51 protein-coding genes (1 of these 51 running past the window's edge) are annotated in these 57,671 nt (G+C 55.9%); 20 read left to right on the top strand and 31 right to left on the bottom strand.

Features of this window, described 5'->3' with window-relative positions; translation table 11 throughout:
• From ATO67_RS07745 to ATO67_RS07725, 5 genes are all read left to right on the top strand, one after another.
• Positions 1–680, top strand: partial view of an ABC transporter permease gene (locus ATO67_RS07745; RefSeq protein ID WP_067646431.1) — the 3' portion only. The gene continues 298 nt to the left of window position 1, outside the view; the window shows 680 of its 978 coding nt (coding positions 299–978); the start codon falls outside the window, past its left edge; its stop codon occupies positions 678–680.
• Positions 677–1,552: a MurR/RpiR family transcriptional regulator gene (locus ATO67_RS07740; protein ID WP_067646429.1), complete on the top strand. Its 876-nt coding sequence runs from the start codon at positions 677–679 to the stop codon at positions 1,550–1,552. The genes ATO67_RS07745 and ATO67_RS07740 overlap by 4 nt, the downstream gene beginning before the upstream one ends.
• Entirely contained in the window at positions 1,549–2,436 is an 888-nt protein-coding gene (locus tag ATO67_RS07735) for a ribokinase (protein WP_067646426.1), read from the top strand. The genes ATO67_RS07740 and ATO67_RS07735 overlap by 4 nt, the downstream gene beginning before the upstream one ends.
• 82 nt (positions 2,437–2,518) lie before the next feature.
• Positions 2,519–5,011, top strand: coding sequence for a malto-oligosyltrehalose synthase (gene treY / locus ATO67_RS07730; RefSeq protein ID WP_082760198.1), 2,493 nt, complete (start codon positions 2,519–2,521; stop codon positions 5,009–5,011).
• A gap of 125 nt (positions 5,012–5,136) precedes the next feature.
• Positions 5,137–5,850 (top strand): outer membrane protein, encoded by a 714-nt coding sequence (locus tag ATO67_RS07725; RefSeq protein WP_067646423.1) that lies wholly within the window; start codon positions 5,137–5,139, stop codon positions 5,848–5,850.
• A 71-nt stretch (positions 5,851–5,921) separates the two neighbouring features.
• Here ATO67_RS07725 and zwf read toward each other — a convergent pair whose 3' ends face one another.
• The 4 genes from zwf to ATO67_RS07705 form a co-directional block, all read right to left on the bottom strand.
• Positions 5,922–7,433 (bottom strand): glucose-6-phosphate dehydrogenase, encoded by a 1,512-nt coding sequence (gene zwf, locus ATO67_RS07720; RefSeq protein ID WP_067646420.1) that lies wholly within the window; start codon positions 7,431–7,433, stop codon positions 5,922–5,924.
• Positions 7,434–7,512: 79 nt separating this feature from the next.
• Positions 7,513–8,094, bottom strand: a complete 582-nt coding sequence (locus tag ATO67_RS07715) for a histidine phosphatase family protein (RefSeq protein ID WP_067646417.1) — start codon at positions 8,092–8,094, stop codon at positions 7,513–7,515.
• A 79-nt stretch (positions 8,095–8,173) separates the two neighbouring features.
• Entirely contained in the window at positions 8,174–9,010 is an 837-nt protein-coding gene (locus tag ATO67_RS07710) for a GGDEF domain-containing protein (RefSeq protein ID WP_067646414.1), read from the bottom strand.
• 330 nt (positions 9,011–9,340) lie between these two features.
• A complete protein-coding gene (locus ATO67_RS07705) occupies positions 9,341–10,549 on the bottom strand; it encodes an MFS transporter (protein ID WP_067646411.1) in 1,209 nt (402 codons plus the stop codon).
• A 308-nt stretch (positions 10,550–10,857) separates the two neighbouring features.
• Between ATO67_RS07705 and ATO67_RS07700 the strand changes: the two genes are divergently transcribed.
• The 6 genes from ATO67_RS07700 to ATO67_RS07675 all read left to right on the top strand — a co-directional run bounded on the left by ATO67_RS07700 (position 10,858) and on the right by ATO67_RS07675 (position 16,976).
• Positions 10,858–11,550 (top strand): FadR/GntR family transcriptional regulator, encoded by a 693-nt coding sequence (locus ATO67_RS07700; RefSeq protein ID WP_067647273.1) that lies wholly within the window; start codon positions 10,858–10,860, stop codon positions 11,548–11,550.
• Positions 11,547–12,722: a PLP-dependent transferase gene (locus tag ATO67_RS07695; protein ID WP_067646408.1), complete on the top strand. Its 1,176-nt coding sequence runs from the start codon at positions 11,547–11,549 to the stop codon at positions 12,720–12,722. Before ATO67_RS07700 ends, ATO67_RS07695 begins: the two co-directional genes overlap by 4 nt.
• A 38-nt stretch (positions 12,723–12,760) precedes the next feature.
• On the top strand, positions 12,761–14,020 hold the full coding sequence (locus ATO67_RS07690) for an ABC transporter substrate-binding protein (RefSeq protein WP_067646405.1): 1,260 nt from the start codon (positions 12,761–12,763) through the stop codon (positions 14,018–14,020).
• A gap of 115 nt (positions 14,021–14,135) precedes the next feature.
• Positions 14,136–15,068, top strand: coding sequence for a carbohydrate ABC transporter permease (locus tag ATO67_RS07685; protein WP_065698557.1), 933 nt, complete (start codon positions 14,136–14,138; stop codon positions 15,066–15,068).
• Positions 15,069–15,071: 3 nt separating this feature from the next.
• On the top strand, positions 15,072–15,902 hold the full coding sequence (locus tag ATO67_RS07680) for a carbohydrate ABC transporter permease (protein ID WP_067646403.1): 831 nt from the start codon (positions 15,072–15,074) through the stop codon (positions 15,900–15,902).
• A gap of 3 nt (positions 15,903–15,905) precedes the next feature.
• A complete protein-coding gene (locus ATO67_RS07675) occupies positions 15,906–16,976 on the top strand; it encodes an ABC transporter ATP-binding protein (RefSeq protein ID WP_067646400.1) in 1,071 nt (356 codons plus the stop codon).
• A 20-nt stretch (positions 16,977–16,996) separates the two neighbouring features.
• Here ATO67_RS07675 and ATO67_RS07670 read toward each other — a convergent pair whose 3' ends face one another.
• The 8 genes from ATO67_RS07670 to ATO67_RS07640 all read right to left on the bottom strand — a co-directional run bounded on the left by ATO67_RS07670 (position 16,997) and on the right by ATO67_RS07640 (position 23,927).
• On the bottom strand, positions 16,997–18,292 hold the full coding sequence (locus tag ATO67_RS07670; RefSeq protein WP_067646397.1) for an LLM class flavin-dependent oxidoreductase: 1,296 nt from the start codon (positions 18,290–18,292) through the stop codon (positions 16,997–16,999).
• A gap of 14 nt (positions 18,293–18,306) precedes the next feature.
• Complete coding sequence (locus ATO67_RS07665; protein WP_067646394.1) at positions 18,307–19,647, bottom strand: MmgE/PrpD family protein; 1,341 nt, start codon at positions 19,645–19,647, stop codon at positions 18,307–18,309.
• Positions 19,648–19,649: 2 nt separating this feature from the next.
• On the bottom strand, positions 19,650–20,438 hold the full coding sequence (locus tag ATO67_RS07660) for an amino acid ABC transporter ATP-binding protein (protein ID WP_067646392.1): 789 nt from the start codon (positions 20,436–20,438) through the stop codon (positions 19,650–19,652).
• A gap of 12 nt (positions 20,439–20,450) precedes the next feature.
• Positions 20,451–21,164, bottom strand: coding sequence for an amino acid ABC transporter permease (locus ATO67_RS07655; protein WP_425352192.1), 714 nt, complete (start codon positions 21,162–21,164; stop codon positions 20,451–20,453).
• A gap of 59 nt (positions 21,165–21,223) precedes the next feature.
• A complete protein-coding gene (locus tag ATO67_RS07650; protein ID WP_067646386.1) occupies positions 21,224–21,976 on the bottom strand; it encodes an amino acid ABC transporter permease in 753 nt (250 codons plus the stop codon).
• A 23-nt stretch (positions 21,977–21,999) separates the two neighbouring features.
• On the bottom strand, positions 22,000–22,836 hold the full coding sequence (locus ATO67_RS07645) for a transporter substrate-binding domain-containing protein (protein WP_067646381.1): 837 nt from the start codon (positions 22,834–22,836) through the stop codon (positions 22,000–22,002).
• A 183-nt stretch (positions 22,837–23,019) separates the two neighbouring features.
• Positions 23,020–23,154 (bottom strand): hypothetical protein, encoded by a 135-nt coding sequence (locus tag ATO67_RS23710; protein ID WP_280940017.1) that lies wholly within the window; start codon positions 23,152–23,154, stop codon positions 23,020–23,022.
• Positions 23,155–23,411: 257 nt separating this feature from the next.
• Positions 23,412–23,927: a cupin domain-containing protein gene (locus ATO67_RS07640; protein WP_067647270.1), complete on the bottom strand. Its 516-nt coding sequence runs from the start codon at positions 23,925–23,927 to the stop codon at positions 23,412–23,414.
• 317 nt (positions 23,928–24,244) lie between these two features.
• On the opposite strand from ATO67_RS07640, the gene ATO67_RS07630 reads away from it, so the two are divergent.
• On the top strand, positions 24,245–25,132 hold the full coding sequence (locus ATO67_RS07630) for a LysR family transcriptional regulator (RefSeq protein ID WP_082760196.1): 888 nt from the start codon (positions 24,245–24,247) through the stop codon (positions 25,130–25,132).
• A gap of 38 nt (positions 25,133–25,170) precedes the next feature.
• On the opposite strand, the gene ATO67_RS07625 is transcribed toward ATO67_RS07630, so the two are convergent.
• A complete protein-coding gene (locus ATO67_RS07625; protein WP_067646373.1) occupies positions 25,171–26,310 on the bottom strand; it encodes an NAD(P)/FAD-dependent oxidoreductase in 1,140 nt (379 codons plus the stop codon).
• Positions 26,311–26,518: 208 nt separating this feature from the next.
• On the opposite strand from ATO67_RS07625, the gene ATO67_RS07620 reads away from it, so the two are divergent.
• From ATO67_RS07620 to ATO67_RS07605, 4 genes are read left to right on the top strand one after another with little or no spacing between them, the layout of a single operon-like run.
• Positions 26,519–28,603 (top strand): hydantoinase/oxoprolinase family protein, encoded by a 2,085-nt coding sequence (locus ATO67_RS07620; RefSeq protein WP_067647267.1) that lies wholly within the window; start codon positions 26,519–26,521, stop codon positions 28,601–28,603.
• A 6-nt stretch (positions 28,604–28,609) separates the two neighbouring features.
• Positions 28,610–30,598 (top strand): hydantoinase B/oxoprolinase family protein, encoded by a 1,989-nt coding sequence (locus ATO67_RS07615; protein ID WP_067646370.1) that lies wholly within the window; start codon positions 28,610–28,612, stop codon positions 30,596–30,598.
• Positions 30,595–30,918, top strand: coding sequence for a (2Fe-2S)-binding protein (locus ATO67_RS07610; protein WP_067646367.1), 324 nt, complete (start codon positions 30,595–30,597; stop codon positions 30,916–30,918). The genes ATO67_RS07615 and ATO67_RS07610 overlap by 4 nt, the downstream gene beginning before the upstream one ends.
• Positions 30,915–32,282 carry an FAD/NAD(P)-dependent oxidoreductase gene (locus ATO67_RS07605; protein WP_067646364.1) on the top strand — a complete coding sequence of 456 codons (1,368 nt, stop codon included), beginning with the start codon at positions 30,915–30,917 and terminating at the stop codon, positions 32,280–32,282. Before ATO67_RS07610 ends, ATO67_RS07605 begins: the two co-directional genes overlap by 4 nt.
• Positions 32,283–32,458: 176 nt before the next feature.
• Here ATO67_RS07605 and ATO67_RS07600 read toward each other — a convergent pair whose 3' ends face one another.
• On the bottom strand, positions 32,459–33,784 hold the full coding sequence (locus ATO67_RS07600; protein ID WP_067646361.1) for an NAD(P)/FAD-dependent oxidoreductase: 1,326 nt from the start codon (positions 33,782–33,784) through the stop codon (positions 32,459–32,461).
• Positions 33,785–34,010: 226 nt separating this feature from the next.
• Here ATO67_RS07600 and ATO67_RS07595 point away from each other — a divergent pair, with 226 nt between their 5' ends.
• The gene (locus tag ATO67_RS07595; protein WP_067646358.1) at positions 34,011–34,487 is read left to right on the top strand and encodes an Lrp/AsnC family transcriptional regulator; all 477 of its coding nucleotides are present in this window, start codon (positions 34,011–34,013) and stop codon (positions 34,485–34,487) included.
• Between the two features lie 11 nt (positions 34,488–34,498).
• Here the strand turns inward: ATO67_RS07595 and ATO67_RS07590 are convergent, their stop codons facing one another.
• The 7 genes from ATO67_RS07590 to ATO67_RS07560 all read right to left on the bottom strand — a co-directional run bounded on the left by ATO67_RS07590 (position 34,499) and on the right by ATO67_RS07560 (position 42,964).
• A complete protein-coding gene (locus ATO67_RS07590) occupies positions 34,499–36,163 on the bottom strand; it encodes an ABC transporter ATP-binding protein (protein ID WP_067646356.1) in 1,665 nt (554 codons plus the stop codon).
• On the bottom strand, positions 36,163–37,011 hold the full coding sequence (locus ATO67_RS07585; RefSeq protein ID WP_425352191.1) for an ABC transporter permease: 849 nt from the start codon (positions 37,009–37,011) through the stop codon (positions 36,163–36,165). The genes ATO67_RS07590 and ATO67_RS07585 overlap by 1 nt, the downstream gene beginning before the upstream one ends.
• Positions 37,008–37,958, bottom strand: coding sequence for an ABC transporter permease (locus ATO67_RS07580; RefSeq protein ID WP_067646350.1), 951 nt, complete (start codon positions 37,956–37,958; stop codon positions 37,008–37,010). Before ATO67_RS07580 ends, ATO67_RS07585 begins: the two co-directional genes overlap by 4 nt.
• Positions 37,959–38,089: 131 nt before the next feature.
• The gene (locus ATO67_RS07575; RefSeq protein ID WP_067647264.1) at positions 38,090–39,703 is read right to left on the bottom strand and encodes an ABC transporter substrate-binding protein; all 1,614 of its coding nucleotides are present in this window, start codon (positions 39,701–39,703) and stop codon (positions 38,090–38,092) included.
• 75 nt (positions 39,704–39,778) lie between these two features.
• Entirely contained in the window at positions 39,779–40,495 is a 717-nt protein-coding gene (locus tag ATO67_RS07570) for an HAD-IA family hydrolase (protein ID WP_067647261.1), read from the bottom strand.
• Between the two features lie 232 nt (positions 40,496–40,727).
• Entirely contained in the window at positions 40,728–42,101 is a 1,374-nt protein-coding gene (locus tag ATO67_RS07565) for an aspartate aminotransferase family protein (RefSeq protein ID WP_067646347.1), read from the bottom strand.
• Between the two features lie 14 nt (positions 42,102–42,115).
• Positions 42,116–42,964 carry a GNAT family N-acetyltransferase gene (locus tag ATO67_RS07560; RefSeq protein WP_067646344.1) on the bottom strand — a complete coding sequence of 283 codons (849 nt, stop codon included), beginning with the start codon at positions 42,962–42,964 and terminating at the stop codon, positions 42,116–42,118.
• Between the two features lie 318 nt (positions 42,965–43,282).
• Between ATO67_RS07560 and ATO67_RS07555 the strand changes: the two genes are divergently transcribed.
• Positions 43,283–43,951 (top strand): haloacid dehalogenase type II, encoded by a 669-nt coding sequence (locus tag ATO67_RS07555; protein ID WP_067646341.1) that lies wholly within the window; start codon positions 43,283–43,285, stop codon positions 43,949–43,951.
• Between the two features lie 27 nt (positions 43,952–43,978).
• Positions 43,979–45,256, top strand: coding sequence for an NAD(P)/FAD-dependent oxidoreductase (locus ATO67_RS07550; RefSeq protein WP_067646338.1), 1,278 nt, complete (start codon positions 43,979–43,981; stop codon positions 45,254–45,256).
• A 40-nt stretch (positions 45,257–45,296) separates the two neighbouring features.
• On the opposite strand, the gene ATO67_RS07545 is transcribed toward ATO67_RS07550, so the two are convergent.
• From ATO67_RS07545 to ATO67_RS07520, 7 genes are all read right to left on the bottom strand, one after another.
• The gene (locus ATO67_RS07545; protein ID WP_067646337.1) at positions 45,297–46,754 is read right to left on the bottom strand and encodes an NAD-dependent succinate-semialdehyde dehydrogenase; all 1,458 of its coding nucleotides are present in this window, start codon (positions 46,752–46,754) and stop codon (positions 45,297–45,299) included.
• Between the two features lie 16 nt (positions 46,755–46,770).
• A complete protein-coding gene (locus ATO67_RS07540; protein WP_067646334.1) occupies positions 46,771–47,817 on the bottom strand; it encodes a tartrate dehydrogenase in 1,047 nt (348 codons plus the stop codon).
• Between the two features lie 14 nt (positions 47,818–47,831).
• Positions 47,832–49,295, bottom strand: a complete 1,464-nt coding sequence (locus ATO67_RS07535) for an aldehyde dehydrogenase family protein (RefSeq protein WP_067646331.1) — start codon at positions 49,293–49,295, stop codon at positions 47,832–47,834.
• A 13-nt stretch (positions 49,296–49,308) separates the two neighbouring features.
• A complete protein-coding gene (locus tag ATO67_RS07530) occupies positions 49,309–49,671 on the bottom strand; it encodes a cupin domain-containing protein (protein WP_067646329.1) in 363 nt (120 codons plus the stop codon).
• A 373-nt stretch (positions 49,672–50,044) separates the two neighbouring features.
• Positions 50,045–50,179, bottom strand: coding sequence for a hypothetical protein (locus ATO67_RS23705; RefSeq protein ID WP_280940015.1), 135 nt, complete (start codon positions 50,177–50,179; stop codon positions 50,045–50,047).
• Between the two features lie 103 nt (positions 50,180–50,282).
• Entirely contained in the window at positions 50,283–50,582 is a 300-nt protein-coding gene (locus ATO67_RS07525; protein WP_067646326.1) for a hypothetical protein, read from the bottom strand.
• Between the two features lie 85 nt (positions 50,583–50,667).
• Complete coding sequence (locus ATO67_RS07520; protein ID WP_157940961.1) at positions 50,668–50,988, bottom strand: hypothetical protein; 321 nt, start codon at positions 50,986–50,988, stop codon at positions 50,668–50,670.
• A 45-nt stretch (positions 50,989–51,033) separates the two neighbouring features.
• On the opposite strand from ATO67_RS07520, the gene ATO67_RS07515 reads away from it, so the two are divergent.
• Positions 51,034–51,927, top strand: a complete 894-nt coding sequence (locus ATO67_RS07515) for a DMT family transporter (RefSeq protein ID WP_067646320.1) — start codon at positions 51,034–51,036, stop codon at positions 51,925–51,927.
• A gap of 64 nt (positions 51,928–51,991) precedes the next feature.
• Here the strand turns inward: ATO67_RS07515 and ATO67_RS07510 are convergent, their stop codons facing one another.
• From ATO67_RS07510 to ATO67_RS07500, 3 genes are all read right to left on the bottom strand, one after another.
• Positions 51,992–52,384, bottom strand: coding sequence for a DUF5615 family PIN-like protein (locus ATO67_RS07510; RefSeq protein WP_067646317.1), 393 nt, complete (start codon positions 52,382–52,384; stop codon positions 51,992–51,994).
• Positions 52,381–53,085 (bottom strand): hypothetical protein, encoded by a 705-nt coding sequence (locus tag ATO67_RS07505; protein ID WP_067647258.1) that lies wholly within the window; start codon positions 53,083–53,085, stop codon positions 52,381–52,383. Before ATO67_RS07505 ends, ATO67_RS07510 begins: the two co-directional genes overlap by 4 nt.
• A gap of 222 nt (positions 53,086–53,307) precedes the next feature.
• Positions 53,308–56,742: an NACHT domain-containing protein gene (locus ATO67_RS07500; protein ID WP_158667346.1), complete on the bottom strand. Its 3,435-nt coding sequence runs from the start codon at positions 56,740–56,742 to the stop codon at positions 53,308–53,310.
• Between the last annotated feature and the right edge of the window lie 929 nt (positions 56,743–57,671).

The raw sequence follows: 57,671 nt of genomic DNA, 5'->3' as shown, positions 1-57,671 counted from the left end.
CGCCGATCCCGCTGGCAATCCTGGCGGGCCTCGGCGTGGGCGTCCTCTGCGGTTTCATCAATGGCGCGCTCGTCGCCTATGTCGGCTTGCAACCCTTCATCGTTACATTGGGAACGCTCAGCACCTACCGCGCCATCGCGCTCATCTATACTGGCGGCAATCCCGTTCTCGGCATTCCCCCCGGTTTCAGGTCTCTATTCAACGGCAATCTCCTCGGTATTCCAACGCCTGTGCTGATCGTCGCTGTCGTCGCCATCGCGGCTTGGACACTCCTGAAGAAGACGCCGATTGGCGAATATTTGATGGCTGTCGGTGGCAATGAAGAAGCCGCTTATGTCGCTGGCGTTCCAATCGCCCGCACCAAGATCACGGCCTATGTGATTTCCGGTGGACTGGCCGCACTGGCCTCGCTCATCCTCATCGGTCGCCTTGGTGCCGCTGAACCCATCCTTGGCAATCTTTGGGAGCTTGATGCCATCGCGGCAGCGGCCATTGGCGGCGCGTCTTTGATGGGCGGCAAGGGAAGCATTCTCGGCACGATACTGGGCGCCATCATCTTGGGTGCAATGCGCAACGGTTTGACGTTGATGAATGTTCAGGCCTTCTATCAACTGCTCGCCACTGGCCTTATAATCCTCGTCGCAATGATGATTGATCGCGCGACAAGGGGAAGAGAATGAATTCCGAAAGCTTCGACACAAAGGCCGTCGGCCCGCGCATTCGCATGATGATGCCGTTGCTGACGCCGCTCGAAGCAAAGGTCGTCGATACCGTATTCGCCATGCGTGATTTCAGCGATGAAACGTCGCTGAAACAGATCGCCGACGATGCAGGGGTATCAGAAGCTATGGTGGTGAAAATCACCAAGAAGCTCGGTTTTTCCGGCTACCGAGATTTCCGCACCGCCGTCAGCCAGTATAACCGTCAGCCGACTGCCGAAATGCACCAGGAACTCTCGGTCGAAGACACCTCTCGGGAAATCGTCCAGAAGGTTTTCCGCACCTCGATCAATGCCTTGGAAGAAACGCTTTCCATTCTGGATATGGTCGCCTTCGACAAGGCGGCGGACCTCATCCACAGCGCAAAGCACCGGGATTTCTACGGCGTCGGCGGCTCGGCGCAGATCGCCCGGGACGTCTCGCACAAGTTCCTGCGCATCGGCGTGCGCGCATCCGTATTCGATGATGTGCACATGATGCTGATGTCTGCGGCGCTGTTGACAGAGGGGGATATCGCCATCGGTTTTTCTCATTCCGGCAACACCACTGCCATCATCGAAGCGCTGCAACTCGCCAAGCGCAATGGCGCGCAGACGATTGCGGTGACCAACTACAATTCGTCAGCCCTCGCGCAGGCGGCCGACGTCGTCCTCTGTTCCACCGCGCAAGGCTCTCCGCTGATGGGTGAGAACGCCGCCGCACGCATCGCACAACTGAATATTCTCGATGCGGTCTTCATGGCGGTGGCGCAACGCGACTACGAATCCGCCGAACGAAACCTTGATCGCACCATGTCCGCCGTCAAATCCAAACGGAAAGATAGACTTTCATGACATCATCGCCGCTCGTCACCGTTTTCGGCAGCCTTCATTATGATATTGCGGTCATGGGACCTTCACGCCCACGCAAGGGTGAGACAGTGACAGGCACGTCGTGGCATCCCAAGAGCGGCGGCAAGGGCGGCAATCAGGCGGTGTCGTCGGCCCGCACCGGCATTTCCACGTCGATGATCGGTGCTGTAGCCGATGATGATTTCGGGCGGTTCTTGCTTGCAAATCTTGAACGTAAAGGCGTCGATCATACCTTTGTCCGGCGTGATGCCACCCAATCCACAGGCATGAGCGTTGCCATCTTTGATGGCGGAGGAGACTATGGTGCTGTCATCGTGTCAGGCAGCAATCTGACACTGGGGGAAGCCGATGTCACCGCTGCCCATGACGTGCTGTCGAAAACGACGCTTCTTGTCCTGCAAAACGAAATCCCGGATGCCGCCAACGTTGTCGGCGCAAAAGCCGTAAAACTTGCCGGTGGCCGCGTCTTGATCAATGCGGCCCCTGCGCGAGTTCTTTCACAGGGGCTCCAGCCGCTGATAGACATTCTTGTCGTCAACGCCATCGAAGCGGAAATGCTGGCAGATACACCCGTTGTGGAAACGCTGGATGGCGCTTTGACCGCTGCCAAAATCCTTGCGCAATCCTATCCAGAGGTCGTCGTCACCGCTGGTGGAGCCGGCGTCGCCTATGCAAGTCGAAATGGCGATGAAACTGTGATTGCGGCGATAAAAGTAGAGGTTCAAAGCACCCACGGTGCTGGAGATGAATTCATCGGCGTTCTCGCAGCGGAACTCGCGTCCGGCAAAGCAATGATCGATGCTCTCCACAAGGCAAATGCGGCAGCGGCCTTTTTGGTCAGCACGGCCGAAAAAGATCGCGTTTGATGTAAACAGACATCTTTCGTCAAAGACGGTGGAACCAGATGGCGCTCATCCGGTTTCGGCTCCTCTCCCATTGGAGCCGCGAATGACCATCCCGACAGCGACCTACCGCATTCAATTCCGCAATGGCATGAACTTCGATCGCGCCGCCGCGATAATCCCCTATCTCAAAAAGCTCGGGATCAGCCATCTCTACGCATCGCCGATATTCACGGCGACGACCGGTTCGACACACGGATACGATATTACCAATGCCAACGAAATCGACCCTGCTATTGGTGGTCGCGAAGGTTTCGACAGGTTGGTGCAGGCTTTGAAGGCGGAGCGGCTCGGGCTCATTCTGGATATCGTGCCGAACCACATGGCGGCGTCGCTGGAAAATTCCTGGTGGAAGGATGTGATCGAACACGGCGCGGAAAGCCGATACGCCCACCATTTCGATATTGATTGGTCCCGCCGCCTGACGCTGCCTTTCCTCGGTACCGATTTCGAAGTCGCACTTGAAGCAGACGAAATCCAGATCAAGGCAGATCCGGCTACTGGCAAACCTTCGCTCTGTTACCATGACGCCCACTATCCGCTCAACCCTTGCTCCTATGCTGACCAAGAAGCGGATTTGCTCGAAACGACTGACAAAAAGTGTATCGCAGATATCCATAGTCGACAGCCTTACCGCCTCACATGCTGGCGTGATGCCAGCCACGATCTCTCCTATCGGCGTTTTTTCGAGGTCACCGGTCTGGCTGGCGTGAAGGTCGAAGATCCCGAAATTTTTGAAGATACTCACGGCCTTACGCTGGAGCTGGTTCGCAATGGCGCTGTGGATGGATTGCGCGTCGATCATGTCGATGGCCTGGCAAACCCCAAGGAATATCTGGAGCGCCTGCGTCGCGAAACCGGGCCATACTGCTATATTACCGTTGAAAAAATCCTTGGCGCAGGCGAGTCATTGCCCGCCGATTGGCCTGTCTCCGGAACCACCGGTTACGAATTCATTGCCTCCCTCAGCAATCTTTTCGTGGACCATGACAAGCTCGCCCGATTGCAAGCAGCCTATGAAGCCACCACCGGCCAGCCCGTTGATATGCCGTCGCAATTGCGCGAAGCAAAACTGCTGATGGCGGACAAGAACTTCGCAGGCGAGTTTGCTACGCTTCTCGCTCTGGCAATGAAAATTCTGGGTGAGGAGACGGGGAAGCCACATCCCGACGAAGAGAAAATACGGACTGCATTACGCGAGCTTGTCGTGTCGTTTCCAGTTTACCGAACCTATGGCACTAAAGATGGCTTGCCGCCGCAAAGCGATGCGGTGCTGGCCAAGGTCGTCAACACAATCAGCGCCGGCCCCAACGCGCCGGATGCGGATGCCCTAAGCAGCTTGCAGCGCATTTTGCGCAGCGGCGAAGGCCAAACCGCTCAGGAATTCAGAACTCGCTTTCAACAACTTACCGGCCCACTCATGGCAAAGTCTGTAGAAGACACGCTCTTCTACAGACACAACATGGCACTCGCCCTCAACGAAGTCGGCGCAGAACCTCTCCCTCACCCGTATTCGGTCGAACGGTTTCATGCCGAAATGGCGGAGCGACTTGCGCAGCAGCCAGATGCTCTGTCCGCCACTTCAACTCACGATACCAAGAGAGGTGAGGACGCGCGTGCTCGGCTCTACGCCATAACCGAAGCACCGGAACTCTGGGCAGATGCCGTTAAGCGCTGGCAGTCCATGAATGCCGGTTTCAAACAGATGCTGGACGACGGCTCCGCCCCGGAGCCCGCCGTCGAATGGATGCTCTATCAAGCCTTGGCTGGTGCCTGGCCCCGCGAACTGGAAACGACGGATCGGCGAGGTTTGCAGTCTCTCGAAGACCGATTTGCCGCCTATGTCGAAAAGGCGCTGCGCGAAGCCAAGCTGCGCACAAATTGGGGCGATAGCAACGACGTCTATGAAGACGCCGTCATTGGCTACGCTCGCAAGCTGCTCTCATCGGAAAACCAAACCTTCCTGAAAGACTTCGCCCGAACGCTCGTCCCCTTCATCAAAGCCGGATCATCAAACAGTCTCGCTCAAACCCTCATCAAACTCACAGCTCCTGGGGTGCCGGACATCTACCAGGGAAGCGAAGGCATCGACCTCAGTCTGGTTGACCCCGATAACAGACGTGAACCGGCTTTCGAAGCGCTTGACGCGCAACTTGCAGCAATTGGCGACAAGAAAGACGAGACTGCAAAACTGAAGCAGCGCCTTATCGCAAACGCTCTCGATATACGCCGTGCAGCACCCGAGCTGTTTGGCGCAGGGCGTTATTTGCCTCTGAAAGTTATAGGTAATGGTGCAGAATGCATCGTGGCCTATGCGCGGGTCGCAGTCGACGATGCCCTTATCGTTGTAGCACCACGTCTGTCGATGCGCGCTGATGTCGACGGTGGCCTCCATACAGTTGCTATCGACCTGCCAGATGAGCTTGCGCACCGCAAATATATGAATGTGCTGACCAAAACCGATGTTGAATTTGGTCGCGTTTTAGACGGGTCCCATGTGGCAAGAGATTGGGGCTTGGGGTTGTTTCACCGTTGCTAATACGCAACGCACTCACGCAACGTTGGATCACCAAGGCGAATTCCTTACGATATTTTGGACGGAAGACCCGACAACTGGCTAAATCAAATGGCGGCGGGGGCCGATTCTTTCGAAAGGTCTACCAAATGCAAAAGGTCGTTAAGTTGGCAGGCTTGCTAGCTCTCCTCGCATCCTCCGCAACTGCTGCTGACATGGTTGCTCAAACTGAGCCTGCCGTCGTTGCCAATCCAGGCGGTTTTTATCTCGGCTCTATCAGCAGCCTGACGTTCCCGGACAATACAAGCTTCTCCTCCGGCGGAGCGTCGTTCGATACGGATTATGATCTCGGTATGTATAGCGGCCTGCGCGCCGGCTACAGCTTCGGTTCATATGGCTTCGTTTCTCCACGCCTTGAACTTGAAATTGGTTACGGTACAGCCGATGTCAATGAGATCAGCAGTGGCGGTGTAAACTTCGGATCAGATTCGTTCGGCGACGCGCGCACGATCCAAGGTTTTGTGAACGCTTACCTCGATATTCCCACGAACACGGCGTTCACGCCTTACTTCGGTGGTGGTATCGGCGCGATGAACCTCGAACTGCATAAGCAAGGTGTTGCAGGCGTAGTCATGGATGATGACGACACCAAATTTGCCTACCATCTCGATGCAGGCGTTGGTATCGATCTCAACACGATCTCGTTCTTCAGAGACAGCACGCTGTTCAGCAACACGACGTTCGACATCGGATATCGCTACACCGCAGCTGATGACTTCAACTTCACGGCGCGCGATGGTTCAGCATCCAGCACGGATTTCAGCAGCCACGCTGTTGTTGCCGGTTTCAGACGCCAGTTCTAAAACCAAATTTTGATGTCTTGAAAAGCCGCTCTCGTAGCGGCTTTTTTGTTGGATGATGGGTTTGCGTGACGTCACCGTTCGTTGTGCCGGAGCGTCTCCCCCAACGGACGCCAAGTGCGCCCATCTCGCTCAATCAGGTCCTGCGCAGATTTGGGTCCGTCGCTCCCCGGCTCATAGTCTTCAGGTGATCCGCCCTTCGCCCAAAGATCAAGGAAAGGCTGAACAACGGCCCATCCGGCCTCGATGCCATCGGCGCGTTGAAAGAGCGTCTGGTCACCGACAAACAGCTCGTACAATAAAGACTCGTAGCCGGTGGTCTTGCTGATGTCGAACTGGTCTGCGTAGCGAAAATCCAGCGACACAGGCACGGTATCGACCGACTGGCCCGGTGACTTGATCGACAACTCCATGCTGAGCCCTTCATCCGGTTGAACCTGAATGACGAGGCGGTTGGGAGGAAGCTTTCGCGATACGTCCGTTTCACGAAACTGGGCAAATGGCACCCGTTTGAAGGTAACCACGATCTCCGTATCGCGGGCTGCCATTGCCTTGCCTGTCCGAAGATAAAACGGAACGCCCGCCCAGCGCCAGGTATCCGCGTAAAGCTTCAGAGCCACAAAGGTTTCGGTATTGGATTCAGGCGCGATGTCCTTGGTTTCCCTGTAGGCTGGAATCGTCGCGCCATTCATGGTTCCGACGGTGTATGCACCTCGCGCCGAGTGGGTTTGCGCTTCCTGAGGCGTGTAAATCCGCAGCGCTTCCAGCAGCTTGCTTTTTTCATTGCGGATAGCCTCTGCGTGGAAACTGTTTGGCGGTTCCATGGCCACCATGGCCAGAAGCTGGAAGAGATGGTTGGGGATCATGTCGCGCAAAGCGCCGGTCGCATCATAGAACTTGCCCCGCGAACCGACATCGACCACTTCTGCGGCCGTTATCTGTACGTGGTCGATGTAGTTACTGTTCCAGAGAGCCTCGATCATCATATTGGCAAATCTCGCCGTCATGATGTTCTGGACGGTCTCTTTGCCAAGGAAGTGATCCAGCCGGTACACTTGTTTCTCGGACACCGTGTTCAGGATTTGCGCATTCAGCGCGCGTGCAGAGGCCAGATCGGTTCCGAAAGGTTTCTCGATCGCTATCCGCCTGAATGCAGCGTCGTTTTCCGTTACAAGTCCGTGTTTCCCAAGTTTCTCGACAATCGTTCCGAAGAATTGTGGTGGAACGGCCAGATAGAAAGCGGCATTGCCAACCGTGGTTAAGGCAAGACGGTTGGAGATTTCCAGGAACACCTCATCCTTCGTGAAATCGCCGCTAATGTAGGAAATACGCTGTTTCAAGCGAAGCCAAGCCTGATCGCCAGAAACAGCTTCTGCCCCGCCAAGCCCCGCCAGAAAAGCTTCGAGCCGTTCTACAAGCATGGTTTCGTCGCCAGGCTCGATCCCTACGCCGAGGATGTGCAGATCGTCACCCACCAGTCCACTGCGTGTGAGATTGACCAATGACGGTATCAGGAGGCGGCGCGTGAGGTCGCCAGTGGCACCGAAGATGACGAGTGTAACCGGAGGGGCAGGTGCAGCGTCCAAAATCAGATCTCCAACAGTCGCGAGAGGCATTGTGGGTAAAATGTAGCTGTGAGAACGCTAGATCAGGTTTCAGACCAGACTATGTCTCGTTCCAGCTTCGAACAACCGGTTCACCCAGATTGTGTTCATAGCCGAGAACACTGATGCTCGTCGTGTCCAAAACAAAAAATGACCCTGCTTCTGCCCCAAAACCAAGCCATCTGGCCGCCAAAACCCGTAGAAAGTGGGAGCTTGAGAAGATCAGGACGTTGCCGTCAACGGCCTTGATTTTCTTAATGATGGCATCAGCACGCGCGGCGACATCAAAAGCCATTTCTCCATCCGGGCACCCGTCGCGGAAGACGTTCCAACCAGGATTGTGCATCTGGATTTCCTTGGTGGTTATCCCCTCATAGCGGCCATAGTCCCATTCGGCGAGATTATCGTCTATCTCGACCTCAGGACCAAAGCCCGCCAACTCACACGTTCTTCGCGCCCGTTGAGACGGACTGGAGAATATCGCGTCGAAGCCAATTGCGGGTATTCGTTTTTCCAGACGTCTCGCGGCAGCCTCGCCGTTTTCTGTCAGAGCTATGTCGCTACGCCCTGTGTGCCGTCCCGAAAGTGACCACTCGGTCTCTCCGTGTCGAACCAGAAAAATTCGAGGATAGTGCGTGCTCATAATGTCCACCTTGTTCCTTTGATATCGACGATATCATCATTTTGAACAGGAAACGAAAGGACTATGCGCGGCTTTGAACCTAAGTTTTTCTCACTGCAACGCGTGTTTTCGCGGCTTTGGCTCTTGCCAGCAGTTCAACGTCCTTGCTGTGAACGACGCGATTTCTTCCCGATGCTTTGGCAATATAAAGCGCCTTATCGCAGGCCGTATAAAGCGCTTCAAATGTGGAATGGTCTTCCCGATCTGCCACGCCACCGGAAATCGTCATGCGAAAACGCGATGCTCCTGCGATAAATGGTTGGGCGGCAACAAGCTCCCGGCACCGCTCAGCCAGCGCGAAACGCTCCGTAGGTGTCATCGCCGACACCAAAACCGCGAACTCCTCTCCGCCAATTCGAGCGACGGCTTTGCATTGCGCAAAGTTTTCCGAGAGGTTGGCCGCCACAGCGATGATGGCTTGATCGCCGATGTCATGGCCATATTGATCGTTGATCGATTTGAACTTATCGATATCGAACAAAATCAGTGATGAATTCTCAGGCGCGCGCGTCGCCTCCTCAAGAAAAGCCCTGCGGTTGAGAAGCCCGGACAACATGTCCGTTCTGCTTAACCGTTCGAAGGTGGCTCTCGAGATGGTGAGATGGTGGATAGCGAGGCCGACAACATAGACGATGGAAAAAGTCAGAGTTGACGCGACCAATGTGGAGATAATGACGCCAACGGTTGCTGCTGCAACAACGTCATAGGGGAGCCATCCGAGCGCATCCAGGCTGTAATGGGCCAACACATTTAGAACATCCGCTACGATGGTCACGCAAAGCGTTATAGACCACGCAAACGAAAGCACGTCGCGACGGGTCTCGAAGCGGTTTGTCGAGCATGCCTCTTTTACGTAACGGTCTATAAGGGCAAGCATAGCCGATGGCTCCATAATGCTCATAAGTTATGCTGGCATCGTCTGCGCTATAGAACGTTAAATGAATTTAAGAGTGATGAATTTACCCGTAAAATCCGTAGTGTTTATGAAGAATCTGGTTAGACGTTGGGCCAGAGTTACGGCGCGTGTTGGTCGAACGGCTCTGGTGTTCGATCAAATATGAGGAAGTCTACCTCCACGCCGACAAGCCCGCGTCTGCATCGGACTATATCTGACATTTTAGTTCCAGTTCCACGGGCCAAAACCGTGCAGCACATCAGGACAAGATACACTCGTCCTGATGTGGGTTGATTGCTTCTGCTCAAGCCCTCAATTGCGAGGCTGGAGGAGTGCCAAAGCGACGGTTGAGGCTGCCAGTATGGCCGTTAGGGTTAGTGGGCCTGCTGCACCATAGTTGTCAACGACATAACCTCCTACCACCGCGCCGATGCTGATGGCGACCTGAAATGAGACCACCATCAGGCTGCCGGTTGCTTCCAAGGCGTCCGGCGCGCTGCGAGACAAATTGGTCGGCAGCACGACCGGTGCCATGCCGAAGGCGAAGCCCCAGAGTGCGACGAGCGTAAATGCAATGGCTGCATACGCGCCCCCAATCACCAGAATGAGTGCCGCGAATGCCATCAGGGCAGCGGTGACCGTAAGCGCCATCCTGACACTCGCATCGGCCATTTTACCGCCAGCAACATTGCCGAGGACGGAGGCGATGCCGAAACCAAGCAGGGCAAGGGCTATCGATTGCGTATCAAGCAGCGTCACTTGCTCCAGGAAAGGCCGTACATAGATCGAACCAGCGAAATGTCCGGTCATGAGCAACAGGATGGCAAGCATGCCCAATTGAATGCCCCTCCGTCGCGTCAGCTTGAACACGTCGGCCAAGCTGTTGCTTGTGCTTGCAGGCAGAGTGGGCAGGCTGACCGCCTGCATCAGCATGGCAATGACCGCAAGCCCGGCCGTCATGGCCATGGCGGTTCGCCAACCCAGCCAATCGCTGATCAACGCGCCCATGGATGGTGCTGCTATGGTGGCCAGCGAGACACCGAGGGTCACGATGGCCATGCCGCGACCTGTTGCATTGGCACCAACCAGCCTTGCAACAACGGCGACGGAAAGTGCCCAGAAACCGCTCAGCGCAATGCCAAGTCCAGCTCTGCCTACCAGCAACAACCAGAATTCGCCGGCTGTGGCGGCAAGGATGTTGGAGCCGACCGCGAGCGCAGTAAGGGCAACCAGCACCGTTTTTCGGTTAATTTTTCCGATCAGAACGTTACTGAACAAAGCCGTTACGGCACCGACGGAAGCGGTGGCCGTGACAACCTGTCCCGCAGTTCCTTCACTTATTCCCAGATCGCGCGCCATCGGTGTTAAAAGTCCGGCTGGCAAGAACTCGGCAGACACCAGAGCAAAGCTGGTAGCGGCCATGGAAAGCACGGCAAGCCAGGTCGCTGCTGTCCACGCGGTGTCTTCTACCGCTTCACAATCACCGATTGGCTCATCGAGCTGTAAAGTTGTGTCCGTCATATCTATGTCTCCTACATCGCAGACATCTATAAACCGACTCTTCAGGATGATCTGTATCTTAAAATCCTAAATTCATGTCCAATCGTCCGGAATTGATGCGGCGCACAACGCCGACGATGAGTTTGTGACGTGTTCTCCTGAGTAAATCCAGCAGGGGCTCTCAGTGAAGTGAAAACGTAAAAGCGGTTGTTTCATGAAAGCAATGTTCTTGATAATTTTCTGACATCTGATAATCGGTAAGATGTCAGACCAATTATTGACTGTGGAGTCGGGGTTTTGGAATGGACAAATCGGCAGATAATCACCTGATGACGCCTTTGCCAACGGTTGACAGGGTGCGCCAGGTCGAGGCGGCACTTGCCGAATTCGTGAACAGGGCAGGGCTGAAAGCTGGCAGTCGCCTGCCTGCCGAGCGCGAACTCATGACAGCTCTGGGTGTTGGCCGTTCCACCATCCGTGAGGTCATTCGCAAATTTCAGGCGCTTGGCGTCATTGATAGTCGCAAGGGTAGCGGCAACTACCTGCTCAAGCCGATTTCCAGTGCCACCGTGCATATGCCGATTTCCATTGAGACGGAAAGCCTGCGCGACGCCTTGCTGATGACGCTGGAGGTCCGCCGCGGAATAGAGGTCGAGGCCTCGATGGCTGCCGCGCGTCGCAGAACGGACGGCGATATCGAGACCATGCGACTGCGGCTTGAGGAGATGGAGCGTGTCCATCTCGCCGAGGGCACGTCGGGCAAGGCCGATCTGGCCTTTCACCTCTCCATTTATGACGCCACCCACAATTCGCTGTTTAAGCAGCTTCTGGAGCAAATGCGTGAAGGCTTCGAGCGGTTCTGGTTGAAACCTTTCGATAGGCCGGACTTCGCAGCACGCTCCTTTCCTTTCCATCGCACGCTTTTCAACGCGATTGTCGCAGCAGATGCGGTTGCAGCGCGCGAAGAAACGCTGAAAATTCTCGCCATTGTCGAGGAAGATATCAAGGACATGTCCAAATGAGCCAAGGCAATGATCTCTATGATCCCGCATCTCTCATCGTTGCCCATGATGCAACACATGCTTTCGAGGCTGTGGTGCCGCCTATCGTCCAGACCTCGCTTTTCACCTTCTCAAGCTACGACGAAATGGTGGCCACCTATCGCGGCGAGAGGAATCGACCTGTCTATACGCGTGGATTGAACCCTACGGTTCGGATGTTCGAGGAGATGCTGGCGAAGCTTGAAGGCGCCGAGGATGCGCTGGGGTTTGCCAGCGGCATGGCGGCAATTTCCTCCACTGTTCTGTCTTTTGTTTCGCCTGGGGACCGTATCGTTGCCGTGCGTCACGTCTATCCGGATGCCTTCCGTCTTTTCGGCACCTTGATGAAGCGCATGAACATCGGCGTGACCTATGTCGACGGTCGTGATGAGGCCGCCGTCGAAAAGGCGATGCCCGGTGCGAAGCTTTTCTACATGGAAAGCCCGACGAGTTGGGTCATGGAAGCGCATGATGTCGGCGCACTGGCTGCGATTGCGCGCCGTCACGGCGCGATTTCGGTGATCGACAACTCCTGGGCGAGCCCGATCTTTCAAAAGCCCCTGTCTCTCGGCGTTGATCTGGTCGTGCATTCCGCCTCGAAATATCTCGGCGGCCATAGCGATGTGGTATCCGGTATCGTTGCGGGCTCGAAAGCCATGATCGATACTATCCGTGCCGAGGCCTATCCGTATCTGGGCGGCAAGATGTCTCCGTTCGATGCCTGGCTTTTGATCCGCGGATTGCGCACCCTGCCCATCCGCATGAAAGCGCATCAGGAATCGGCGCTTGAAATCGCCTCGCGTCTGCAGACGCTCGATGTCGTCGAAACCGTTTGCCATCCCGGTCTGGTCAACCGCCTGCCGCCTGGCCTCAACGGAACGTCCGGCCTGTTTTCATTCATCTTCCGCGAGGGCGTGAATGTCAGGGCCTTTGCGGATCGTCTCGAACTTTTCAAACTTGGTGTTTCCTGGGGAGGACATGAAAGCCTGATCGTCCCCGGCGAAGTGGTACTCGAACAGAAGGCGCAGCCGAATTCAGCGCATACGTTCGGTATCAGCCCGCGCTCCGTGCGCCTGCATGTCGGTCTTGAGGGTACTGAAGCGCTCTGGAACGATCTTGAACCTGCGATCAGGGAGGCATCTGCCACCGCCTGACGCGTTGACGAACGACGACAAAAAAACGGGAGAACGCAATGAAAAAACTGGTAGCAGCAACACTCTTTACCGTCTTGATGGCCGGAACGGCACTGGCGGACACGACCTTGAAACTCGTGGAAGTCATCACGAGCCCTGAACGCACCGAGACCCTCAAGGGCCTCGTCTCCAAATTCGAATCCGCCAATCCCGGCACAAAGGTTGAGATCGTCTCCCTTCCATGGAGCGAGGCATTCCAGAAGTTCGCCACCATGGTTTCGGCTGGCGACGTTCCCGATGTGATTGAAATGCCAGACACGTGGCTGTCGCTCTATGCCAATAATGGCTTGCTTGAAAGCCTTGAGCCCTATCTGGCAAAGTGGGAACACACCGCCGGTCTGAGCGCACGCACTCTGGAGCTTGGCCGCGACGTCAAGAACACAGCCTATATGCTGCCCTACGGTTTTTACCTGCGTGCCATGTTCTACAACAAGAAGCTGCTTGAGCAGGCAGGGGTGAAGGAACCGCCGAAGACGCTCGTAGAATTCGCCGATGCCTCCAAGAAGATTGCCGCCATCCCCGGAAAATACGGATATTGCCTGCGTGGCGGCCCGGGCGGGCTGAACGGCTGGGTCATGTTTGGCGCGTCCATGGCTGGCTCCAACGAGTTTTTCACAAAGGACGGACAGTCCACCTTTGACAGCCCCGGCTGGGTGAAGGGTCTCACTTATGTGGTCGATCTCTACAAGAACGGCTATGCGCCAAAAGACAGCGTCAACTGGGGCTTCAATGAGATCGTCGCAGGGTTCTATTCCGGTACATGCGCTTTCCTCGATCAGGACCCGGATGCTCTGATTGCTATTGCGCAGCGCATGAAAGCCGAAGATTTCGGCGTGATGACGATGCCGAAGGGTCCAGATGGCAAGACGTTCCCGACAATCGGCTTTGCAGGTTGGTCGATGATGGCGTCGTCCAAGAGCAAGGACTTGTCCTGGAAGCTGATCGAAACACTGGAGGGGCCTGAAGGCAACATCGAGTGGAACAAGAAAACCGGTGCGCTTCCCGTTCACACCTCGGCAGAAAAAGATCCGTTCTATGCCAGCGAGCAGTTCAAGGGTTGGTTCGATGAACTGGCAGACAAGAATGCCGTACCGACGACCATGCCGACCTATCTCGAAGAATTCGCGTTCTTCAAGGACTCGCTTGTCATCAAGTCATCGCAGGAGGCTCTTCTGGGTGACATCACCCCGGAAGAACTCGCCAAGCAGTGGGCTGACTACATGACCGAGGCTCAGCAGAAGTTCCTGAAATCGAAATAATCGAGACAGGCAGCGCGTGAAGATCCACGCGCTGCCTGATCACCGCTTCGATTGAGAAACAAACGAGATCAGCGCATGGCGCCACCCGTTGCCGTCTTTCGCTGGGGAGCATCTGATGTCCTATACCCAAAGCGCCGGGCCTGTGGCTCCGCGTAAACCCGCATTGCAACGTCTGGCAAGAGCCGCCGAACCGTGGCTCTACAGTGCACCCGTCCTGGTCCTTATCATCACGGTCATGATGGTGCCGCTGGTTTTGGGCTTGTCTTACGCCTTTCGCGACGTTCAATTGCTCAACCCGTTCTCCGGAGGGTTTATAGGGCTAGACCATTTCAGAGAGCTGTCGCAGGACGTCGCTTTTTATCGCGCATTGAAGAACACGCTTTGGTGGACCGGGGCTTCGGTCTTTCTCCAATTCTTCTTCGGGCTTATCCTCGCCCTGCTTCTGGACAAGCCTTTTGCGGGCCGTGGGGTGGTGCAGGCGCTCGTCTTCCTTCCCTGGGCCGTGCCGACCTTTCTTGCCGGGCTCAACTGGGCGTGGCTGTTCAATCCGGTCATCGGTCCGCTGCCGCATTGGATGACGTCGCTGGGGCTACTCTCTGCGCCCAACAACATTCTCGCGGATCCGCATCTGGCCATGTGGGGTCCGATCATCGCCAATGTCTGGTGGGGCATTCCGTTTTTTGCGATCACGTTGCTGGCCGCCTTGCAGGCAATTCCCCGTGATCTCTATGAGGCCGCATCGATTGATGGCGCAACGCCGCTTCAGCGCTTCACATCCATCACGCTTCCGTTTCTGGCGCCGACCATAGCGATCACCGTTTTGCTGCGCACAGTCTGGATCGCCAATTTCGCCGACCTCATCATCGTCATGACCAATGGCGGACCGGCCGACCGAACGCAGATCGTTGCAAGCTACATCTTCACGCAAGCCTTCAAGCGGCTCGACTTCGGTTACGCATCCGCCATCGCGCTGGCTCTGCTCGTGCTTCTGCTCGCCTATTCCATGGTCATCGTCATCATGCGCCAGCGCCTCATCGAGAAGGATTGATCCATGACAGGTAGGATTTTTCTCACCATCGCGCATCGCTTCGCGCTTCTTCTCTACGTTATCTTCGCGCTATTCCCGCTTTTCTGGCTCCTCAAGGTGTCGGTTACGCCCAACGATCTTCTTTACAGTGAAGGCGTGCGGATGTGGCCGTCGCATACGACGCTCGATCACTATCGTTACGTCATCGAGAACAGCGCGTTTCCCACTTTCTTCAAGAACAGCGTCATCGTCGCAGGCTCGACAGCGTTTGCGGTGACCATCCTGTCTTCGCTGGCCGGTTATGCGCTGTCGCGCTTCCGCTTTCGCGGCAAATACTGGATCATCGGGTTGATGCTTGTCACGCAGATGTTTCCGCTCGTCATGCTGGTCGCGCCCATCTTCAAGATGCTTTCGCCCTTGGGCCTGACGAACAGCCTGACGGGCCTCGTCATAGTCTACACGGCGTTCAACGTACCCTTTGCGACTTTTCTCATGCAGTCGTTTTTCGACGGTATTCCAAAGGACCTCGAGGAGGCGGCGATGATCGACGGTGCCAGTCGCTTCACGGCGTTCAGGCAGATCATTCTGCCGCTGACCCTGCCCGGTATTGCCGCAACGCTCGGCTTTGTCTTCACGGCAGCGTGGAGCGAGCTGCTCTTTGCCTTGATGCTGATTTCCGGAAACGAAAGCGCCACATTCCCGGTTGGTTTGCTGACCTTCGTCTCGAAGTTTTCGGTCGATTTTGGACAGATGATGGCGGCAGGTGTGCTGGCGTTGATCCCCGCATGCCTCTTCTTCCTGCTCATTCAACGATACCTCGTGCAGGGCCTGACGGCCGGTGCGGTGAAAGGATAATCCATGGCTTCCATCGAGCTTAATCGCGTCGCCAAATCCTATGGTGATCATCCCGTCCTGCACGGTGTCGATCTTTCCATTGCCGATGGCGAATTCGTCGTCCTCGTCGGCCCATCGGGCTGCGGAAAGTCCACGCTTCTGCGCATGATCGCGGGTCTTGAAGAGATCACCTCCGGTACGCTCATTATCGACGGACAACTGGTCAACGATCTCAAGCCGAAGGACCGGGATATAGCCATGGTCTTTCAGTCTTATGCGCTCTACCCGCATATGAGTGTGGCAGACAATATGAGCTACAGCCTGCGTTTGCGGAAAAGCCCCAAGGAGGTAATCGCGGCAGCGGTTGCCTCGGCATCCAGCAAGCTTGGGCTGGACCCCTATCTCGCGAGGCGTCCAAAGGCGCTCTCAGGTGGACAGCGCCAGCGCGTCGCCATGGGGCGAGCGATTGTGCGCCAGCCGAAAGCATTCCTCTTCGACGAACCGCTCTCGAACCTGGATGCGCGCCTTCGCGAGCAGATGCGGGCAGAAATCAAGCGCATGCAGGCCGATCTGCGCGCCACCTCCGTTTATGTGACCCACGACCAGATCGAAGCCATGACGCTCGCATCCCGGATCGTTGCCATGAATGACGGCTACGTTCAGCAGATCGGCGCGCCGCTCGATCTTTATGATCGTCCGGCCAATCTGTTCGTCGCAGGCTTTATCGGTTCACCCGGAATGAATTTCATTGCAGGCCGGTGCGTCCAGGGGCCGGATGAAAGCGCAATGGCGCTGCCGGATGGCAGCGTGTTGCCACTTCGACGACGGATTGCCGTGCAAGACGGCGAGGCGATAACGCTCGGAATTCGACCCGAACACGTTGTCGTCGCTCCTGATGCGGAAGGCATTGAGGCCAAGGTTGACCTTGTCGAGCCAACGGGCCTTGGCATCATCCTGCATCTGGCAGTCCACGGAATGCCCTTCAAGCTGTTTTCGTCAGACCGGGCGCTTTTGCAGCCGGGCAAGTCCATCACTGTCGGATTGCCGCCGGAAAAACTACATGTCTTCGACGCGAAGGGCGACCGTATCGACTGAATTGGCGGTGGCAGCCGTCGTCACAGCGGCGGGCGCGCCAGACCGAGATGATCGCGCAGAGTTGACCCCTCGTATTCCGTGCGGAACAGGCCTCTTTCCTGAAGGATCGGGACGACCAGCTGCGTGAAATCCTCAAGCCCTTCCGGGAAGAAGGGCGGCATGACGTTGAAGCCATCGGCGGCGCGTCCGTCAAACCATTCCTGCATACGGTCGGCAATTTCGACTGGCGTGCCAAGAACGATATGATGACCGCGACCGGCGGCCACACGCAGGGCCAATTGACGGATCGTCAGGCTTTCGCGGCGTGCGAGAGCGGTCAAGAGTTCGGCCCGGCTGCGCAACTGGTCCGATATCGGCAGATCCGGCAGAGGACCATCGGGATCGTAGTCGGCAAGGCTGTGGCCAATGCGCTCTTCGAGAAGCGGCATCGCGCTTTTCAGCTCGGTCCACTGGTCAAGCTCGGCAAGTTTTTCCGCAGCTTCCTTGGAGGTGCGCCCGACGACCGGCAAAAAGCCGGGCATGACGGCCACATCATCGGGCTTGCGACCGAATTTCTCGACGCGGGATTTCAGGCTTTTGTAGAACGCCTGCGCTTCGGCAAGGCTCTGCTGTGCCGTAAACACCACGTCAGCCGTGCGGGCGGCGAGATCCTGTCCGGGGCCTGATGAACCGGCCTGGATAAGGATCGGATGGCCCTGCGGAGAACGGGGAATGTTGAGTGGACCCTTGACGGAGTAATATTTGCCCGCGTGGTCAAGCATGTGCACCTTGTTCGGGTCGGCATAGATGCCGTTCTGCTTGTCCTTGATAAAGGCGTCATCATCCCAACTGTCCCACAGGCCGCGGACGACATCGACAAATTCTTCTGCCACCGCGTAACGTTCGTCATGCTCGGGGTGAGACTTTGAGAAATTATTCGCCGTGCGGGCATAGGATGTCGTCACGATGTTCCAGGCGGCGCGGCCATGGCTCAGATGGTCGATTGAGGAGAAGGAACGCGCCGTGTGGTAAGGCTCGCCATAGGTGGTGGAGGACGTTGCAGCGAGACCAATCTTCTCAGTGACAAGCGCAAGGGCTGCAAGCAATGTCAGCGGTTCGAACCGAGCGATGGTCGAGGGATGCGCGTCCACGCCGCTGGTCAGGCCATCCGCCAGGAAAACCATGTCGAACTTTGCCCGCTCGGCCATTTGCGACACGCGGCGCAGCAGATCGAAGTTTTCGCTGCCTGCTTCCGCCTTCGGGTGACGCCAGCCGGAAACGTGGTGGCCCGCACCCTGAAGGAAAAGACCCAGATGAATTTGTCTCTTGGCACTCATGGTAAAATCTCTCGTCAAACGAAGTTCTGATTGAGCAGTTCAAGAAGCCGGGCAAAATCTGCCTCACTCCTCATGCTGCGGACAAGGTCTGGAATATCTGCAAAAGCCGGGTTACCCGCTGTCGCGTCCTGGAATTTTTGGGTTGGATCGGTCACGCCCGGCAGGCCATCGAAGCGGCGCTGTATGGTGCTGCCATCTTTGAGCGCAATGTCCAGAACGACGAAACGCGTGGTCGGATCACTCGTCATCCGCGGCGCCGTTTCATCATGTTGGCGGCTGGCAAGGCTGGCGAGCGCCATGATGCGGTTCTCGACCGGACGTTCATCGAAATGGTCAAGCCGCAAAGCGCCGTCGAGCAAGGCTGCGGAAAACACATATTCCGGGCTGAACCGTGCTTCGATGCCATTGCCAGGCTTTGTCACGACCAACGCCGCATCCGCACCGGGCGGATAGGTGAAGGTGATCCTGTCAATCTGCTCGGCTTTTAGCCCTTCAGCGTGGAGTTCGATGCCGAGTGACGCGACAGGATGGCTGGCCGTGCAGCAGGGATAGGCCTTGAGCGTCAGGCCGGGGGAGAGGATCTGCCATGGGTCGCCCCAGTTTTTGCTCGTCAGTTCTGGCTGTCCTGCGCCAAACGCATAGGCGGCGTAGAAACTGACCGGGTTGTCCAGAAAGTCGGGCGCGCCACCGAACCCAGCCGCTGCCAATCGCGCCGCGAGCAGGCCGGACCGCGCCGCCATGCCAGCATGATATGGCTTTGCATCAAACCCGAACTGCAATCGCAGCCCGGCGGCCTGTGTTGCGGCCAGTCCAAGCGAAATGGCTGTCTCTTCCACCGAAGCGCCGCTCAGGTGACAGATCGCGGCTGCGACACCCACAGGACCAAGCGTTGCGGTGGCGTGAAATCCGTTTTCATAATGCTTGGAGCCCACAGAAAGCCCCAGCCGCGCCATAGCTTCCAGCCCCACAACGTAAGACGCGATGAAAGCATCTGCACTGAAGGTCCTTTCAGCGGCAAGCGCCAGCAGTGCTGGCACAATGACCGTTGTTGGGTGCCCTCGCAGGCTCGCATGAACATCGTCATAATCAAGCACATGGCCCGCATAGGCGTTCAACACTGCCGCAACCAGCGGATCTGTTCGTCTTGCCTGACCGACAAGGATTGCCTTTCCCGGCAAATCTGCGCCGATGACGTCCGCGAGCACACCCGCCGTGCGGTTGTTGGCGCCAGCGATCATGCAGGCAAGAAAATCTGTTATCGCCGTGCGCGCCGCATCCATTGCGGCTTGATCCCCGCTTGGATCGGATTGGACGATTGCCTTGGCAAAGGCAGTCGTGAATTTGGCATTCTCCATGGTCAGATACCTTCGCCGTCACGCACTGAGGCACGGGCGCCGGACAAGCCGCCGACGAATTGTCGGATACGGGAATTGTCGGAATCGTGAAAAATCTCCTTCGGCGAACCATGAGCAACGACGCGGCCGTTTTCCGTAAACACCACCGTGTCGCTGATTTCTTCGGCAAAACGCATTTCGTGGGTAACGAGGATGCTGGTCATGCCATCGCGGATGAGGTCACGGATGACCCACAGAACCTCGCCCACCGTTTCAGGGTCGAGCGCCGATGTCACCTCGTCAAACAACACGAGTTCCGGCTTCATGGCCAATGCGCGTGCGATTGCCACACGCTGCTGTTGGCCGCCGGAAAGCTGGCCGGGATAGGCATCCGCCTTTTCAGACAGCCGGACTTTCTCCAGCAATTCACGCGCAAGTTTCTCGGTTGCGGTACGGTCGGCACCCAGAATGCGCGTCGGCGCAAGCACGATATTGTCGAGAACGGTCAGATGCGGAAACAGATTATACTGCTGGAACACGATGCCGACCCGCTTGCGCAGTTCAATGCGCTCGCTTTCTTTCGTCAGCGTGTCTACCCGTGTGCCCGCCACGGTGATCCGACCGCTTTGCGGCATGGCCAGCGCGTTGATACAACGCAGCAGGGTTGATTTGCCGGAGCCTGAGGGGCCTATGATAGAAACGGCATCACCTTTGTTGACGGTGAGATCAATGCCCTTGAGCACCTGCGTGTTACCGAAAGACAGGTGAACGTCTTCCAGTTTCACGATCGCGGTATCTGTGGATGTAGTCATCGTCAAAATCCTTCAGCCCGCGTTGAAACGCTGTTCGAGGCGGCGGGTAAGCCGGGATATCGGGTAGCAGAGCGTGAAAAACGCAGCCATGACAACAACATAGGCGATAATGGTGAAATCAAGTCTGCGCACCGCTGTGCTGGCATCGGTTGCCGCATGCATCAATTCGTGGACGCCCACCAGGGATGCAAGCGATGTGCCCATGGCAATCGAAGAAGCGACATTCATCCATGGCGGCAGTGAGCGGCGCACACATTGCGGCAGAATGACGAAGCGCAACGACTGCTTGCGGGAAAAGCCAAGCCCCTTGGCCGCTTCCCACTGCGTCGTCGGTATGGAGAGCACGGCACCCCGGGTGATTTCGGCTATGTAAGCGCTGGCAAGAATGGCAAGGCCGATCACGGCCTTGATCCAGTCCGGAAACGCCAGATAATTGCCGAACACCACGATCTCAAAGGGAAAGATATAGGTGGTCGCAAAGATCAGAACGAGCGCCGGTGCGTTGCGAAAAATCTGAACGTAGATGGCAGCCGGCCAGCGAATGAACCAGTAGGGCGCCAGTTGCATGAGGCCGAGCAAAACACCTGCCGTCGTGCCGATTGTGATCGCACAGAGCGTGATCACGATATTCATCGAAAAGCCGGAAGCAAGATAGGGCAGCCACATCACCAGTTCCTTGCCCAGAGTCAGGTCAATAAGGGACCAGACAACGACCAGCAGCGGCATGGCAAAAAAGCCGGCATAACGCAGAATACGGCTGCTTTTCTTGGGTGCATGGTTCTGTGTCATGCTGATAACCCATATCCCGGAACGGCCAGCTTTCGCTCCACCCACGAACCGGCGCGGGCGATCAGAAAATTGATCAGGCTGAAAAAGGCGAGAAGGACAATCATCAGCTCAACGACGTTGTCGCGCTGTGTCCAAACCATAATCGATGCATAGGTGATTTCACTGACGGCAATGGCATTGCCCACGGTTGTCGATTTGACCAGGCTGATAAGCCCGTTGACGATGGCGGGCAACGAGGCGCGGAACGCGAGGGGTATCTGCACGTAACGCAGGATTTCGAACTGGCTAAACCCCATGCCTCTTGCGGCTTCAATCATAGACGAGGGCACCGCTTCGATGCCGCCACGGATCGCTTCCGCATGCAACGCGGCCACATGCAGCCCAACCACGGCAACCACCCAGAAGAAAGGAGACAGCGGATTGTTCTGTGCGCCACCGAATAGGTTGGAGACAAATGTGTTGAGCACGAGAAAGCTGAACATGAGTTGCACAAGTGTCGGCGTGTTGCGCGTGAGTTCTACGAAAGCACGCACCGGCGCAGACAGCCAAAGCCTGCCTGAAGTCAGGCAGGCTGCAAAAATCAATCCGAAAACCAGACTGACGGGAATGGTGACGGCAACAAGATAAAGCGTGGTGATGAAACCATCTCGCCAGATTTGCGCCTCGTAACCCGTCGCCAGAAATTCATAATTGAGACCAAGCCTGCTCGTCAGATCGACGAACAGGCTCGTGAAATTTACATCATTCATCAGGATTTACCGCTGGCTTCCGCTCATTGTACGGCAGAAAGCTTCTTGTTCTCTTCCTCGAGGTACTTGGTATTGAGCAAGCGGTTTTCCTTCGCCATCTCAAGCAGTTTGCCTGATGTGTGAAGCTTCTTCACAGCGTCATCGAGAGCGGTCTTGGTGTCTTTTTCGTCCTTGCGCAGCCAGATCACGGAGTCGGACGGGATCAACTCTGTCGGAAACGGAATGGCAAAGTCTTTCCACTCGTCGGCCCGGTCAACAAGCAGCAAGCCCACGGTCGCACCGACATGGACGGCTGCAACGCAGTTGCCGCCCTGAAGTGCCAGCAGCGATTCAGGCTGGCTTGGCAGAGCCTTTACGATGGCTCCATATTCTTCCGCCAGTGGCTGGGCGTAATTCGAACCCTGGGAAATGCAAACCGGCTTGCCCTTGAGATCAGCCCAGTCTTTCAGGCCGCTATCCTTGCGCACAACGGCAGCGCCACCCGCACGGTCATAGGGTGTTGGCACATAATCAAGGATTTTTGCGCGTTCTTCGGTGTACTGCATGTTGGCGATAAGGATATCGACTTTGCCCTGCTGCAGAAACTGCACGCGGTTTGGCGGTGTTACGGTGACTGTCTCCAGCTCGACACCGAGATCTGCGGCCAGCGCTTTCGCCAGGTCAACATTGTAGCCTTTTTGCTCCTGCGACTTTGGATCGATAAAGCCAAACGGCGCGCCCGAGAGAATAACGCCCACAGTCAGCTTGCCCCGGCCCTTGATCCGATCCAGCGTTGCGTCTGCAAAAGCCTGAGTGCTCGCCAGTGTTGCGAGCGAAATGGAAACCCCGAAAATAACTTTGGTAATGGCTTTGGCAAACATCGATGACTCCCTGTTTCCGGCAAAATAGACAAAGGGCCCGCTCTCGGCGAGGAGAGATTTTCCAAGAATACGGCTGCAAATGAAATAATTTTACACTGATAGGAAATATGGCCACCTTATTCTCGTGCAGGAGCCGGATGTCTGTTCCGATGGTGGTGATGCAGGTTTTTGTGGCTATAGCGCCTATTTCGTTCGTTCAAGGTCTTCCAGCAGCGCCTCTATTTCCTGCGAGACAGGGACATCAGGCGGGTGATCCAGTTTGGCGCGCTGGCGATAGGAGGGGCTCTTCACATACCAGTCGATCAAGGCTGATGCCACCTCGACCGCTCTCTCATCTGTTTTGCTGACGTGGTTCTCTTCACACCAGGCAGTATGAAACCGGTCTATTTCTTGAAGATCATGTGACGAAAGCAGAGGAAGAGAAGCGTTGGCAACGCGAGGATCCATTTTGCACCGCATATGAGCAATTTCGGGTAGTCGAAAACAACAAACCTGGTGGTTATTTGTTCCGTCAGGCCATCGCGCATCTTGGTGAAGAGCATCTCGCTTTGCAAACCTTTTTGTTTGTTCGCCAATCATCGCTGTGTGGTATCAAACTTTGTCGGCTGCCATAGATCATTCAAGCCACCTGACGCACCAAGAACGGGATCGCTGTTCGGTTTCGGCAAGGATTCTATTGTGGCCAGCATAGGGGATGTCGCAGAAGAGCGCTGGATATCGGCACATTGGCCTGGAGGATAGGCGCCGACCACTTGAAAGTCTGGCGAACTCTCAATGTTGCGGTGCCCCGTTCCGGCGGGCAATATCACGCAATCCCCCTGGCCGACATCCACCACGGGGCCATCAGGTCCCCCGATCTGAAGCTTTGCGTGGCCTCGCCCGATGCATAGAGCCTCATGCGCACCGCTGTGGTAGTGGTGATAGTCGAACACGCCATTGCGCCAGATGCCCGTCCATCCGTTTGAGGAGAACATTGTTTCAATGGCATGAGAGCTAGAGGCCATCTCAATCTGCCGGTAGACGATCACAGGAAAATTTGGGTTGTTCGGCACCCATTCGCTTTCAGTCACCATGAAATGTTCAGTCTGCATGCTCATGGGTATCGGCCTCGTTAAAACGTTATGTTCTGCTTCTGATAACCATCAAGCAACTGTCCGGTTCCTGTCGATAAATGCTGCTTCGGATCATCATGGTCGCAGCGTGATGCGGTTCGATCACATGGAAAATCAAATTATACGCGTTGCGAATTTCCGCTCACCCTGGCTTGACGTCGGCGATGCGACCGGCTGTCACCTGTTACGTTCGAAAAGCAGCAAAAACGTAACCTGAGAGTGTATACGAAGCTCGCGGGCTATTCAGCTTGATGAAAGCCTTCGGTTATGTGAGGCTGTTTCCCGGAGTACCTTCAATGAATGCCCGCCAACTCGAAATTTTCCGCACCATCATGCGCGATGGATCAGTGACCGCGGCCGCCAATTCGCTCGGTGTTTCCCAGCCCGCTGCGAGTAAAGTGCTTCACCATCTCGAGAGCCAGCTTGGTTACAAGTTATTCGAGCGGATCGGTGGACGGTTGATCCCCACGATGGAGGCTCATCTTATCTACGAAGATGCGGATCGGATTTTTCGCGAGCTTGAAGTGCTGAAGCAGCTGACACGCACAATTCGCGAACGCAAGCTCGGGCTCTTGCGCATCGGTGCAAGTCCACCGATTACCTACTCGATCATTCCCCAAGCGCTGCTGGAGTTTCGGCAAAATCACCCGACCGTGAAGGTCCATCTCCAGGCCCTGCCAAAAAAGGAAGTTGCAGAGCAGTTGATCATTGGTGACATTGATCTCGCATTGACGCTTTCATCGATCCAGGCGCCAACAATCCGTTCGGAAATCCTGAGCGTTGTGCCGTTGATGGCCGTCATGCGTGAGGACGATCCACTGGTTAAGCTTGACCGCGTTACGCCTGATGTTCTGGAAGGTCGCTCGCTGATATCGTATGACAACAATTCCTCGATCGGCCCCCAGATCGAGAATGCATTCAGAGAAGCGGGCTACAGCCGCGACCTTGCAATCCAGCTATCATCGTCGGTCGGTGCAATGCCGCTCGTTTCCGGCGGGCTCGGCATCGCTTTGGTCGACGGTCTGGTTCGATGGAATGACTTTCCGGGATTGACGGCACGTCCCTTTTACCCTGCCATCAATATGCACCTCGCCGTTTCGGTGAATACTGCCCGGCCGACATCGCGTTTCTTCAAGCCGTTTATGGCTTCACTTCGAAGTGCACTTGAGATGCAGATTCGCTGACCGCTATGGCGTCCTTTGCGGATTCCGCGGTTCATGGATTAATCGGCACTCTCCGTTAGTGTTTGCTTGACAGCACGAAAGCGCCCGGGACGAAAATCGTGTAACGGAACGTCGCTCCTGCCGGTATGGATGATTTCGGCCATCACGTCGCCAACCCCTGGCCCAAGCTGAAAACCGTGTCCGCTGAAACCGAATGCATGGAAAAGCCCGGGCATCGTGGAGGAGGCCCCCATAACAGGAAGGCCATCTTCTACATAGCCCTCACATCCGGACCAGGTTCGGATCACAGAGACATTGGCGAGCGCGGGGAGAATTGGCAAGAGCGACCGCAACTGGCCAGGCAGGCGGGCAGGATCTGCGAATGCGTGACCGGTGTCTATGGAAACATCAGTGCGCTCTGCTCCACCGCCGAACACGATATTGCCGCGTTCAACCTGCCGAAGGTAGCCGCCACCATGATCGTGACCCCAAACGCCGACAACCGGAATGATCCGATGAGGGAGTGGTTCGGTTACCCCCATCTGCGGCCCCCGAGCCGTGATAGGAACCGGCTCACCAAATTGTTTTGCGATTGCGGCCCCCCAAACGCCAGCCGCATTGAGCAGATATTGCGTGCCGTAAGAGCCTTTGGACGTGTCGACCTCGAAACCGCTGGACGTCTTCCTGATCGCCGAGACATTTGCCTCTTCGATGATGTCGGCACCCAGCCGTCGTGCCGCATCGGCGAAAGCTGGTGCGATCAGGCGCGGATTTCCGCTGCCGTCCTTTGGCGAGTAGGACGCGCCTATGGCGGTTGGCCCCAGACCGGGAAAACGGGCCCGTATCTCGGCTGGCGTCAGTTCGTCGAGATCAAGACCCCATGGGCGGGCATCCTGGGCGAAGCTGCGCATATCCGCGAGCCCCTTTTTGCTGAATACCAGTCGCAGATGACCAGTTGCGCGAAACTCGACGTCACGCCCCAGCATTTCTGCAGCCTTTGCCCAAAGTTCAAGCGACCTGTTTGCCAGCGGAAGCTGTGGCAGGTAGCGCCCGCTACGGCGGATGTTGCCAAAAGAAGCGACCGTTGCACCGCTGCCGACCCTGTTGCGCTCGATCAGGGTGACGCGCAATCCGCGACGCGACAAAAAATAGGTAGCAGCGGAGCCCATCAAGCCGCCGCCCAAAACGATCACGTCCATCTCGTCCTCCATCTTCGAAGTGGCGTTACCGTTCGCAATCGCGAGTACGCTTGTCAAAGTCGAGATCGCCCACCTCCCATAAGTCAGGGCTATGACCACTTACGACGCAGCCCATAACCAAACCCTATGAGAGGTAATCGTTTCGCGCTTGGACCGCGATACGTCTCCCATGCAAGCTTCGGGGCGAGCAATGTGAGAGGGAATGGACATGGCAAATGCCGCAGCACCGGTGACGGAGATCAAAGAAGCGCAGAACTGGAAGATCGGCGTCGATATAGGCGGAACCTTTATGGATTTTTGCGCCCTTGAAACGCGATCGGGACGTGTTGCGTCACTCAAGGTGCTGACAACGCCCGACGAGCCCGGTGCGGAACTCATGACCGGGCTGACCATACTCGCTGAGCGTGAAGGGCTTGATCCGGCAAGTGTCACCCGTTTCGTCCACGGAACGACCGTTGGGATCAACACAGTTATCCAGCGGCGCGGTGCCGCGCTTGCCCTTTTTACCAATGCGGGGTTCGAAGACGTCATTGAACTGGCGCGATTGCGCATGCCGGACGTCTATTCACTCTTCTGCTCTCGACCCGAACAACTAATTGCCCGTGATATGATCTTCGGCATTCCGGTGCGCCTGCGGGCGGATGGAAGTGAAGCGCAAGCTCCGGACATGACGGCGGTCGCCGCTGCGGTATCGTCCGCACGGTCGAAGGGTGCATCCGGCATTATCATCTCATTCCTTCATTCCTGGCGTGGCGGTGCGCAGGAGGAAGCCGTGAAGGCGGAAATAGAGCGGATCGCTCCGGATTTTTTTGTTTTCGCTTCGTCAGAGGTTTGGCCAGTCATTCGCGAATATGAACGCACGACAACGGCAATCCTCAACGGCTACGTTCATCCTCGCGTTTCGGGTTACCTGACCGCTTTGGAGGAAAAGCTGGTGGCACACGGTGTGACGGCGCCCGCACTGCTGACCAAGTCTAATGGTGGCGTCATGAACGCGACGGAAGGCAAGCGCTCATGCGTGCAGATGCTCCTGTCGGGGACTGCGTCAGGCGTCATAGGTGCTGCGTGGCTTGCGCGTCGTGCCGGTGAAAAAAACATACTGACGCTTGATATCGGCGGCACGTCGGCGGACTTTGCCCTGATCATCGATGGCGAGCCGCAATTTGGTACCGGCGAGCTGATCGGTGAGTTCCCACTGCATGTCCCTTCGGTTTCGGTAAGTTCGATCGGCATCGGCGGTGGCTCCATTGCAAGCATCGATTCCCATGGCATTCTGCGCGTTGGGCCGGAATCGGCCGGCTCCACACCCGGTCCGGCATGTTACGGTCGCGGGGGTGCACGCGCTACCGTGACCGATGCGATGGCCGTTTGCGGTTGGCTCGGGCACAGCCAGATGGCGTATGGGCAACTGCAAATCGACGTCGATGCCGCCCGCGCTGTCGTCGCCATACTTGCCGACCAAACCGGTCGCTCGGTCGAGGAAGCTGCCCAGGCGATAATCGACATCGCCATTTCGGAGATGTTCGTCGAAGTCGAAAAACTCGCCTCCAGGGCTGGTGTCGATCTGCGCGACTTCACGTTGATGCCTTTTGGCGGCGGCGGCCCTATGCTTGGTGCATTCCTAGCGCGTGAATTTCGCATGGCCAAGGTCATCGGGCCGCGGCGCCCCGGCGTTGTCTCGGCGCTTGGCGGTCTGGTTGCGGACCTGCGCGGAGATTTTATCCGAACGGTCTTTACGCATCTTGATAGCTCGGTGGCTTCGCTTTTGCGAGACACGCTGGAAGGACTTGCCAAGGAGGGTAAGGCCTGGCTTCAAAAACAGGGGCAGACCGGCCCGGCCGACCTGAACATCTCAGCTGACATGCGTTATGTCGGACAGAGTTTCGAGATCGAGGTTCCACTGGAGTGGGAATGGATCGCTCAGGGTAGGATCGACGCGATGGAGCAGGCGTTCCATGCCATGCATGCGCGGATTTACGATTTTCACGATCCGGACGGTGCTATCGAAATTGTCAATCTGCGCTTGGCGGCAATTGGCGCTGGCCCAGTACTCGAGTTTCCTATTCAAGCGGAAGAACCTGCGGTGATCCCGCAACCGGACCGGACCATTTCGGTGTTTACCGGCAAAACGGTCGAACAGATCGGGCTGTACCGCCGCGATCTGCTTCGGCCCGGCGGATGCTTCAACGGTCCGGCCGTGGTGGCCCAGGAAGATACGACCTTCGCCATTCCCGCCGGGACCTTGGTCGAGATCGACCGTCATCTGAATATGCATCTGACATTTCCGGAGTAACAGATAATGCTCGATCCATTGAACCTCCAGGTATTTGCAAACCACACGCGGGCTGCCGCTGAAAACATGGCCTATACGCTGCAACGTACGGCCCATTCCGCCTTCGTCAAGGAGACGGAAGACTTCACGGTGATGCTCGTCAACCGCAGAGGCGAGACGTTCGGTGTTCCGCTCGGGCTCGGCGCAACCTGGTATCCCGGTCTTACCTACACCCGCGCGATCGACATGATCGCCGATTACAAGCCCGGCGATGTGGCCTTCACCAACGATCCCTATTCGTGCTTCGTCGCCACCCACGCGCCGGATACACATCTTTGGAAGCCGGTCTTTTTCGAAGGGGAGATCATCGCCTGGACCGGAGGCCATATCCATAACACGGATATGGGCGGCGCAGTGCCAGCTTCGCTATCGCGTGCGCTAACGGAAATACATCAGGAAGGGATCCGCTTTCCGCCGATGAAGTTGGTCAACGAGGGAGTGTTTGACGAGAATATCCTCCGGATCATGACCACCAATGTGCGCAAGCCCGATCTCAACATTGGGGATATCAAGGCGCTTGTGGGCGCGCTCAATACGGGGGAGCGCAAGATCCTCGCCATGGTGGAAAAATTTGGTAAGGAGGCGTTTCTGGAAGGCGCAGAGGTGCTGCTTGACCACGCTGAGGCCCAAGCGCGCGATATTCTGCGTTCGATGCCTGACGGGACATGGGAGTTTGTCGACTATGCCGATGAAGACAGCGTAGAGGCAAACCCGTGCCGCCTGAAACTGAGACTGACGATCACAGGTGGCGACGCCATTCTTGATTTTACCGGGTCAGATCCACAGCTCGGCTCTTCCCTCAATGTTCCCTCCGGTGGTGATCCGCGGCACACGATCCTTCTGGTTGGCGTCTATTATGTCCTTTACACGCTCAACCCGAAAATCCTTCTCAACACAGGCCTGACGCGCCCCTTCACCTGCATAACCCCGGAGGGTAGCGTTCTCAATCCGGTGTCGCCCGCAGCCGTCGGTATGCGTTCGCTGACATGCGCACGTCTACGTTCCGTCATCTTCGGTGCCTTCTCTCAAGTGGTACCTCATCTCCTTCCGGCAGCGCCTGCGGGCAATAACTGCATCGTCAATGTCATGACCACTGATGAGCGCAACGGCCGCACAATTATTGCGGCGGTCAATCCTGTTGTCGGCGGCGGCGGGGGCATGCCCCATCGCGACGGCACCAATGGATCGGGCGCGGATGCCGCCTATCTGAAAAATACACCGATTGAGATTACCGAGACTGAAGTTCCGATCGAGTTTGTCAGGTATGGGCTCGCGATCGACAGTGGTGGCGCAGGACGGTGGCGCGGTGGACTGGCAACCGAACTCGCGTTCCGGGTATTCGCTCCCGGCAGCCGCATCACGGCGCGAAACCGCGACCGCAGCTTCTTCCGTCCATGGGGCGTGCTGGGTGGAAAGGCCGCAGGCCTGTCCGATATGGTCGTCAATCCAGGCGGCGAGGACCATCATCGCCTCGGAAATATAGACACTGCGGTTCTTCAGCCAGGTGACGTTCTGGCAATCCGTTCGGCAGGCGGAGGTGGTCGCGGGAATCCGATGGAGCGGGAAGCCTGGCGGGTCTTGCAGGACGTCGACCGCGGCTACGTTTCCCTGGAGGCCGCCGAAAGGGACTACGGCGTCGTTATCCAGAATGGTGAGATCAACGAGGCTCTTACCGCTAAGCTCAGAGCGTCACGGACGAAATCCAGCGCACATTTTCACTACGGTCCCGAGCGCGAAGGCTATGAGGCGCAGTGGACGCCGGATGCATATGCACTGTTGACGGACACCCTGGCGGCTCTTCCAATTCATTGGCGGTTTTTCATCAAGACCGAGATATTTCGCCGTATGAAGGGAAGAGCGGGGCAAGACGGGGTGGCTCAAGCGCTGGCAGAGGTGCGGGTGCGGTTTCCTGGAATGCCGATACTCACGCGGCCTGTCAAAGAGGCGGCCGAATGATCCGGAAATGGCCAAAAGCGACTGATACCGGCCGGATCGTCAGGCTTGCCGAGCAGGGCAGGCCGCCCATCCGCTTCCGGCTCAATGGTACCGAATGCGAGGCTCTGAGCGGTGATACGGTGCTGACGGCTATCCTGCTTTCGGAAAAAGCCCTGCGGCGCTCTGAATTTGGCCCAGAGTCGCGTGCTGGATTCTGCTTGATGGGTACCTGCCAGGATTGTTGGGTATGGCAGGAAGATGGAAGCCGGTTACGGGCATGCACCACGTTTATTGCTGAAGGAATGGGTCTGAAAACAGACGCACCGGAGGAATGGCAATGACGATGAAAAGCGAAGAAAGAGTAGTGATTGTGGGTGCGGGGCCTGCCGGCATGCGGGCCGCCGAAACCTTGGTCGCTGCAGGCGTAACGCCTGTCATCATTGACGAGGGTCTTAAATCTGGGGGGCAAATCTATCGGCGTCCTCCAGATGGCTTTCAGCGTCCGCCTGAAAAGCTTTACGGATCGGAGGCTCGCAAGGCTGTCGATCTTCATGGCGTGTTTGATCAGTTGGTCGCATCGGGGAAGCTGGATTATCATCCACAATGCTCGGTCCTGGCGGTCGCGCAAAACATTCTCTACGTCCTGACGCCAGCCGGACGACGGGAGTTTGCCTATGATCGTCTCATTCTGGCGACCGGAGCGATGGACCGGGTGGCGCCGGTTCCGGGGTGGCAGGCGCCAGGCGTCTACAGCCTTGGCGCTGCGCAAATTGCGCTGAAGTCGCAGGGTGTTGCTCTCGGCCGTGAAATTGTTCTCGCGGGCTCGGGTCCCTTGTTGACCCTTGTCGCGGCACAATTGCTGATGGCCGGAGCAAATATTCGCGCCGTTCTCGATACGTCGAGCTTGACCACCCAACTCTCTGGATTATGGGGAATGCTTGCCAGACCCCGCGTGGTGCTGCGCGGTTTATTCTTGCGTGCGAAGCTGGGTCGTCTCTACCATTTGGGCGTGCGGTTGGAGGAGATCGTCAGTGACGCAAATGGGCCGACTGGCGTTCGCTGGAAGAACATTTCCGGTGAGACACGCTACACCGCGTGCGATATGGTCGGGCTTGGCTGGCACCTGCGTTCGGAAACACATCTGGCCGGACTTGCGGGTTGCAGTTTCGATTACGACCACGATTGGGCTCAGTGGATCCCGCGCGCTGACCGAATGGGCAGAGCGGGCAACGGGCTGTATCTTGCCGGCGATGGGTTGAAAATACTCGGCGCAGACGGGGCAGAGATCGCCGGCAGACTTGCCGCAACCGGATGTCTTATCGACATGGGCGTGGCTGCGCCTGGCACGGCACGCGATGTCAGCCTGCTGGGTCGTTATGAGCGCTTTGCACGGGGCATGGCTCGGGCCTTTCCATGGCCGCGTGATATGGTTCGGGCCGTACCAGATGAAACAATTGTATGTCGCTGCGAGGGAATCACCGCTGGGCAGCTGCGCGAGAATGTCATTTATGGAGGTTCGGAGGTTAACCGCGTAAAATCTCTATCACGGGTCGGGATGGGGAGATGCCAAGGACGGTTCTGTCAGATTGCTGGTGCTGAGCTCATAGCCGCTCAAGCGGGTGTCAGAGCTTGCGAGGTGGGCCGCTTGCGTGAGCAGGGACCGGTTCGTCCGCTTCCGATCGGCGCATGGGTCGAGGATGCCTAGCAAATTCCGTCCTTTTGAAGTCTGTGGCCGCGAAAAGGGTCACACGGCTTCGCACAATAAGGACATTTTTGCACCCAATGCCCTCGTGCCACCCGAACCGGTTTTGCAATCTAGGCCGAGGGGGCAATGGTTTGAGTCGCCATCATTCATTCGATTTGATGCCATGAGCACCGAACTCAAAACTCCGCGACCTTGCCCCAGACGGATGTGTTAAGGCGGGCTGGGCGGTATGGGACCGGGTCGACAAGCGGTCGTGCCCCGGTGACAATATCGGCCACCAGATGGCCGGCACCCGGGCCGATGCCAAAGCCGTGTCCACTGAAACCGGCGGCCAAAATGAGACCCGGAACGGTTTCGACCTCGCCTATGGCTGGCACACCATCCGGCGTGCTGTCGATAAAACCGGCCCAGGCATTGGCAATTGTCGTCTTCCGCAGTTCCGGCAGCAAATCCTGCGCCCGGCGAAAGGTTTCGTCTATTTGCGCCTGGTCGGGTTTGGGATCGAGAATGCGGTTCTTCTCCATTGGGGTTATGGCGTCCATGCGCCATTTTTTCAGGGTCTCATGACCGGCCTTCCAGCCTTCCAGCCCACCAAGTGCCAGGCTTTTTCGGCGTTTGAGGAACATCGGCACGAACTCACGGGAGAAGCGAAGCTGTTGCGGTGTGGGATCGACGCGAGCCCGGCCGCTGATCGCCAGCGTGTAGCCGCCATCGCCCCGGCTGGTGATGGAAACCTCTGCCGTGTGTAAAGCATCAGGCAGACCTTGTGCGCCTGGAGTCACCGATAAAATAGATGAACGAATGGCGGCTTGGGGAAACCGGATGCCGAGTTGGTGGCACAAGGACGACGCCCATGCACCGCCCGCCAGCACCACTGTTTTGGTTGTGATCGTTCCATGTTCGGTGACGACGCCTGAAACTTTGCCCCCCTGCAATTCCAGACCACGCGCGGCACACATCTGGTGCACGGTTCCGCCGAGCTTGATGATCGCACGCGCCACGACGGGTGCTGCCCGTGATGGATCGGCGATACCGTCTGTGGGCGAAAACACGCCACCCTTCCAATCCCTGTTGGTGGCGCGTCCACGCTCCCTTGCCTCATCCGCACTCAGCATATGTGTGGTCACACCGGCTGTGCGGGCAAAATCACGCCAGCGCGCCCAGCCTTCGAGTTCGGCTTCATTGTTGCTGAGATAGAGCAACCCGCACCGGCGAAAGCCTGTCTCTTCTCCGCTGTCCTGTGCGAAACGTTCCCACAGGGCCAGGCTATGCGTGGACATCGGTAATTCGCGAGCATCGCGGTTCTGCTGTCTGCACCAGCCCCAATTTCGGCTGCTCTGTTCGGCCCCGATGAGGCCCTTCTCGATCAGCGCCACCTTCAGTCCGCGCTGTGCCAGATAGTAGGCGGAAAATACCCCGGCCACGCCGCCGCCGATCACGACAGCGTCGGCGTCCTTGGGCAATTGGGATGAGGTTTCTATCCGGTAAAGCGGTGCGGGCATTGCGTTCTCCTACAGATGAGTCATTCTAGCAGTCTCGCCGTTTCGCACCTGCCGCAAGAGGTGGCTTGAGTAGCATTTTATTCTGTAGCCCTGCGCCGTGTCGCATCATTCTGCCAAAAACACTTTCGGCGTTTTTCTGCAAGAAAAATGCGGGCGGTTTAGCTTGTGCAACTTGCCACGCCGCATATTATGCTGCTCAGTTGTTTCGTAACAGGATGGTGTCAAAATGAAACTTGACCGGATCGATATCAAGATTCTCCATGAACTCCAGAAGAACGGTCGCATCACCAATGTCGAGCTGGCAGAACTTGTAAGCCTGTCACCCAGCCCCTGCCTCATGCGCGTCAAGAAATTGCAAGCGGAAGGCTTCATCACCAGCTATTCGGCGCAGATCAATATCGTCAAACTTGGTCAAACCCTTACCGTCTTCACCGAAGTAACCTTGAAGAATCATCGCCAGATTGATTTTGCCCGCTTTCTCGCAGCCGTGGAAAAACTGGATTCCGTCATCGAATGCCATCTCGTGTCTGGAGGTTACGATTATCTGCTGAAATTCGTCACCGCCAGCATCGGCGAGTATCAGGCTACAATGGAACGACTGATAGATTTAAATATCGGTGTCGACAAATATTTCAGCTTCGTCGTGCTGAAGTCACCTATCGTTAAACCGCATATTCCGCTGACCAGCCTCTTCCCGATATAACGTCGCCGCGTTCAGCGCTGTGCGAAAACACGAACCAGCTCAGGATCTCGCTCCAACCCGTCCAGCCAGCCCGTGTCGAGTTTGGGAACGGACGAAAACAGAAGTTTGGAATAGGGGTGTGCATTGGCGTTGCCTATGGCGGATGGCGGCATTTGTTCGACCTTTTCGCCCGCATACATCACAGCGATCTCATCGCAGATTGCCTGAACCACAGACAAATCATGGCTGATGAAAATGTATGAGAGCTTCAGCTCGCGCTGCAATTCCTTCAGCAGATCGATGATGGCAGCGGCGACGACCGTGTCGAGTGCCGAGGTAATCTCGTCGCAGAGAATAACCTTGGGGTTGGCTGCCAACGCTCGTGCAAGATTGATGCGCTGTTTCTGCCCGCCGGATAATTCGGCAGGGCGCCGGAATTTCATGTTGCGGGGCAATTGCACCATGTCCAGCAACTGGTTCACCCGTGCCTCGCGTGCGCGTCGGTCCATGCCATAATAGAATGCCAGCGGACGCTCCAGAATGTCGGAAATCGACTTGGACGGGTTGAGCGCCGTATCGGCAAACTGGAAAACGATCTGCATTTTGCGCAATTCTTCGCGCTGACGCTCACGAGCATTCGGCGCCAATTCCCTGCCGTCGAAAATGACGTGGCCTGATACTGGGGGCAAAATTCCGGCAATGGCGCGGGCCAGCGTGGATTTTCCACAGCCGGATTCGCCGATAATGCCTAGATTGCGGCCTTCTTCCAGCGAGATATCGACCGACTTCAGGGCTAGTGCCAGTGGCATACCGTTTGGTTGGATGGGGCCGTAACCTGCGACGATGCCCTTTGCTTCCAGCAACGGCTTCTTGCCAGTCACAGCATCCCGATCTGCCGCGCTTGCGTGGATGCGGGGTTTGAAGGCTGCGAGCAACTCTTGCGTATAGGGGTGTTTGGGGTGGTTTAGAATCTGGTCGGTGGTGCCGATTTCCTGGATTTCTCCACCTTTCAGAACGACGATACGGTCAGCGATCTGCGCAACGACGGCAAGATCATGCGATACGTATACGCCCGCAAGATTGCCTGCCTTCATCACGGATTTGAAAGCACGCAGCACTTCGATCTGGGTGGTCACGTCAAGTGCTGTCGTTGGCTCATCGAAAATGACCAGACGCGGATTACCGATCAGCGCCATGGCCGCCGAAAGCCGCTGCAATTGCCCGCCGGAGACCTGATGCGGGTAACGATTCCCAATGGTCTCGGCATTGGGCAGAGCCAGAGCGCGAAACAGTTCGACAGCTCTGGACTTTGCCTCCGCATCGCTCATCAACCCATGGATACGAACGACTTCGATGACCTGATCCATAACGCGCTGCGCTGGATTGAAGGCGGCAGCAGCACTTTGCGGGACATATGCGACCTCCGTGCCACGCAGTTTCGAAAGACCTTTCTGCGAGGTCGCAGCCATGTCGCTGCTGCCCAATCGCACCGAGCCGCCAACGATCTTGCAGCCCGGGCGGGTGTGGCCCATCATTGTCAAGGCAATTGTCGTTTTGCCCGAGCCACTCTCGCCGATCAAAGCAACGATTTCGCCGTCCGCAATGTCGAAACTGACACCGCGAATAATCTCGACGGTACGGCCTGTATCGGTTTTTGCCTCAACCTTGAGATCACGAACTTCAACGAGATTTGCCATCAAGCACTCCGGTCACGAATTTTCTGCGGCAGGTTGTCGATCAGCATGTTGACGCTGATGGTGAGGGTGGCAATCGCGATTGACGGAAAGATTACGGCTGGTGCGCCGAAGGACAGGCCACCAATGTTTTCCCGGACCAATGCGCCCCAATCTGCATTCGGGGGCTGTACACCAAGCCCAAGAAACGACAGGCCCGACAAAAGCAGCACGATGAACACGAAACGCAAGCCAAGATCGGCGAGCACAGGCCCCATTATATTGGGCAGGATTTCCGAGCGGATAATGTACAGTACGCCTTCGCCGCGTGCGCGGGCCACTGTCACGAAATCCATCGTATTGATGTTGACGGCAAGCGAGCGAGCAAAACGGTAGGATCCGGGCGTATAGATGATTGCCATCGTCATGATCAGAACGGGGATGGAGGGCCCCATCGCTGCAACGATGACGAGACCGAAAAGTTTGCTTGGAATGGAAATCAGTGCATCGAGAAAACGCGATAGGCATGTATCGAACCAGCCGCCGGAAACAGCAGCGCACATGCCGAGGGTTACACCGGTAAAGCAGGCGATGGCAACGGACGCCAGCGAAATGCCAACCGTGTAGCGCGCACCCATAAGGATGCGCGAAAAGATGTCGCGACCAAGATAGTCCGTTCCCATGATGAACTTTTGGGACATGGGACCAAAATAATCAAAATCGACAATCTCGCCGACGGGGTAGGGGATCAACAGCGGCGCGAAGATCGCGATGGCTGCCCAGAACAAGATGATCGTGAGCGCGGCGATACCGACAGCATTGAAACGATAGCCAAGCCTGCGCGGAGAAAGAACAGAGAATGTCATGGTCAGCGAAGCCTCGGATTGGCAACGATGGCAATAATGTCTGCAATGGTGATCAGGACGAGATAACCGAGGCAAAAAATCATGGCGCATGTCTGGATGAGCGGGAGGTCGCGGGTGGATACGGCATCGACCATCAACTTGGCGATGCCTGGGTAGTTGAAGATGGTCTCAACGATAATGACACCACCCAACAGATAGGAAACCGAAAGTGCAACCGCGTTGACGATCGGGCCAAGCGCATTTGGCAACGCATGTCGCAGAACCATGCGTGACCGTGACGCGCCCTTCAACAGTGCCATTTCCACATAGGGCGTATCAAGCGTTTCAATAACCGCCGCACGTGTCATGCGGATCATCTGCGCGGAAATCACGAAGCTCAGTGTGATGACGGGCATCGCGAAAACACGCAGAAGTTCTCCAAGGGAATGAACCTCGTTGGCGAAAGCAAGCGCGGGCAACCATTTGAGGTAGACGGCGAAAATCAGGACGGCGGACGTCGCGACCATGAATTCCGGCACGGAAATGACGGTGATGGAGACGGTGGTGACGATGCGGTCGTAGAGCGTGCCGCGCATAATGGCAGCCGTTATCCCGAGTGTCAGCGCAATAGGAATGGAAAACAGCGCAGTCACTGCGGCCAGCTTCATCGTGTTGGCCAGTCGCCCACCGATGAGATCAACGATCTCCATATTATTTGCGTAGGATTTACCAAGATCTCCCATAAAAAGGCCCGCAAGCCAACGCAGGAACCGCAAGATTGCGGGATCATCGAGGTGCATTGCGGTTCTCAGTCCCGCTACTGCTTCAGGCGTTGCCGATTGCCCGAGCAGGATTTGCGCAACATCGCCCGGTAGCATTTCGGTTGCAAAAAAAACGGCAAATGAGACGATCAGCAATGTGATGACAGCGACAAAAAGCCGATTTATGACAAGTGCAAGGACATGTTTGTTCATGTGGCCTCTCTTTCGGAAGTGATCCCGCTTTCGTCGCATATCACTGTCAGGCCAAACGGGTCCGATGGCAATGCTCTGAAGCAGATGGACTTTTGCCCGCAGCGTCACTGCGGCGGGCAAAAGTTCAGGGATCAGGCCTCAAGCCATACGTGCTCGGCGAAGGCGTAACCCATCATTCCGCCAAGCGGGCTTGATTGCAGGCCCTTGAGCTTGGAAGAGATGCCATCGACGTTGGATATATAAACCGGGATGATTGTTCCAGCTTCTTCCGCAATCATGACCTGCATCTCGTTATAAATCGTTTTGCGCTTCTCGATGTCCAGCAAGCCGCGCGCCTCCACCAGCATCTTGTCGAACTTCTCCGACTTGTACTGGCTTTCATTCCAAGGCGCATTGGACGCATAAAGAAGCGAGAAGAGAATATCGGGCGTCGGGCGCGGATTGATGTTACCGAAATGGACCGGTGCCTTTAGCCAGTAGTTAGACCAGTAACCGTCGGACGGCACGCGCTGGACATCGAACTTCATGCCAAGCTCGGCGCCTGCGGCCTGAACCACCATGGCCATGTCGATAGAGGAGCTTGCGGCTTCGGAGGCGACAATCGGGATGGACTGACCGATGAGGCCGGCTTTTTCGAAGTGGAACTTCGCCTTGTCAGGGTCGAACGCCTTCGGCTTCAAATCCTTGTTGTGATACATGTTGGCTGGCGAGACAGGCTGGTCGTTGCCGATTTCGGCCAGACCACGCAGCACAGACTTCTGAATCTGCTCGCGATTGACCATATATTTCATGCCCTGCACAAAATCGGCCTTGTTGCCGGGAGCCATGTCGAGGCGCATGTTGAGGTTGGTGTAGTTGCCGGAAGTCGTCTTGGAGATAACAACGTTCGGCTGCCCTTCCATAAGCCGGATAGCGCGCGGGTTCACGGACGCGGCAAGCTGAATATCGCCTGCCAGAAGCGCGTTGACGCGGGCGGTATCGTCTGAGATCGCGAAGAACTCGAAGGAGTCGAGATATGGACCTTCCGACTTCCAGTAGTTCTTGTTCTTCGTGGCGACGGAACGAACACCCGGCTCGAAAACCTCGCAGACGAAAGCGCCGGTGCCGTTGGCCTTGGCAAAGTCCGTGGTTCCATCGGCAATGATCATGAAGTGGTGCAGCGCCAAAATGGTCGGCAAATCGGCGTTCGCATTTGCAAGCGTAATTTCGATGGTCAGATCATCAACGGCTTTGAAGCCTGTCATCTGCTTGGCGATGGAGTTGACTTTAGAGCCGACGGCGGGGTCGAGATGGCGCTTGAGAGAATAGATGACGTCCGCCGATGTCAGCGATTTGCCATCGTGGAACGTCACGCCCTTGCGCAGCTTGACGGTCCAGACCATGGCGTCCTTACTGTCGATGCTCTCCGCCAGCTCCATCTTTGTCATGCCCGCCTCATCAATGGTGGACAGGCGGTTATAGAAAGCGCAGCAGCGAACATAATCGGTTGAAAGCGATGCTTTGGCCGGGTCGAGCGTATCGGCGGTAGAGGATGACCAGCCAGCTGCCTTGAGAGAACCGCCGGACACGGGTGCTGCGGCGAGCGCCTGACCGGCGCGTCCGAGAATGGCAGAGCCTGCAGACATGGCAATGCCCCCTGCCGTCAGCATCTTGAGCAGGTCGCGTCGGCTCGCGCCACGGCGGATGGCGTTTTCGACCATCGCATCGTCGGTGGATGTCCAGTTCATCATGGAATTGTCTGTCATGTTCATTCCCCTTTTTGTTGAGTTCATCCGGGTCGAACGGCTTATGGCGCCGCTTTTTACCCATTGCGGGCAGTTTCAGGCGTCACTTTTCTCCCCGACGGCATCAGCAAGTGCGGCCATGGAGGTGAAGTGGAAATCGGGCTTCGTGAAGTTTTCGGGCTCGATCGTTCCGCCGTAGCCCTTCTGAGCATGGCGTCTTTCGATCCAGCAGTTCGTCATCCCGAGCTTTCGGGAAATCCCGATGTCGTGGTATTGGCTTTGTGCGACATGCAGGATGTCGTCCTTGGTGCTGCCCTCGGATTGAACGAATTCGAAGACATGTTGGAAAAATGCAGGATCCGGCTTTTCGGTGCCCGTGTCATCCGCAGTGAAACCTTGATAAAACGGATTTCCAAGTTCTTCGGAAAAGCATTCGAAGGCCCAACGCTGGGCGTTCGTCATCGCGATCAGCTTATAGCGTTTCGCAAGCTGGGCCAGTGCCTGTACGCTATCGGGAAACGCCTTCCAGCTTTTTGCAGAATCGCGGAGCCGTTCACCAAGAGCACGCTCGGCAGGCAAGCCAAGGTCTGGAGCGATCACCAGGTAGACGCGAACGAGGTCATCGGGAAACAGACCGACATCCGGCAAATAACGGGCCTTGCGATACAAGGCGAGAGCGGCCTCGCCATCGATGTCGACGCCGCGTTCCGTACCAATCTGCTTCAGGCAGTGTGTCAGGCCGCTTTCAAAATCGATCAGCGTGCCAACCACGTCGAAGCTCAGATATTTGAAGTCTGCTAAACTCTTCGGCAATATCATTCTCCTGTTTCAAAAAAAGCGGATCGCGGATGATTTTGGTTGCCCTCACAGAATTCTATGCTGTCCGTTTTTTACCCTCAAGCGCTTCTTCTACGGCTTTTTTGCCATATTCTGCTTTCTTCCCAGCCATCATCGCAACAATCACTGGCGAGATACACTGAATGATCGAACCGCTGCGGCAGAATATTCCGAATATCCTGCCAAAGCGGTATTTCCCGCACAGCCCTCACGCCATAGCTGAGCGAACGTCCGGGTCATTCAGCGTTTGATCGAGCGTCAAGCGGGTACGCTCGATGATGGCATCTATGTCGCTTTCCGTGCAGCACAGCGGTGGTGCGTAGCCGAGAACGCCATTACCGAATGCGCGGATGACGAGGCCGTTATCCCAGGCGCGGTCGAAAATACGGCGCGATGGATCGGCGGCAGCGGGTAGAGGCGTCTTCTTCTGCTTGTCCGTCACCAGTTCGATGGCGGCCAGCATCCCGCGCCCGCGCACGTCTCCCACCAGCGGATGGTCCTTAAGGCTTTCCAGTCCGGCCATTAGCCGAGCGCCAGCTTTCACCCCGTTTTCAAGAAGCCCGTTCTCGTAAAGTCTCAAGACTTCCAGACCCACGGCGGCGCTGACCGGGTGTGCCGAATAGGTATAGCCATGGCCTATTGCGGCCGCACCTGCACCATCTGCAATGGTATTATAGACTTTGTCCGACATGAATACGGCCCCCATGGGGACATAGCCAGAGGTCAGACCTTTCGCCGTTGTCATGAAATCCGGCACAACATCATCGTCCGAACACGCAAACAACGGTCCGGTCCGACCAAAGCCGGTGATGACCTCGTCGGCGACCAGCAGTACGTCATACTGCTTGCAGACCTCATGCATCGCTTTCAGCCATCCCGTCGGTGGCACGAGAACGCCGCCTGAACCCTGGATCGGCTCCACGTAAAATGCCGCAACATGCTCCGCACCGATCTCCTCTATCTTTGCTTTCAGTACAGCAACGGAAGAGGCGATGATGGCTTGCGGGTCGGTGCCGGCAGGGTTGCGATAAGCATAGTGAGACGGAATTTTGTGCTGCCAGTCAAATGGCAGGCCGAAGCCTGCATGGAAGACCGGAAGTGCCGTGAGGCCAGCGCCGACTGTGCTGGAGCCGTGATAGCCCTGTTCGAGCGAGATGAACTGGTCCTTCTCCGGCGTGCCGAGCGAGTGATAATAATATCGGATAAAGCGAACCGTACTGTCCACCGCATCGGACCCGCCAAGCGTGAAGTAGATATGGTTGAGATCACCCGGCGCACGATCTGCAAGTTCCGATGCCAACCGGATCGCCGGTTCCGAACCGAGGCTGAAATAGCCTGTCGCGTAGGGAAGCTCGCGCATCTGTTTTGCCGCCGCCTCCACGATGCTCTCGTGGCCGTAACCAGCGTTGACGCACCAAAGGCCCGCAAACCCATCGATCATCTGATGGCCGGTCATGTCGGTGACGGTGGCACCTTTGGCAGACTTTAAAACGCGCACGCCGAGTTTTTCGTGGCCGCGGTAGGACGCAACCGGATGAATCAGATGTGCGCGGTCGAGTTCGATAAGGGAATTGCTGAGCATAATGTTCTCCAGGATCAACCGAGGGCCTGACTGGCCAATGCAAATGTTTGAGGGGCAAATGTTTGGGTTGTGGTGGTGTCGCGCGGCTTTCCATCACGGACCATGGCTATGCCGCCGCCGACATGGGACAGGCCAAGCTCCGTCAGCCAGAGTGCAAGACCGCTTTGTTCGCTCGTGTCGACGCGAAGGAACTGCCCCTGTTTTCCGGCAAGGAGAAATGACAACAGCATCCTGGCTTCCGAGGCGTTTTCCGCTACCACGGGGCCGATGACTTCGCCGCGTCCGAAGCGACGTATGGCCCCAAAACCGACAACGCGATCATCGCGACGAATGACGGCGAGGCGGCCATTGTTGGCGAGATAGGTGATGAGGTCGCGACGATCCATGCCGCAGGCGGCGTGATCGAGGCTCATGCATTCCGCTACATCCGAAGCATTTGCCCACTCCACACCGTCAGGCGGTGGGACGGACGATATCAGGCCCTGGTGCTGAACGATGCGGTGCGCTTCGCGAAATCCCAGCTTCTGATAGAGCGGCAGCCCGTCTTGCGTGGCAACCAGTCTGCATTCGCGTCCACTTGCGGCATTCAGCGCAAAATCCATCAGACGCTTGCCGATGCCCAGTCCACGCATGGCCTCATCGACGATGACCATATTGATGGTCGCGACATCATCTCCATAAAGTGTTGCCATGGCCGTTCCTAGAACGCGATCCCTGTGAACAGCAGCAACGCCTTTGCTGAGCGACGAGCCCATCGCCCAATCCTCGATCCGGTGCGGCCATTGCGCTTGCTGCGAAAGCGCCAGCGCACCTTCCAGATGGTGCGGCTTAAATTCGACAAGATCGATCTGGCTTGCCAGCATGGCGTTTTCCTCGTGCTATGGTTGGTTTCTTTGATAGACCCTTGAGCGAAGAAGATCGTCCCGACCTTGACACTTGTTCGATCAGTTTGCGCTGTCTGCAATAGTGCGCGCCGCATCTTCTGCTGCGGGGAATACTCTTCGATGTTGGCAGCGTCGCTCAAGCCAGGGCTCTGCGGAACTCTCTGCCAAAGCTGTGCTTCGATACGCAACAATCTGCTTCGCGGAATGGTAATTGCGGTGAGCGCAGCCGAAATCCTACGCTTATGATGACCTTATAAGAGAGCGCAGCCATATGGCCAATCCATGAGGACAAACGACATGACCCAGTTTCGCCCGAAATTCATCACCTTCGATTGCTACGGCACGCTGACCAACTTCCAGATGGCGGAAGCGGCACAGACGCTCTACGGCGAGCAGCTGGATGCTGAAAAAATGGCGCAGTTCATCAAGAACTTTGCCGCCTATCGGCTCGACGAAATTATGGGAGACTGGAAGCCCTACAATGAAGTTGTCCATAATGCCGTGGAGCGCGCCTGCCGCAAGAACGGTGTCACCTTCAAGGACGAAGACGGTCGTTTCGTGTATGAGCAGGTGCCGAGCTGGGGTCCGCATGCGGATGTGCCTGCTGGTCTCGCAAAAGTCGCCAAGGAAATTCCGCTGGTCATTCTGTCGAACGCCATGAATGAGCAGATCATGCACAATGTGGAAAAGCTGGGCGCGCCATTCCATGCTGTCTATACCGCCCAGCAGGCCAATGCCTATAAGCCGCGTTTCCAGGCTTTCGAATATATGTTCGATATGCTGGGCTGCAATCCGGAAGACGTTCTGCACGTCTCCTCGTCCTTCCGTTACGATCTGATGTCGGCGCATGATCTCGGCATCAAGAACAAGGTCTGGGTCAACCGTGGCCACGAACCGGCCAATCCTTATTACGGCTACACCGAAATCAAGGATATCTCGGGCTTGCCGGGCGTCGTTGGGCTTTAATCCATTTTATAGAGGGGAATGAGGACGATGCAGTTCAAATCCTACTGGCACGACACGGCCCCGATCTTTGCCTCTGCTGCGACGGGACAGGTCGAAGGCACCTTCGATGTGGCCATTATCGGTGGCGGCTTTACCGGTCTGTCCGCTGCCCGCAGTCTGGCGAAGGGCGGAGCCAAAGTGGTTGTGCTGGAGGCCCAGCATGTCGGCTTCGGCGGCTCCGGCCGCAATGGCGGACATCTTAACAACGGCATCGCTCACAGCTTCGTCTCCGCAAAGGAGCATCTTGGTGTAGAGCGCGCTAGCGCGCTCTACCGCGCCTATGATGATTCCGTTGATACGATCGAGGCAATCGTCGCCGAAGAGGGCATCGATTGCAGCTTCCGGCGTGCCGGCAAACTGAAACTGGCATCGAAGCCAGCACATTTCGACGCGATTGCCAAAAACTTCGAGGTCGTCAACCGAGAGATCGACCCTGACACGGCGCTTCTCTCCAAGGCTGATCTGAAAAGCGAGATCGGCTCGGATAATTTCCATGGTGCGATGCTCTCGAAAAAAAGCGGCATGATGCATATGGGTCGTTTCGTGCATGGCATCGCGGAAGCCTGCGTGCGCCATGGTGTGACGATCTTCGAAAAAGCACCGGTCACGGATCGCAGCGAACAGGGCGGTATTCACAGGCTGACCACACCGCGCGGTACTGTCGAGGCACGCAATGTCATCGTTGCCACCAACGCTTATACCGCGGGGCCATTCGATTATTTCAAGCGCCGCATCATCCCCGTGGGCAGCTTCATCGTGGCGACACGGCCGTTGAGTGATGCCGAAGTCGCCTCCGCCATGCCCGGCAACCGCACTTGTGTTACCTCCATGAATATCGGCAACTATTTCCGGCTGTCACCGGATAACCGTTTGATCTTCGGTGGGCGCGCGCGGTTCTCCGCGACGTCCGATGCGCGTTCGGATGCGAAAAGCGGTGAAATCCTCAAGAGCGGACTGGCTGACATCTTCCCGCAAATGCGCAGCGTCGATATCGACTATTGTTGGGGCGGTCTGGTGGGCATGACCAGCGATAGGTTCCCGCGCGCGGGCGAAGTTGAAGGCTTGAATTTTGCCATGGGCTATTCCGGCCACGGCGCACAGATGTCGATCCATATGGGAACGCTTCTCGCAGACAAACTGCTCGGCAAGCCAGACCGCAACCCGTTGAAGGGGCTGGTTTGGAACGCTGTGCCTGGCTATTCCGGCAAACCGTGGTTCCTTCCCGTCGTCGGCTTCTACTACAAAATGTTGGACAAGTTTCAGTGAAAAGAAAGCCCGCAACGGTGACGTTGCGGGCTGTTTTGTTTCAGTTCAATCCACCGATGTGGAAAGACTTCGTTTCAAGATATTCTTCGATACCGCATTGCGCGCCTTCGCGACCGAGGCCGGATTGCTTCACGCCGCCGAATGGCGCCACTTCGGTAGAAACGGAACCGGTATTAAGGCCGATCATCCCGAATTCCAGCGCTTCCGCGACCCGCCAGGAGCGCTTCAGGCTTTCGGTATAGAAATAGGCGGCAAGGCCGAACGGCGTACCGTTGGCAATTTTGATGGCCTCTTGCTCCGTCTCGAAGCGGAAAAGCGGCGCGACAGGCCCGAAGGTTTCTTCTCCTGCCAATAGCATATCGGTCGTCGCACCGCCCAGCACGATGGGGGCGGTGAACTGATCGCCTTCTGGTAATTTGGGCGGTGTCGAAAGGATTTCCGCACCCTTGGAGAGTGCGTCTTCGATATGGCGGTTGATCTTGTCGATGGCGGCGGCGTTGATCATCGGGCCGATGTCGATGTTCGCCTCTGTGCCCGGTCCAACCTTCATCGCCGACACGCGCGCCGAGAGCTTGGACGCGAAGGCATCGTAAACACCGGCCTGCACCAGAATACGGTTTGAACAAACGCAGGTCTGGCCGCCATTGCGGAATTTGGACGCGATGGCGCCTTCAACAGCAAGATCAAGATCGGCATCGTCGAACACGATGAAGGGCGCGTTACCGCCGAGCTCAAGGCTCAGGCGCTTGATGCTGTCAGCTGCACCGCGCATCAGAAGCGAGCCGACACGGGTGGAGCCGGTGAAGGAAATCTTGCGGACCGTTTCATTGGCCAGCAATTCGTTGCCAATCTCGGTCGGCATACCGGTGACGATGTTGATGACACCGGCGGGAATGCCCGCCCGCTCTGCCAATACACCCAGTGCCAGCGCCGAATAGGGCGTGAACTCGGATGGCTTGATGACGACCGTGCACCCGGCGGCAAGCGCAGGCGCGACCTTGCGAGTGATCATGGCATTCGGAAAATTCCACGGCGTGATGATGCCGCAAACGCCAACCGCTTCCTTCAGGACGACGATGCGGCGGTCGGCAGTGGGCGAGGGAATGGTGTGGCCGTTGATGCGTCGGGCTTCTTCGGCAAACCATTTGACGAAAGACGCGCCGTAGCGGATTTCACCCTTGCCTTCGGAGAGCGGTTTGCCCTGTTCCATGGTCAAGAGAAGCCCGAGATCGTCCTCGTGCTTGATCATCAACGCAAACCATTTTTCCAGCAGCGCTGCGCGCTCCGCATGGGTCTTGGCTTTCCATGGAGCAAAGGCTTTTGCTGCCGCATCGATGGCTGCGCGGGTTTCGCCACCGCCCATATCCGGCACAGTGCCGAGCACTTTTTGCGTGGCGGGGTCGATTACATCGACCGTTTTGCCCGATGATGCATCCAGCCATTGGCCGCCGATAAGTCCCTGCTGTCTGAACAGATCCTGATCTTTCAGAAAACTCATGCCGTTCTCCTCCGTTTTAAGCCAGCACTGCCAGAACGGCGGCTGTAATAGTGTCCGTCTTGTCCTTGCCGGGCAAGGTGCCGATACCCTTTGCCGTTGCGGCTTCGATTGCCGAGATGATATCGGCGGCTGCTTGTTTTTCGCCCAGATGATCCAGCATCATCGCACCCGACCAAATGGCGGCGATGGGATTGGCAATACCGAGATGCGCAATGTCGGGCGCCGAGCCATGCACAGGCTCGAACATCGACGGAGCCGAGCGATCCGGGTTGATATTGGCCGAGGCCGCAAAGCCGAGCCCGCCCTGAATGGCTGCACCCAGATCGGTGAGAATATCGCCGAACAGATTGGAAGCAACGACGACATCGAGACTTTCCGGTGCCATCACCATGCGCGCGGCCATGGCGTCGATATGATAATTCGTAACCTCCACGTCGGGATATTCGGCAGCGATTTTCGCGGTCATCTCATCCCAGAACACCATAGAATATTTCTGGGCATTGGACTTGGTGATAGACGCCAGTTTTTTACGACGGGAGCGTGCCTGCTCGAAGCCGAACCGCAGAATGCGCTCAACACCCGTGCGCGTAAAGATCGAGGTTTCGACGGCAACTTCATCCGGCGTGCCGACGTGAACGCGACCACCCGCACCGGAATATTCCCCTTCCGTGTTTTCACGAATGCAGAGAATGTCGAAACCTTCCTTCTTCAACGGCCCCTCGACGCCCGGTAGCAGGCGGTGGGGACGGATATTGGCATATTGCACGAAGGCTTTGCGGATCGGCAGAAGCAGACCATGGAGTGAAACGGCGTCCGGAACCTCGGCTGGCCAGCCGACGGCACCCAACAGAATGGCGTCAAATCCGCGTAGAGTTTCGATGCCATCTGATGGCATCATCGCGCCGGTTTCCTTGTAGAAGGCGCAGGACCACGGAAACGTCTTGCCTGTCAACGTGAAGGTTCCGTCTTTCCTGGCGGCGGCCTGCAACACAGCCCAGGCGGCATCGGTCACGGCTGTGCCGATGCCGTCACCGGGAATGAGTGCGATGGAGTGGTTTTTCATGTGCAATATCCGCCTTAGAGATCGATGAGAACACTTTTGGACTTCCGGTTTGCCATATAGGCCTCCCGTCCCAGATCCTTGCCGATGCCGGAGCTTTTGTAGCCGCCGGTCGGCAGAATATGATCGCGAGAGCGGCCATAACGATTGACCCAGATCGTGCCCGCCTGCAACCGTCTGGTCACTCGAATGGCCCGCGAGAGATCGCGCGTGAAGACGCCTGCTGCCAGACCGTAAGTGGGATGATCGGCCAAGGCCAGGGCCTCTTCCTCATCCTCAAAGGTCTGCAAGGTCAGCACCGGCCCGAAGATTTCCTCGGTGACGGCAGGAGAATCCTGCGTGACGTTGCCGAGCAGCGTCGGGGCGTAGAAGTAACCGTCGCGATCCATAATCTGTCCACCCGACAAGCACTCGGCGCCGGCACCGATGGCTGCACGCACAATCGCGTCGATCCGTTCGATCTGCTTTTGCGAAATGATCGGGCTGTATTGGGTTTTCTCATCCCATGTCGGGCCGGTCTCGACTTTGCGCATGATGGAGGTGATCGCTGCAATCAGTTCCTCCGCAATCTCCTTGGCGACGATCAGGCGTGAACCCGCGACGCAGGCCTGCCCTGCATTGGAAATGATGCTCTGCGCAACCGCTTTCGCCGTGCGGTCGATATCGGCATCGGCAAAAACCACCTGCGGACTTTTGCCGCCAAGCTCCAGCGTCATCGGCTTGATACCGGTGCGCGCGACATTCTGCATGATGGCAGAACCTGCTGCTGTGGAGCCGGTAAAGCTGACCTTGGATATATCCGTGTGACCGGTCATGGCATTGCCCGTCACCATGCCATCCCCCAGAACGACATTGATGAGACCTGCAGGAATACCGGCCTCGACCGAAAGCTCTGCAATATGCAGTGTCGAAAACGGCGTCATTTCGGAGGGTTTCAGCACAACGGCATTGCCCGCTGCCAGAGCTGGCCCCAGCTTCCACCCGGCCATAGACAGAGGGAAATTCCATGGCGTGATGGCACCGACGACACCGTAAGGCTCGGTCATGATCATGCCGAGGCTGGCATCGGATGTTGGAACGAGATCGCTGCCTTCCTTGTCTGCAAATTCCGCGAAGAAACGAATTTGTTCGGCAGTCACAGCGATATCGCCTGCGATCAGATGCCCGACGGGGCGGGTAGATGATACCGCCTCAAGTTTCGCCAGATATTCGGCATCTCGCTCGATCAGATCGGCCCAGCGTTGCATGGCGTTGACACGGTCGCGCGGTCGCACACCGCCCCAGTTGCTGCTCTTGAGCGTAGCCTTGGCCGTCTGAACCGCTTGATCCACCAGGTCGGCACTGGCAATCGGGCAATAGCCGAATGCAACGCCATCGGACGGGCGGTGCATGGCAATGCCTTCGCTGGCCATCACCCTTTCGCCGCCGATGAAATGATACTGCGGCAGCGAAATCGTGTCTGGGTCGAAACTGAGCGTCATCGCCTGTCGTCCCCTATGCCGGGTCGGTTACGGTCACATAAATCTTGCGAACGGTCTCTATCGTGCGCCAGACGCCGACGAAGCCGGGCTTCATCATGAAGCTGTCGCCTGCGCGATAGGTAACGGTGTCGCCGTCTTTTTCTTCCAACTCGATAACGCCGGAAATGATGTGGCAGAACTCGTATGTCGTGCCTTTGATGGAATGCGTCTCTCCAGGCGTGGCTTCCCATATGCCGGTATGAACGGTGCCATCGCGGCAATCGTCCAGCGCCCAGGTCTTGAAGGATGGATTGCCGGAAATCAGCCTTTCAGGCGTTGGCGTTGCTTCCTTCGGCGTGGTCTGCGGGTTGGGGTCAATACGGGTGATAAGCGACATGGAAAGCCCTTTCTGGAATGTTCAGTAGCCGCGGCCGCAGTTGAGTGACAGGTCACGCCGTTGATGGCGTGTGCGCTGCGGCTCCAGCTCGACAAAGTCACTCAAAACTGGCGTGTTTCCCACGGCAGGATGAACTGAAGCTACGATAGATCGCAGCACATCTGACCGATTTTCGGCTTAATCGCGCAATCGCGCTCCCAGGTTAAGGCTTGGTGGCAACAACCGTTTTCGACTCGGGTTCAGTCAAGCGCTTCGCTTTGGCCTTCGTCTACTTGATGTTCAACAGATCGGGGGTCGAACTCGCGCTATTGTCTTCCGCGAAGGGTGGTGCCGTCTCACCCAGTCTGTGCTGGGGAGAGAGTGGATCATTGTTTCAGCTGGCTTCCTTGTCCTTTTTCGCCTGATCATGATGCCACTTGATGGCGTAGAACATCCCCACGCCCAGCACAATAATCTTGAGCGGCAAGAGGACTATGGGGAACCAATCGACCCAACTCGAATCCATCATTTTGAATACTTTCCGGCTTTCACGCAGCGCTATCTGCGGAGATAGCGCTACCCCCAAACTGCAGCTTCAACAACCTGTCGTTTTGCCGCAGCCCGTGCCACCACTACCCTGCGGCCACTGTCTTATGCCGGTCTATCCGGTCTCGAAGTGCGGCAACAACGGCCTGCAAGAATGCGTTGCGCCGGGGGGCAGACGTTGCCAACAGTGTCTTTTCCAGCCGGTCGTGAATCTTGCTCATGAACCCAACGTGGTCGAAGCTGTGAGCAGCAATGTTCACCTCGACCTCTTCCATGTAGTGAGAAAGATGCGGGCCCAGTTCCAGATTTGCATCCGTCTGGTAATGAGCCGCCATTTGCTCTGCAAGTGTTCCCATTTGGACGTAGGGGCCATACTTCTCGCTCATACCTTCTCCCTTTTCTAACCTGAGCAAATTACATAGACACGGTTACTTGTAAGCACGAGATGTTTCCCCCGCCATCGCGAAAACGTTATCTTTGCCCAACCGGATGCCAGCACTTTTTGCCGGGCAATAACCCGAAGCGCCCGAATTCCGCCTTTGCCAGCGGCTTCTGATGCGCGCCGATGGACGGCTGCGACAGAAACGATCCCACCGCCCCTCTCACATTGGTGTCAGTGGCATCGATCCAGATGTAATTCCCTTCATCTTTGACGCGGTCGAGAAACACCTGCACCTTGACGTCGATTGTCTTGCAAAGCCGCGACATCGGCTCTCGAACCCTGACTGCCTGGACCAGCTCATCGACCGAACGTTCCGAAATACGCTGCCGTAATTTGATAGATCGTAACACAGGACTCGGCTAGTACAGATTATCAGCAGTATCGTGGTGAAGTGCATGGCAGGATCATTGGAAGCAAGGCCGCTTTTCGGCATCGGGCTGGCGGCCATGGGCTACTCCTGTTTTGCTCTTCAGGATGCGCTCGTCAAATGGCTTGTCGAAAGCTACGAGGTTCCTCAGATCCTCTTTGTGCGAAGCGCCGTCATCGTTCTGATTACCGGCGTACTGGCATATCGCTATCGCCACCCCTCCATCCTCAAAAGTAAATATCGCGGTACCGTCGTTATTCGCGCAGCCCTCATGCTCACCGCATGGATGCTGTTCTACAGCTCCGCGAGATATCTTGGGCTGGCGGAACTCACCACCCTCTATTTCTCCGCACCCATCATGGTCATGGTCCTGTCCATCTTCGTACTGAAGGAGAAAGTCGGCGCAGGCCGCTGGATAGCCTGCGCGGTCGGTTTCATTGGAGTCGTCATAGCTGCCAATCCCGCCAACTCTCCAAACTGGCTTCCGGCAACACTCTGCATCATCGCAGGCTTCTGCTGGGCATGGAGCACCATCCTCATCCGCCTCGTCAGCAGAAGCGAAACGACATTAACGCAGATGTATGCTACCAGCGCACTGTTCGGCATCGCCTGCGCACTGTCCTTGCCCTGGCTTTGGAAAAACCCGGATGCACAGGGCTGGCTTCTTATGATCGCGGTCGGGCTCGTCTCGACCATCGGGCAATATCTTCTCTACGAAGGCTTCAGACATGCGCCCGCATCATCGCTCGCACCAGTGGAATATACCGGCCTCATCTGGGCCTTCATCTATGGTTACGCCATCTGGACGGAAGTACCGGCAATCAACGTCTTTATCGGCGCAATCCTCATCGTCGCGGCAAGCCTTGTGCTTGTGAGTTGGGAACGGCGGAGTATGAAAATTGCGAAGGAACGGATCGGCTGATGCATCCGTAAAAGTGGTGACGTGCTTGATTGAGAAAGCCAGCCGCACAAAAGCGCTATGCTGACTATATCTGTTTGATACGCGTACTCGACATAGGCAGTTCAAACATGGCACCGCCTTGCACCAGCGCAGATTGAGCCTCTATCGTTTGCCACAGCGCCAAAATGCGCTCCATCTGTTTGACGAGAGGAGACTTGTAAAGCCCTTTTGAAAGAAAGAAGCCGACGAGATGTGACGCGCGAAAGGCATTGTACTCGGCTTTGTTACGAGTAATCCGGCGATCCCCTGAAAGAACCACCCACCTGCCTTCGGCGCTTAGCTCTCGAATCCATTGCAAATCTGTTACGCCGGGGCCGTACCGTTCCCGGACGTGGATGATATCGTGTTTTCCATTGAATAAAGCATTGAGAGAGCGAGCAAGCGCAGGAGGAAGATTTTCATCTACCAAAACCTTCAAGCGGCCCTCTTCAAATCGTTTTCGAATTGCACCGCATCACGCACAACAGAAACCGGCACATCGTATATCCGCGCCACGTCTTCCACCGAACCCTCCGCCTCAACCGCTTGAGCAAGCGCTATCGTCGGGACTCCGAAGTCTGACGCGATAGGCTGGCCGAAAGACCGGGCCGGATCGATTACAATGGATTTCTTGCCGTTGAAAGGACGCCAACGCGCAACAGCGTCATCTTCAATATCTAGGTCTTTAAATGTTCGGTCGATAACCTGCTTGAAGACATATTGCTTCTTTTTGAGGTCGAGCATCTTGGCGTCCCCAACCCGCTCAATGCTTTCCAGAAAAATCGTGCGCCCATCCGTCTGGAAACGCAGCGTTGAAAATGGGCGGTCCTCCCCAGCGCAATCCTGCGCATATTCAAGGCAGTTGCGAATGGCCAGCAAACCGACGCCCGCATCCAGAAAAGCTTTCACGAAACGCAATTCGATCAGGTCACGGAAGCCTATTTCAAGATGCTCTTCAACGTTGGCATGTTGTGCTGTCCACAGCGGTGGAACCTGCCGCACAGCATCGTCACGCTTGTATGTGTAACCACGCAGCCAGCGGTTGACATTAAGAGGAGCAGTTTTCAGCAGGCGCGCAGCCTCCGGCGCGGTGTAGGAGCCTACGCCGATTATGTCCGAATCCAGAGCGCGAGTTTGCATTGAGGTCATGGTTGTAAAGTAGCCGTAAATTGCGCTGCTGCAAGATGGATTTTTTGTGTTGTATTCGTTTGAAGCGTAGGGTTCGTTTGTGATTGGCGTCTTGGTGCTTCATTCATTGGCCGTGTGTTTAAGCGATGATGGTGGAGGGCCCGGAGAGAGCGCCCATCCACCTAGCCTCCAGAGTTGGAGACATATTAATCAAGCCGACTCTGGATCGTAATACTAGGCTGTCGGGTTTCGACGACTGACCTTCTTGCGAGTGTGAGACGAGCCTGTTTCAGGTTCAGACGTGTAAGTCGTAAACCTGTCTGGCCAACCGGCAGATACTAGCATCTCATACGTACGAGAGCTCTCTGTCTCACACAGCTCGATCGCTTTGCTAAGCGCTTCCTTGTCACCAAGATACAAATCCCTAAATGCCACAGCAAATTGGAGAGGATTGTAGCGGCATTCTCTGGAGGCAATGACAAGGTCTTCCAGTCCCGTAGGGGCGTCAGTAGATGCAGCTCGGTTTGCTCGCACCCAAACATCGACCAGCATTAACCAACAAGCCCAGTTGAAATCGTCTTCTGTTGCAAGACTTTCAGACAAGCGCGCGGTAAGGGCTTGCCACTCGTTGTAGTCGAAATACCGGCCAATGGCCTGCGGAACCAGCGCACTCAGCGTAGCCTTTAAGGTTTCCTCCCAATGGCCTGATGGCGTCAGATTCATTTCTTTGACAAATGACGGAACAATGGTTTCCCGCATTACGTCGGAAGCAAGGATCATGCGTGTATAACCACCAGCATCCACATTTACCGTCTTCAGCGAGCGCCGTATCAACGCCATCTCGCGTGTTCGCCTCGGTTTACCATTCTTCGGCGTTCCAGGTAGTGTCGCTCTGCTTCCTGGTTTCCTGTAGAAAAAGCGCAACCGTTGTCGTACGGCTTCGCTCAAAGTGTTTTCGTTCCCGCGAAGATTCAACTGCGGAACATGACTTAGCCAACGGTGGAAAAACTCTTCGATTAATTCCCCTCGTTCTACTCGCTCTTCGTATCCATTTGCGGGGTTAATGCAATACGCTAAAGCCTCCCGAAGCGATGGGTGAAGGTTCGCCTCCCCAGCCAGTGCGATTAGATTCATTGTGTAATCACGATGCGGCCCTCGTCCAATGCTACTCAGAAGGCTCAGACTACGGCTCAAGAGTCTTTCTCCTACTTCATTTGGGTCGAGTAGGATTGAAATCCCTAGGCCGATGGCCGAAGCAGCGTTCGAATCCGGATCTTGGAACGCATCAATGGTCTGTCTGAGGTACATTTCCCCCCAAATCGGGGAAGTAGGTCTAGCTCCTTCGGGTCCAAATAAAAGTGGCTCGACGAAGCTGTGTCTACCGAAGTCTACCGCTGCGCGAATTTCCGGATCAAGAGGCCCAAGGTCGGCACTTTGGTTAATCAAGGCCAACGTTAGCTTGTCTAGTGGCGAGGCGTGGTCGAATATTTGTTTGAAAACTAACTTAGCAGTTTCAAGGTTCGAATGTTCTTTGAGAGTCCAAGACCTAATAGCGTTGTTTATAGTTCGAATATCGTCGCGCGACTCTGTCTTTATGAGTATGTCAAATACTTGATGACAAATCTGTTCAGCCTTTTCCTCGGCAGGTTCGATACCGTCCCTTAAAAGTCCAACCAGCAACAACGTGCAATCACGAGAAGGTTTCGAGAGATTGGCTTCACATAATTTCTCAACAAAAAACGCCTGGGCTGCGGCCGATTTCAAGCTAGCGACCAACAAGCGAACAACCTCTCGCCATCGAGGGTTTTCAAGATCACCGTTCAACTCATTCCAGATGGACAAAGCTCCACCCACCTCGCCGTAGGTTGTGAGATATGTAGCTGAAAGATATTCTTGAAACGTTAGATGAATAAAGCTGTAAAGACCATCGCCTGCTTCGATCATCAGCCCTGCCGATGATTTCACAAAAGTAAAAAACTCTTCTGCTTGATCTTCAGACGGCTCATCTCTGTCGCGTCTTTTTTCTTTGGTCTCGATATGCTCTGTAAGGAATTTGACTATCTCGCCGTGCGGTGCGACCGCTCGCCCCTTAGCCTGGAGGCTATTCCTATGCATCCAGTAAGCAATTGCTTCGACCCTTAACCGATTCCGTTGTTCAATGCGTCCTTTTATCGGCTCGTCATCTTGTTTTTTTGCCTTACTCCAAGTGTTTAGAAGTGTTTCTGTGCATTTTTGATACAAAACTACCCGTTGATCAGGGAGAACTGCGTCTATTCTGTGAACTAGAGTAACAATTGTTAGAAGAAGAGGGTTTCTGGAGAGATCTCTTATCGCATCATTGTCGGGGTTGTTAATTACCTTAACGAGGTCTGCGATGTTTCTTTTCCGCTCTACTTCCTCTACTATCCTCTCTTCGTACCAGTCTGATACAAACTCTTCGATTTCATTTAGGCGAAGTTTCGCAACTCGAAAATGGCGATATGGTTGGTCGAAACGAACATCCGCTTCATAGCCAACAATACGAGAAGTCACTATAGCAGTGTTTATAGGGTAGCTGGTACAAAACGAGTCTATTCGCCGCCGCATTAATCCCTTGAATTGCGGCCCGGGAAGTTCATCAAGCCCGTCGAAGAATATTATTGCTCGCCCACTCTCTATATAGGCTTCAAAAAATTCTTTGTCGGCCGCGCCTATACTGAAGTCCGCTTGAACGCTTTCGACGATATAATCTATGAGGGACAAGTTCTTCCGGATTTTTATTTCGTCAGCGTACCGTCTTAAGGTTATGACAATTGGAAGGCGATCGTCTGATGCTCCTGCGCACCGTTTCTGAAGTGCAGGAGTAATACCGACCAACGCGAGGAACGAAACAAGCGTTGATTTTCCAGATCCGGGATCTCCTAGTATGATTGATTTTTTGCCAGGAGCAATCAATGAAACTGGCTCAATCCGAGGCGTTTCATCATTCTCTTCTGGCGAAGATTCAGTTACTAGGGATAAGGGAATGTAAATATTTTCTAATGGTACCCGGCGAGACGCTTCTTCCTTGTAGACGGACATACCTACAAATTCTATGCGACCAAATCTGCGTCGCATGTTTTCGTCATATTGCGCTCGCACCTCCTGAATTGTCTTTCTTCGCGCTTCTCCTAGAGGGACCAAAGATGGGTAATAAAAAAGGCAAAGGTGCCTCGCTCGTAAAAACATTGACAAAATTTTTGTGTGGCCAATGTGCTCGATCTCAAATCGGGATCGGTACTTTTCTCGCAAGGCTTCGAACCAAGCTATATCGCCGCCTTCTTTTCGTCTTCCAGAATTCGTCAGATCATCAGGCGTTACAAGAACATAGGTTGAGATTTTATTTTCGGAATCCTCAGCTGCATATTCGATTCCGGCTGAAATAATGCTTCTATGCTGACTACTTAGCGGGGATCGATAAAACTTGTACTGGTATCCCGTTATTTTGTTACCTCTACGACCATAGCGATAGCTATCGAGGCCGCGAAAATCCCCGGCGGAATCATCCAAGGGCTGAAATTTGTTTCCTTCACCTCGCCATTCATTGAAAAGAAGTAGATCAATAATTCGGCCGAATTCCTTTCCTCCTTCCGTTCCATCGGGAAGAATTTCACTTAAGGTTGGGAGTGCGGGAAGACGGGGACCGGACATACGCATGATCTCTTGCTCGCAGCATTGATTGTTGAGAGGCTAGTACACACGCACAGGTTTGATTCGGCAAGTAGTTTGGCATAAGTTCCGTGCCTGCTAGGAGCGATTTCGACGATATTCTGATCGCAAAAACTAAATACTTTTTCGAGGGGTAGTTAAGCCGCCTTTAGCAAGCATTCCCCCATAGGGTGATCCCGGTTTGCCTTGTCGTAATTTCCACCTGACATTCGTTTGATCTTCCATCGCCATTTTTCACGATATCTGAAAGGTCATAAGGCAGGTTAAGGGGTTTGTCGGTAAGAGTATGTCTCTATGGACACAGGCTTTGCGATGAATTTAAAGAATCACAACGTTGGAGCCGTTATATCATCTTAGATAAATAGGAAAATATTCACATTTTGATTTACGACGAGATATCTTTCCTTTATAGTGCCTGAAGTCGCGTTCTTGTGCTGGCAACCCAGATGAAGAAGGTGGCGGGTTTTGTTTTGATGGTACTCAGTCATCGGAGCCGAACTCGATAAATGAAATGCTCGCTTTGCAGGCGGAATAACCCGTTGGTGACCCTATGGGCAGGACGGGCTTCTTATTGCAAATCGATGTATTTCGCGCAGGGCTGAGTTTGGAATGCGGTTAGTGGCAGAGAAGAGTAGGAAGACGAGGAAATTAGATTTCAGCCTGGCGTGCGGGCCCGGATGCTGGCTGGAAATGTGGTTTGATAAATGGGGGCGCTGAGAGGTGCCACACATATACAGTTGCGAGGTAGCTTTCAGCGCCCCGTTGAAATGGCTTGTTTAGCTTATGGTTTGACGAGCAACGAAAGTGATGACGCGAGCTCAATGAGTTGCGTGAACGAATAAGTGTTTCTTGGTGAAGGAAAGAGGTGGAATCGAAGGATAAAACGCAAAGATATAAAATCTTTAAATTCA

The organism is Agrobacterium bohemicum, assembly GCF_001562555.1.
Lineage (GTDB): Bacteria > Pseudomonadota > Alphaproteobacteria > Rhizobiales > Rhizobiaceae > Agrobacterium > Agrobacterium bohemicum.
This window is presented reverse-complemented; position numbering and strand designations above follow the sequence as displayed.

Excerpts from the sequence above, each read along its gene's own strand:
- ATO67_RS07670 (WP_067646397.1), bottom strand. The coding sequence starts at position 18,292 with ATGAGTGCCAAGAGACAAATTCATCTGGGTCTTTTCCTTCAGGGTGCG.
- ATO67_RS07590 (WP_067646356.1), bottom strand. The coding sequence starts at position 36,163 with ATGGCAAATCTCGTTGAAGTTCGTGATCTCAAGGTTGAGGCAAAAACC.
- ATO67_RS07555 (WP_067646341.1), top strand. The coding sequence starts at position 43,283 with ATGACCCAGTTTCGCCCGAAATTCATCACCTTCGATTGCTACGGCACG.
- ATO67_RS07705 (WP_067646411.1), bottom strand. The coding sequence starts at position 10,549 with ATGACGGACACAACTTTACAGCTCGATGAGCCAATCGGTGATTGTGAA.
- ATO67_RS07535 (WP_067646331.1), bottom strand. The coding sequence starts at position 49,295 with ATGACGCTCAGTTTCGACCCAGACACGATTTCGCTGCCGCAGTATCAT.
- ATO67_RS07565 (WP_067646347.1), bottom strand. The coding sequence starts at position 42,101 with ATGCTCAGCAATTCCCTTATCGAACTCGACCGCGCACATCTGATTCAT.
- ATO67_RS07735 (WP_067646426.1), top strand. The coding sequence starts at position 1,549 with ATGACATCATCGCCGCTCGTCACCGTTTTCGGCAGCCTTCATTATGAT.
- ATO67_RS07515 (WP_067646320.1), top strand. The coding sequence starts at position 51,034 with ATGGCAGGATCATTGGAAGCAAGGCCGCTTTTCGGCATCGGGCTGGCG.
- ATO67_RS07660 (WP_067646392.1), bottom strand. The coding sequence starts at position 20,438 with ATGACTACATCCACAGATACCGCGATCGTGAAACTGGAAGACGTTCAC.
- ATO67_RS07615 (WP_067646370.1), top strand. The coding sequence starts at position 28,610 with ATGCTCGATCCATTGAACCTCCAGGTATTTGCAAACCACACGCGGGCT.
- ATO67_RS07540 (WP_067646334.1), bottom strand. The coding sequence starts at position 47,817 with ATGAAAAACCACTCCATCGCACTCATTCCCGGTGACGGCATCGGCACA.
- ATO67_RS07630 (WP_082760196.1), top strand. The coding sequence starts at position 24,245 with ATGAATGCCCGCCAACTCGAAATTTTCCGCACCATCATGCGCGATGGA.
- ATO67_RS07610 (WP_067646367.1), top strand. The coding sequence starts at position 30,595 with ATGATCCGGAAATGGCCAAAAGCGACTGATACCGGCCGGATCGTCAGG.
- ATO67_RS07560 (WP_067646344.1), bottom strand. The coding sequence starts at position 42,964 with ATGCTGGCAAGCCAGATCGATCTTGTCGAATTTAAGCCGCACCATCTG.
- ATO67_RS07500 (WP_158667346.1), bottom strand. The coding sequence starts at position 56,742 with ATGTCCGGTCCCCGTCTTCCCGCACTCCCAACCTTAAGTGAAATTCTT.
- ATO67_RS23705 (WP_280940015.1), bottom strand. The coding sequence starts at position 50,179 with ATGATGGATTCGAGTTGGGTCGATTGGTTCCCCATAGTCCTCTTGCCG.
- ATO67_RS07700 (WP_067647273.1), top strand. The coding sequence starts at position 10,858 with ATGACGCCTTTGCCAACGGTTGACAGGGTGCGCCAGGTCGAGGCGGCA.
- ATO67_RS07645 (WP_067646381.1), bottom strand. The coding sequence starts at position 22,836 with ATGTTTGCCAAAGCCATTACCAAAGTTATTTTCGGGGTTTCCATTTCG.
- ATO67_RS07680 (WP_067646403.1), top strand. The coding sequence starts at position 15,072 with ATGACAGGTAGGATTTTTCTCACCATCGCGCATCGCTTCGCGCTTCTT.
- ATO67_RS07655 (WP_425352192.1), bottom strand. The coding sequence starts at position 21,164 with ATGCCGCTGCTGGTCGTTGTCTGGTCCCTTATTGACCTGACTCTGGGC.
- ATO67_RS07545 (WP_067646337.1), bottom strand. The coding sequence starts at position 46,754 with ATGAGTTTTCTGAAAGATCAGGATCTGTTCAGACAGCAGGGACTTATC.
- ATO67_RS07685 (WP_065698557.1), top strand. The coding sequence starts at position 14,136 with ATGTCCTATACCCAAAGCGCCGGGCCTGTGGCTCCGCGTAAACCCGCA.
- ATO67_RS07525 (WP_067646326.1), bottom strand. The coding sequence starts at position 50,582 with ATGAGCGAGAAGTATGGCCCCTACGTCCAAATGGGAACACTTGCAGAG.
- ATO67_RS07715 (WP_067646417.1), bottom strand. The coding sequence starts at position 8,094 with ATGAGCACGCACTATCCTCGAATTTTTCTGGTTCGACACGGAGAGACC.
- ATO67_RS07665 (WP_067646394.1), bottom strand. The coding sequence starts at position 19,647 with ATGGAGAATGCCAAATTCACGACTGCCTTTGCCAAGGCAATCGTCCAA.
- ATO67_RS07710 (WP_067646414.1), bottom strand. The coding sequence starts at position 9,010 with ATGCTTGCCCTTATAGACCGTTACGTAAAAGAGGCATGCTCGACAAAC.
- ATO67_RS07650 (WP_067646386.1), bottom strand. The coding sequence starts at position 21,976 with ATGAATGATGTAAATTTCACGAGCCTGTTCGTCGATCTGACGAGCAGG.
- ATO67_RS07580 (WP_067646350.1), bottom strand. The coding sequence starts at position 37,958 with ATGAACAAACATGTCCTTGCACTTGTCATAAATCGGCTTTTTGTCGCT.
- ATO67_RS07605 (WP_067646364.1), top strand. The coding sequence starts at position 30,915 with ATGACGATGAAAAGCGAAGAAAGAGTAGTGATTGTGGGTGCGGGGCCT.
- ATO67_RS07595 (WP_067646358.1), top strand. The coding sequence starts at position 34,011 with ATGAAACTTGACCGGATCGATATCAAGATTCTCCATGAACTCCAGAAG.
- ATO67_RS07575 (WP_067647264.1), bottom strand. The coding sequence starts at position 39,703 with ATGACAGACAATTCCATGATGAACTGGACATCCACCGACGATGCGATG.
- ATO67_RS07600 (WP_067646361.1), bottom strand. The coding sequence starts at position 33,784 with ATGCCCGCACCGCTTTACCGGATAGAAACCTCATCCCAATTGCCCAAG.
- ATO67_RS07640 (WP_067647270.1), bottom strand. The coding sequence starts at position 23,927 with ATGCAGACTGAACATTTCATGGTGACTGAAAGCGAATGGGTGCCGAAC.
- ATO67_RS07675 (WP_067646400.1), top strand. The coding sequence starts at position 15,906 with ATGGCTTCCATCGAGCTTAATCGCGTCGCCAAATCCTATGGTGATCAT.
- ATO67_RS07530 (WP_067646329.1), bottom strand. The coding sequence starts at position 49,671 with ATGTCGCTTATCACCCGTATTGACCCCAACCCGCAGACCACGCCGAAG.
- ATO67_RS07725 (WP_067646423.1), top strand. The coding sequence starts at position 5,137 with ATGCAAAAGGTCGTTAAGTTGGCAGGCTTGCTAGCTCTCCTCGCATCC.
- treY (WP_082760198.1), top strand. The coding sequence starts at position 2,519 with ATGACCATCCCGACAGCGACCTACCGCATTCAATTCCGCAATGGCATG.
- ATO67_RS07620 (WP_067647267.1), top strand. The coding sequence starts at position 26,519 with ATGGCAAATGCCGCAGCACCGGTGACGGAGATCAAAGAAGCGCAGAAC.
- ATO67_RS07740 (WP_067646429.1), top strand. The coding sequence starts at position 677 with ATGAATTCCGAAAGCTTCGACACAAAGGCCGTCGGCCCGCGCATTCGC.
- ATO67_RS07550 (WP_067646338.1), top strand. The coding sequence starts at position 43,979 with ATGCAGTTCAAATCCTACTGGCACGACACGGCCCCGATCTTTGCCTCT.
- ATO67_RS07695 (WP_067646408.1), top strand. The coding sequence starts at position 11,547 with ATGAGCCAAGGCAATGATCTCTATGATCCCGCATCTCTCATCGTTGCC.
- ATO67_RS07505 (WP_067647258.1), bottom strand. The coding sequence starts at position 53,085 with ATGCAAACTCGCGCTCTGGATTCGGACATAATCGGCGTAGGCTCCTAC.
- ATO67_RS07690 (WP_067646405.1), top strand. The coding sequence starts at position 12,761 with ATGAAAAAACTGGTAGCAGCAACACTCTTTACCGTCTTGATGGCCGGA.
- ATO67_RS07625 (WP_067646373.1), bottom strand. The coding sequence starts at position 26,310 with ATGGACGTGATCGTTTTGGGCGGCGGCTTGATGGGCTCCGCTGCTACC.